The 55,667-nt window shown below is 69.6% G+C and carries 51 protein-coding genes and 1 riboswitch (1 of these 52 only partly in view); of the genes, 30 read left to right on the forward strand and 21 right to left on the reverse strand.

Annotation, left to right across the window (positions count from 1 at the left end):
- The 6 genes from yajC to RTL41_RS08855 form a co-directional block, all read left to right on the forward strand.
- Positions 1–270: the 3' portion of a preprotein translocase subunit YajC gene (yajC, locus tag RTL41_RS08830; protein WP_312163395.1), read on the forward strand. Its footprint begins 81 nt before the window's first position; 270 of the gene's 351 nt are visible here — the last part of the coding sequence; the start codon falls outside the window, past its left edge; it ends in the stop codon at positions 268–270.
- A 15-nt stretch (positions 271–285) separates the two neighbouring features.
- Positions 286–1,887 carry a protein translocase subunit SecD gene (gene secD, locus RTL41_RS08835; RefSeq protein ID WP_312163396.1) on the forward strand — a complete coding sequence of 534 codons (1,602 nt, stop codon included), beginning with the start codon at positions 286–288 and terminating at the stop codon, positions 1,885–1,887.
- 11 nt (positions 1,888–1,898) lie between these two features.
- Entirely contained in the window at positions 1,899–2,837 is a 939-nt protein-coding gene (gene secF, locus RTL41_RS08840) for a protein translocase subunit SecF (protein WP_312163398.1), read from the forward strand.
- Between the two features lie 7 nt (positions 2,838–2,844).
- The gene (locus RTL41_RS08845) at positions 2,845–3,204 is read left to right on the forward strand and encodes an Mth938-like domain-containing protein (protein ID WP_312163399.1); all 360 of its coding nucleotides are present in this window, start codon (positions 2,845–2,847) and stop codon (positions 3,202–3,204) included.
- Between the two features lie 72 nt (positions 3,205–3,276).
- Positions 3,277–3,882, forward strand: a complete 606-nt coding sequence (locus tag RTL41_RS08850) for a urate hydroxylase PuuD (RefSeq protein WP_312163401.1) — start codon at positions 3,277–3,279, stop codon at positions 3,880–3,882.
- Positions 3,883–3,944: 62 nt separating this feature from the next.
- Positions 3,945–4,637 carry a squalene/phytoene synthase family protein gene (locus RTL41_RS08855; protein WP_312163403.1) on the forward strand — a complete coding sequence of 231 codons (693 nt, stop codon included), beginning with the start codon at positions 3,945–3,947 and terminating at the stop codon, positions 4,635–4,637.
- 48 nt (positions 4,638–4,685) lie between these two features.
- On the opposite strand, the gene trmFO is transcribed toward RTL41_RS08855, so the two are convergent.
- A complete protein-coding gene (trmFO, locus tag RTL41_RS08860; RefSeq protein WP_312163405.1) occupies positions 4,686–6,092 on the reverse strand; it encodes a methylenetetrahydrofolate--tRNA-(uracil(54)-C(5))-methyltransferase (FADH(2)-oxidizing) TrmFO in 1,407 nt (468 codons plus the stop codon).
- Positions 6,093–6,221: 129 nt separating this feature from the next.
- On the opposite strand from trmFO, the gene RTL41_RS08865 reads away from it, so the two are divergent.
- Positions 6,222–7,121, forward strand: a complete 900-nt coding sequence (locus RTL41_RS08865; protein WP_312163407.1) for a hypothetical protein — start codon at positions 6,222–6,224, stop codon at positions 7,119–7,121.
- On the opposite strand, the gene RTL41_RS08870 is transcribed toward RTL41_RS08865, so the two are convergent.
- The gene (locus RTL41_RS08870) at positions 7,118–7,729 is read right to left on the reverse strand and encodes a glutathione S-transferase family protein (protein ID WP_312163409.1); all 612 of its coding nucleotides are present in this window, start codon (positions 7,727–7,729) and stop codon (positions 7,118–7,120) included. The two genes, RTL41_RS08865 and RTL41_RS08870, sit on opposite strands and share 4 nt — an antisense overlap.
- A gap of 136 nt (positions 7,730–7,865) precedes the next feature.
- On the opposite strand from RTL41_RS08870, the gene RTL41_RS08875 reads away from it, so the two are divergent.
- Positions 7,866–8,411 carry a methylated-DNA--[protein]-cysteine S-methyltransferase gene (locus RTL41_RS08875; protein ID WP_312163411.1) on the forward strand — a complete coding sequence of 182 codons (546 nt, stop codon included), beginning with the start codon at positions 7,866–7,868 and terminating at the stop codon, positions 8,409–8,411.
- On the opposite strand, the gene uvrA is transcribed toward RTL41_RS08875, so the two are convergent.
- The 5 genes from uvrA to ada form a co-directional block, all read right to left on the reverse strand.
- The gene (gene uvrA, locus RTL41_RS08880; RefSeq protein ID WP_312163414.1) at positions 8,408–11,305 is read right to left on the reverse strand and encodes an excinuclease ABC subunit UvrA; all 2,898 of its coding nucleotides are present in this window, start codon (positions 11,303–11,305) and stop codon (positions 8,408–8,410) included. The two genes, RTL41_RS08875 and uvrA, sit on opposite strands and share 4 nt — an antisense overlap.
- 227 nt (positions 11,306–11,532) lie before the next feature.
- Positions 11,533–12,750, reverse strand: a complete 1,218-nt coding sequence (locus RTL41_RS08885) for a dipeptidase (RefSeq protein WP_312163416.1) — start codon at positions 12,748–12,750, stop codon at positions 11,533–11,535.
- 64 nt (positions 12,751–12,814) lie between these two features.
- Positions 12,815–13,285, reverse strand: coding sequence for a DUF1203 domain-containing protein (locus RTL41_RS08890; protein ID WP_312163418.1), 471 nt, complete (start codon positions 13,283–13,285; stop codon positions 12,815–12,817).
- Positions 13,286–13,302: 17 nt separating this feature from the next.
- The gene (locus RTL41_RS08895) at positions 13,303–14,031 is read right to left on the reverse strand and encodes a 2OG-Fe(II) oxygenase (protein ID WP_312163420.1); all 729 of its coding nucleotides are present in this window, start codon (positions 14,029–14,031) and stop codon (positions 13,303–13,305) included.
- On the reverse strand, positions 14,028–15,083 hold the full coding sequence (gene ada / locus RTL41_RS08900; RefSeq protein ID WP_312163422.1) for a bifunctional DNA-binding transcriptional regulator/O6-methylguanine-DNA methyltransferase Ada: 1,056 nt from the start codon (positions 15,081–15,083) through the stop codon (positions 14,028–14,030). The genes RTL41_RS08895 and ada overlap by 4 nt, the downstream gene beginning before the upstream one ends.
- 255 nt (positions 15,084–15,338) lie before the next feature.
- Between ada and RTL41_RS08905 the strand changes: the two genes are divergently transcribed.
- The gene (locus RTL41_RS08905) at positions 15,339–16,928 is read left to right on the forward strand and encodes an ABC-F family ATP-binding cassette domain-containing protein (RefSeq protein ID WP_312163424.1); all 1,590 of its coding nucleotides are present in this window, start codon (positions 15,339–15,341) and stop codon (positions 16,926–16,928) included.
- Here the strand turns inward: RTL41_RS08905 and RTL41_RS08910 are convergent.
- Complete coding sequence (locus tag RTL41_RS08910; protein WP_312163425.1) at positions 16,925–18,247, reverse strand: calcium-binding protein; 1,323 nt, start codon at positions 18,245–18,247, stop codon at positions 16,925–16,927. The two genes, RTL41_RS08905 and RTL41_RS08910, sit on opposite strands and share 4 nt — an antisense overlap.
- A 137-nt stretch (positions 18,248–18,384) precedes the next feature.
- Positions 18,385–19,290, reverse strand: coding sequence for a PAS domain-containing protein (locus RTL41_RS08915; protein ID WP_312163427.1), 906 nt, complete (start codon positions 19,288–19,290; stop codon positions 18,385–18,387).
- Between the two features lie 256 nt (positions 19,291–19,546).
- Here RTL41_RS08915 and RTL41_RS08920 point away from each other — a divergent pair, with 256 nt between their 5' ends.
- Genes RTL41_RS08920 through RTL41_RS08930 form a run of 3 tightly spaced genes read left to right on the forward strand, consistent with a single transcriptional unit; the run spans position 19,547 to position 21,966 of the window.
- A complete protein-coding gene (locus RTL41_RS08920) occupies positions 19,547–19,972 on the forward strand; it encodes a TadE/TadG family type IV pilus assembly protein (RefSeq protein WP_312163429.1) in 426 nt (141 codons plus the stop codon).
- Entirely contained in the window at positions 19,972–21,651 is a 1,680-nt protein-coding gene (locus tag RTL41_RS08925; RefSeq protein WP_312163432.1) for a TadG family pilus assembly protein, read from the forward strand. Before RTL41_RS08920 ends, RTL41_RS08925 begins: the two co-directional genes overlap by 1 nt.
- A 15-nt stretch (positions 21,652–21,666) precedes the next feature.
- Entirely contained in the window at positions 21,667–21,966 is a 300-nt protein-coding gene (locus RTL41_RS08930; protein WP_312163434.1) for a hypothetical protein, read from the forward strand.
- A 3-nt stretch (positions 21,967–21,969) separates the two neighbouring features.
- On the opposite strand, the gene RTL41_RS08935 is transcribed toward RTL41_RS08930, so the two are convergent.
- The 5 genes from RTL41_RS08935 to RTL41_RS08955 form a co-directional block, all read right to left on the reverse strand.
- Positions 21,970–22,398, reverse strand: coding sequence for a PaaI family thioesterase (locus RTL41_RS08935; RefSeq protein WP_312163436.1), 429 nt, complete (start codon positions 22,396–22,398; stop codon positions 21,970–21,972).
- A gap of 8 nt (positions 22,399–22,406) precedes the next feature.
- Positions 22,407–22,904, reverse strand: a complete 498-nt coding sequence (locus RTL41_RS08940; RefSeq protein ID WP_312163438.1) for a 6,7-dimethyl-8-ribityllumazine synthase — start codon at positions 22,902–22,904, stop codon at positions 22,407–22,409.
- Positions 22,905–23,005: 101 nt separating this feature from the next.
- A riboswitch (FMN riboswitch) is annotated at positions 23,006–23,162 on the reverse strand.
- A gap of 118 nt (positions 23,163–23,280) precedes the next feature.
- Positions 23,281–23,724 carry a flagellar basal body protein gene (locus tag RTL41_RS08945; protein ID WP_312163440.1) on the reverse strand — a complete coding sequence of 148 codons (444 nt, stop codon included), beginning with the start codon at positions 23,722–23,724 and terminating at the stop codon, positions 23,281–23,283.
- 11 nt (positions 23,725–23,735) lie between these two features.
- Entirely contained in the window at positions 23,736–24,041 is a 306-nt protein-coding gene (locus RTL41_RS08950) for a rod-binding protein (RefSeq protein ID WP_312163442.1), read from the reverse strand.
- Entirely contained in the window at positions 24,041–25,147 is a 1,107-nt protein-coding gene (locus tag RTL41_RS08955) for a flagellar basal body P-ring protein FlgI (RefSeq protein WP_312163443.1), read from the reverse strand. The genes RTL41_RS08950 and RTL41_RS08955 overlap by 1 nt, the downstream gene beginning before the upstream one ends.
- 194 nt (positions 25,148–25,341) lie before the next feature.
- Here RTL41_RS08955 and RTL41_RS08960 point away from each other — a divergent pair, with 194 nt between their 5' ends.
- The 6 genes from RTL41_RS08960 to RTL41_RS08985 all read left to right on the forward strand — a co-directional run bounded on the left by RTL41_RS08960 (position 25,342) and on the right by RTL41_RS08985 (position 32,186).
- Positions 25,342–25,773 (forward strand): flagellar assembly protein FliX, encoded by a 432-nt coding sequence (locus tag RTL41_RS08960; RefSeq protein WP_312163444.1) that lies wholly within the window; start codon positions 25,342–25,344, stop codon positions 25,771–25,773.
- A 99-nt stretch (positions 25,774–25,872) separates the two neighbouring features.
- Positions 25,873–26,301, forward strand: a complete 429-nt coding sequence (dksA, locus tag RTL41_RS08965; protein ID WP_312163445.1) for an RNA polymerase-binding protein DksA — start codon at positions 25,873–25,875, stop codon at positions 26,299–26,301.
- A 132-nt stretch (positions 26,302–26,433) separates the two neighbouring features.
- The gene (locus tag RTL41_RS08970) at positions 26,434–28,824 is read left to right on the forward strand and encodes a TonB-dependent receptor (protein ID WP_312163446.1); all 2,391 of its coding nucleotides are present in this window, start codon (positions 26,434–26,436) and stop codon (positions 28,822–28,824) included.
- Between the two features lie 7 nt (positions 28,825–28,831).
- The gene (locus RTL41_RS08975) at positions 28,832–29,890 is read left to right on the forward strand and encodes an aminotransferase class I/II-fold pyridoxal phosphate-dependent enzyme (RefSeq protein ID WP_312163448.1); all 1,059 of its coding nucleotides are present in this window, start codon (positions 28,832–28,834) and stop codon (positions 29,888–29,890) included.
- Between the two features lie 107 nt (positions 29,891–29,997).
- Positions 29,998–31,665, forward strand: a complete 1,668-nt coding sequence (locus RTL41_RS08980; protein ID WP_312163450.1) for an NAD+ synthase — start codon at positions 29,998–30,000, stop codon at positions 31,663–31,665.
- Positions 31,662–32,186, forward strand: a complete 525-nt coding sequence (locus tag RTL41_RS08985) for a GNAT family N-acetyltransferase (protein WP_312163452.1) — start codon at positions 31,662–31,664, stop codon at positions 32,184–32,186. Before RTL41_RS08980 ends, RTL41_RS08985 begins: the two co-directional genes overlap by 4 nt.
- A gap of 292 nt (positions 32,187–32,478) precedes the next feature.
- Here RTL41_RS08985 and RTL41_RS08990 read toward each other — a convergent pair whose 3' ends face one another.
- Positions 32,479–33,081 (reverse strand): TIGR00730 family Rossman fold protein, encoded by a 603-nt coding sequence (locus RTL41_RS08990; protein ID WP_312163455.1) that lies wholly within the window; start codon positions 33,079–33,081, stop codon positions 32,479–32,481.
- 111 nt (positions 33,082–33,192) lie between these two features.
- Between RTL41_RS08990 and RTL41_RS08995 the strand changes: the two genes are divergently transcribed.
- Genes RTL41_RS08995 through RTL41_RS09005 form a run of 3 tightly spaced genes read left to right on the forward strand, consistent with a single transcriptional unit; the run spans position 33,193 to position 36,149 of the window.
- A complete protein-coding gene (locus tag RTL41_RS08995; protein ID WP_312163458.1) occupies positions 33,193–33,954 on the forward strand; it encodes a hypothetical protein in 762 nt (253 codons plus the stop codon).
- A gap of 19 nt (positions 33,955–33,973) precedes the next feature.
- Positions 33,974–35,803: an ABC transporter ATP-binding protein/permease gene (locus tag RTL41_RS09000; protein WP_312163460.1), complete on the forward strand. Its 1,830-nt coding sequence runs from the start codon at positions 33,974–33,976 to the stop codon at positions 35,801–35,803.
- Positions 35,804–35,858: 55 nt separating this feature from the next.
- Entirely contained in the window at positions 35,859–36,149 is a 291-nt protein-coding gene (locus RTL41_RS09005) for a hypothetical protein (RefSeq protein WP_312163463.1), read from the forward strand.
- Positions 36,150–36,220: 71 nt separating this feature from the next.
- Here the strand turns inward: RTL41_RS09005 and RTL41_RS09010 are convergent, their stop codons facing one another.
- Together RTL41_RS09010 and RTL41_RS09015 are read right to left on the reverse strand one after the other, a co-directional pair.
- Positions 36,221–39,457 carry an efflux RND transporter permease subunit gene (locus RTL41_RS09010; protein WP_312163465.1) on the reverse strand — a complete coding sequence of 1,079 codons (3,237 nt, stop codon included), beginning with the start codon at positions 39,455–39,457 and terminating at the stop codon, positions 36,221–36,223.
- Between the two features lie 33 nt (positions 39,458–39,490).
- A complete protein-coding gene (locus RTL41_RS09015; RefSeq protein WP_312163467.1) occupies positions 39,491–40,558 on the reverse strand; it encodes an efflux RND transporter periplasmic adaptor subunit in 1,068 nt (355 codons plus the stop codon).
- A 253-nt stretch (positions 40,559–40,811) separates the two neighbouring features.
- Here RTL41_RS09015 and RTL41_RS09020 point away from each other — a divergent pair, with 253 nt between their 5' ends.
- The 7 genes from RTL41_RS09020 (at position 40,812) to RTL41_RS09050 (ending at position 47,868) form a co-directional block, all read left to right on the forward strand.
- Positions 40,812–41,252 (forward strand): VOC family protein, encoded by a 441-nt coding sequence (locus RTL41_RS09020; RefSeq protein ID WP_312163470.1) that lies wholly within the window; start codon positions 40,812–40,814, stop codon positions 41,250–41,252.
- Positions 41,249–42,034: an SDR family oxidoreductase gene (locus RTL41_RS09025; protein WP_312163472.1), complete on the forward strand. Its 786-nt coding sequence runs from the start codon at positions 41,249–41,251 to the stop codon at positions 42,032–42,034. Before RTL41_RS09020 ends, RTL41_RS09025 begins: the two co-directional genes overlap by 4 nt.
- Before the next feature lie 410 nt (positions 42,035–42,444).
- Positions 42,445–44,067 (forward strand): NAD(P)/FAD-dependent oxidoreductase, encoded by a 1,623-nt coding sequence (locus RTL41_RS09030; protein WP_312163475.1) that lies wholly within the window; start codon positions 42,445–42,447, stop codon positions 44,065–44,067.
- Between the two features lie 65 nt (positions 44,068–44,132).
- Complete coding sequence (locus RTL41_RS09035) at positions 44,133–45,845, forward strand: hypothetical protein (RefSeq protein WP_312163477.1); 1,713 nt, start codon at positions 44,133–44,135, stop codon at positions 45,843–45,845.
- On the forward strand, positions 45,842–46,450 hold the full coding sequence (locus RTL41_RS09040; RefSeq protein WP_312163479.1) for a hypothetical protein: 609 nt from the start codon (positions 45,842–45,844) through the stop codon (positions 46,448–46,450). The genes RTL41_RS09035 and RTL41_RS09040 overlap by 4 nt, the downstream gene beginning before the upstream one ends.
- Complete coding sequence (locus tag RTL41_RS09045) at positions 46,447–47,499, forward strand: glycosyltransferase family 2 protein (RefSeq protein ID WP_312163482.1); 1,053 nt, start codon at positions 46,447–46,449, stop codon at positions 47,497–47,499. The genes RTL41_RS09040 and RTL41_RS09045 overlap by 4 nt, the downstream gene beginning before the upstream one ends.
- A gap of 45 nt (positions 47,500–47,544) precedes the next feature.
- The gene (locus tag RTL41_RS09050; protein WP_312163484.1) at positions 47,545–47,868 is read left to right on the forward strand and encodes an EamA family transporter; all 324 of its coding nucleotides are present in this window, start codon (positions 47,545–47,547) and stop codon (positions 47,866–47,868) included.
- A 6-nt stretch (positions 47,869–47,874) separates the two neighbouring features.
- Here the strand turns inward: RTL41_RS09050 and RTL41_RS09055 are convergent, their stop codons facing one another.
- The gene (locus RTL41_RS09055) at positions 47,875–50,862 is read right to left on the reverse strand and encodes a DUF748 domain-containing protein (RefSeq protein WP_312163486.1); all 2,988 of its coding nucleotides are present in this window, start codon (positions 50,860–50,862) and stop codon (positions 47,875–47,877) included.
- Between the two features lie 181 nt (positions 50,863–51,043).
- Here RTL41_RS09055 and RTL41_RS09060 point away from each other — a divergent pair, with 181 nt between their 5' ends.
- Together RTL41_RS09060 and RTL41_RS09065 are read left to right on the forward strand one after the other, a co-directional pair.
- Positions 51,044–51,910 carry a helix-turn-helix domain-containing protein gene (locus RTL41_RS09060; RefSeq protein WP_312163488.1) on the forward strand — a complete coding sequence of 289 codons (867 nt, stop codon included), beginning with the start codon at positions 51,044–51,046 and terminating at the stop codon, positions 51,908–51,910.
- Between the two features lie 84 nt (positions 51,911–51,994).
- Entirely contained in the window at positions 51,995–53,065 is a 1,071-nt protein-coding gene (locus tag RTL41_RS09065; protein ID WP_312163491.1) for a hypothetical protein, read from the forward strand.
- Here RTL41_RS09065 and RTL41_RS09070 read toward each other — a convergent pair.
- The 3 genes from RTL41_RS09070 to RTL41_RS09080 form a co-directional block, all read right to left on the reverse strand.
- On the reverse strand, positions 53,062–53,541 hold the full coding sequence (locus RTL41_RS09070; RefSeq protein ID WP_312163493.1) for a hypothetical protein: 480 nt from the start codon (positions 53,539–53,541) through the stop codon (positions 53,062–53,064). The genes RTL41_RS09065 and RTL41_RS09070 overlap by 4 nt on opposite strands.
- A gap of 131 nt (positions 53,542–53,672) precedes the next feature.
- A complete protein-coding gene (locus tag RTL41_RS09075; protein ID WP_312163495.1) occupies positions 53,673–54,416 on the reverse strand; it encodes a hypothetical protein in 744 nt (247 codons plus the stop codon).
- A 120-nt stretch (positions 54,417–54,536) separates the two neighbouring features.
- Positions 54,537–55,568 carry a lysine-2,3-aminomutase-like protein gene (locus tag RTL41_RS09080; protein WP_312163498.1) on the reverse strand — a complete coding sequence of 344 codons (1,032 nt, stop codon included), beginning with the start codon at positions 55,566–55,568 and terminating at the stop codon, positions 54,537–54,539.
- Between the last annotated feature and the right edge of the window lie 99 nt (positions 55,569–55,667).

The raw sequence follows: 55,667 nt of genomic DNA on the forward strand, positions 1-55,667 counted from the left end.
CCGCTGGTCGGCCTGGTCGTGCTGTTCTATTTCCTGATGATCCGTCCGCAGCAGCGCCGGATGAAGCAACACCAGCAGATGATCACCAACCTGAAGCGCAACGACACCGTCGTTCTGAACTCGGGCGTGGTCGGCAAGGTGGTTCGCGTCGAGGACAAGGAAATCGGCCTCGAAATCGCCCAAGGCGTCACCGTAAAGGTGGTCAAGGGCATGATCGCCGAGGTTCGCGTCCGCGGCGAGCCGGCCCCTGCCAACGACTCCAAGGCCTAAGGGCTCGACGCACAAATGATGAATCTTTCGCGCTGGAAGGTGATCGCCGTCGTATTCGCGGCGATCTTCGGCGTGGTGTTCACCTTGCCGAACGTGCTGCCCGCCCATGTGCGCGACAGCCTGCCGGGCTTCATGCCCAAGCAGACGCTCAATCTCGGCCTGGACCTGCAGGGGGGCTCGCACCTCCTGCTGGAGGTGGACACCGCCGCGCTCAAGCAGGAGCGGCTGACCAACCTCCTGGAAGACGTGCGCACCCAACTGCGCGAGGCTGACATCCCCTTTGCGGAGCTGCGCCTGGTCAATGACCAGGTCAGCGTGCTGATCAACAACCCGGCCCAGGCCAACACCGCCATCAACAAGTTGCGCGGCACGGTCGCCGCCGCGGCCCCCGGCACGCCGGGCGGCAGCGGCATTTCGATCGCATCGGCCGGCAGCGGACGCATCGTCCTGTCGCTGTCGCAGGACGCGATGAACGCCGAGGCCGGCCGCGCGGTGGATCAGTCCATCGAGATCCTGCGCCGCCGGATCGACGAACTGGGCACCAAGGAACCGACCATCGTCCGCCAGGGCGTCAACCGCATCGTGGTCCAGGCGCCGGGCGAGAGCGATCCCCAGCGCCTGCGCGACGTCATCGGCCAGACCGCCAAGCTGACCTTCCAGATGGTCGACGACACCGTCACCCCCGAGGACATGGCCGCCGGCCGGGTGCCGCCCGGATCGGCCGTCTATCAGAGCGACGACGGCTTCACCCCGGCCTACGTCCTCAAGAAGCGCGCCCTGGTCACCGGCGAGATGCTCACCGACGCCCAGCAGCAGTTCGACCAGCAGTCGGGCCAGCCGGTGGTGTCGTTCCGCTTCAACGGGCAGGGCGCCCGTCGCTTCGCCGACGCCACCTCGCAGAACCTCGGCAAGCGCTTCGCCATCGTCCTCGACAACAAGGTGATCTCGGCGCCGGTCATCCAGAGCGCCATCACCGGCGGCAGCGGCCAGATCAGCGGCAGCTTCACGCCGCAGAGCGCCAACGACCTGGCCATCCTGCTGCGCGCCGGCGCCCTGCCGGCCCCGCTGAAGGTCGAACAGCAGTCGACCGTCGGCGCCGAGCTCGGGGCCGACGCGGTCAAGGCCGGCATCGTCTCGCTCGCCATCGGCGGCGTCGCGATCATCGTCTTCATCATCCTGGCCTACGGGCTGTTCGGCGTGTTCTCGGCGATCGCGCTGATCGTGAACGTGCTGCTGATCCTGGGGATCATGTCGTTCACGCAGGCGACCCTGACCTTCCCCGGGATCGCCGGCCTCATCCTGACCCTGGCCGTGGCCGTCGACGCCAACGTGCTGATCTACGAGCGGATACGCGACGAGGCGCATGCCGGCAGGTCGCCCATATCGGCGCTGGAGCACGGCTACTCGCTGGCCCTGGTCTCGATCATGGACGCCAACATCACCAGCGCCATCTCCGCGCTGATCATGTTCCAGTTCGGCTCGGGCCCGATCCGCGGCTTTGCCTGGACGCTGCTCATCGGGGTGATCACCTCGGTGTTCACGGCCGTCGTCATCACCCAAGTGCTTATCGGTCTGTGGTTCCGCGCCACCCGGCCGAAAGTCCTGCCGATCGTATAGGATTTGAGAACATGTGGCCTCTGATCCGACTTCTGCCGCGTGAGTTCCACTTCAACTTCGTGGGACTGGCGCCTTATGCGGCGATCTTCTCGGCGATCCTGATCGTCCTGTCGGGCGTGTCGTTCTTCACCAAGGGCCTGAACCTGGGCATCGACTTCATCGGCGGCTCGATGATCGAGGTCCAGACGCCGGGGCCCGCCGACATCGGCATGCTGCGCCAGACCATGGCGCGGGTCGGCGGCGAGGACGCCCAGGTCCAGCAGCTCGGCGCCCCCAACGGCGCCATGCTCCGCTTCCGCACCGCCGAGGGCGTCGATCCCGTCGAGGGCGCCGAGCGCATCAAGACCGAGCTGACCAAGACCTTCCCCGGCATCACCTTCCAGAAGGTCGAGGTCGTGGGCCCCAAGGTCTCCGGCGAACTGATGCAGGGGGGCTTCATGGCCCTCGGCGTCGCGGTCTTCCTGATGCTGCTGTACATCTGGTTCCGCTTCCAGCTCCAGTTCGGGCTCGGCGCCGTGGTGGGGGTGTTCCACGACGTGCTGCTGACCCTGGGCATGCTGTCGGTCACCCACCTCGAGTTCTCGATGACCTCGATCGCGGCGCTGCTGACCGTCATCGGCTACTCGATGAACGAAAAGGTCATCACCTTCGACCGGCTTCGCGAGAACCTGCGCAAGTACAAGACCGCCCCGCTGGCCGAGGTCATCAACCGCTCCGAGAACGAACGTCTGTCCCGGACCCTGATCACCGGCACGACCGCGATCCTGGCCCTGTCGGGGGCGGTGTTCTTCGGCGGTCCGGTGCTGTTGCCGCTGGTCGTGACCATGGTGTTCGGCATTGTCGTCGGCACCTACTCGTCGATCTACGTGGCCCTGCCGATCATCCTGCTCTGGGGCGTGCGGCGCGGCGACGAGCCGGCTGAGCCCCTCAAGCCCATGGCCGCCCGCTAGGCGCGCCATGGCCAGGGACGCCCCCCAGATCGACGCCTATGGAGACGGCGGCTTCCGCCTCTCCACCGGCCGGCACGAGGGCTCCCTGCTGATCGTGCGCGACGAGGCCAGGGCCTGGCCGGTCCGGGCGATGAGCGAGCTGGCTCCCGAGCACTTCGCCGAGGTGATCGAGGCCGGCCGCGCCGACGTCGAGTTCGTGCTGCTGGGGGCGGGGCAGGCCAACGCCCTGCCGCCCCGGGCGGTCCGCGACGCGCTGCAAAGGGCGGGAATCGGGCTGGAGTTCATGGACACCGCCGCCGCCTGCCGACTCTACAACATCCTCACGGCCGAGGGTCGCAAGCTCGCCGCGGCGCTGATTGCGGTCTAGCTTGGCTTTTCGCCTGTGGCGAAACGCCCTATATCCGGTTCCTTAGGGCTGGAATCGTGAGGGGCTTGAGCCATGCAAGGACTGCTGTCCAACTTCCGCAACACCATGATCGTGAGCTTCATTCTCGCGATCATCATGGTCGCCGGTTACATGAGCCATTACGGCTCGGCCGACGCCATCTTCTGGCAAGCCGTGTTCCGCTGGCTGCACACCTTCTTCGGCATCCTGTGGATCGGTTTGCTCTACTACTTCAACTTCGTCCAGATCCGTAAGATGCCGGATATCCCGGCCGAGCTGAAGCCGGCGGTCTCCAAGTACATCGCGCCCGAGGCGCTGTTCTGGTTCCGCTGGGCGGCGCTGGCGACCTGGGTGATGGGCGTGATCCTAGCCTGGAACCGCGGGTTCCTGGTCGAGGCCTTCACGCTGGGCGCGCTGGACGGCTTCTCGGTGCCGCAGCACACCTTCATCGGCGTCGGCATGTGGCTGGCGACGATCATGTTCTTCAACGTCTGGGTCTTCATCTGGCCCAACCAGAAGATCGCGCTCGGCCTGGTCGAAGGCGACGCCGACGCCAAGGCCAAGGCCGGCAAGCTGGCCATGCTGTTCTCGCGCACCAACACCCTGCTGTCGGTGCCGATGCTGGTCACCATGACCATGAACCAGACCATCTTCGGCTAGACGCCGAAGCCGTCTAGGATCGGAAGGCCCGCCCCACCCGGCGGGCCTTTTGCTTATGTGTGATGCCCGAAACCGAACCCGCTGCCGATCTCGACGCCCAGGCCCGCCGGATGGATCCCGAGCGCTGGCTGTCCAGCCGCTTCATCGCCGATCCCCAGGCCCGCGCCGACGTCGTGGCGATCTACGCCTTCGACTACGAACTGGCGCGCGCGCCCAAGGTCGCCTCCAACGCCCTGATGGGCGAGATCCGCCTGACCTGGTGGCGCGAGGTGCTGGACGAGGTCTACGAGGGGCGTCCCGTCCGCCATCACCCGACCGCCCAGGCCCTGGCCGCCGCCATCGGACGCCGCGGCCTGCCGCGCGGGCCGCTGGAAACGATGATCGACGCCCGCTACCGCGAACTCGACCCCGCGCCGATGAACCTGGCCGATGCGCTGGAATGGGCGCGGGGCACGGGCGGAGCGGCGGCGGTCTGCGCCGCGCGGGTGTTGGACGCCGATGCCGACGCCGCCAAGGTCGAACGGGGCGGGGAGGCCTGGGCCATAGGGCGCCTGATGGGCACGGCGGGGTTGGAGGGCGCGGACGCCCGCAAGGCCCTCAGCGAGGCGCTGGCGGCTTCGGACGGCCTGTCCGTCGCGGCCTTCCCGGCCATCGCCCACGCGACCCTGGCGCGGGGACGCGCCAAGGGACGGCGACCCTCGGAGCTGGAGATGCGCTGGCGGCTGTTCTGGGCGGTGTTGCGGGGGCGGGCGTAGAGGCGCTCCGCCTCATCGACGGCTGTCATCCCGGAAAGCGCGCTGCGCCTATTCCGCCGCCAGCGCCGTAGCGCCCGTGACCCAGGCGTCGAGGTCGGCCAGCGCCCGCTCGCCCATGGCCAGCTTCTTGTTGCGGCCGCGTTCCTTGGCGCCGATGCGGCTGCCGTCCTCGCGGCGCTTGGGGCCGGCCTCGTCCAGCGGCGGCAGCAGGCCGTAATTGATGTTCATCGGCTGGAACGAGCCCTTGCCCGCATCGATGTGGCCGCCGGTGATATGGCCGATCAGGGCCCCCAGCGCCGTCGTGGCGGGCGGCGCCTCGATGGGGGCGCCCAGCCGCTCGGCGGCGGCGAAGCGGCCGGCCAGCAGGCCGATGGCGGCGCTTTCGACATAGCCCTCGACCCCGGTCACCTGGCCCGCGAAGCGCAGGCGCGGCTGGCCCTTCATCCGCAACTGGGCGTCCAGCAGCTTGGGGCTGTTCAGGAAGGTGTTGCGGTGCAGGCCGCCCAGGCGCGCGAACACCGCCTTCTCCAGGCCCGGGATCATGCGGAAGATCTCGGTCTGGGCGCCGTGCTTCAGCTTGGTCTGGAAGCCGACCATGTTCCAGAGCGTGCCCAAAGCGTTGTCCTGGCGCAGTTGGACGATGGCGTGGGCCTTGACCTCGGGATTGTGGGCGTTGGTCAGCCCGACCGGCTTCATCGGCCCGTGGCGCAGCGTCTCGCGCCCGCGCTCGGCCATCACCTCGATCGGCAGGCAGCCGTCGAAATAGGGGACGTTCTCCCAGTCCTTGAACTCGGATTTCGGCCCGGCCAGCAGGGCGTCGATGAAGGCCTCGTACTGCGCCTTGTCCATCGGGCAGTTGATGTAGGCGGCGGTGTCGCCGGCCGGGCCGGCCTTGTCGTAGCGCGACTGGCGCCAGCAGACGTCCATGTCGATGGAGTCGAAGTTCACGATCGGCGCGATGGCGTCGAAGAAGGCCAGCTCGCCTTCGCCGGTCAGCTCCAGGATCGCGGCGGAGAGGGCGGGCGAGGTCAGCGGCCCGGTGGCGACGATGACGCTGTCCCAGTCGGCCGGCGGCAGGCCGGCGATCTCTTCGCGTTCGATGGTGACCAGCGGGTGGGCCTCCAGGCGCGCGGTGACCGCCTGCGAGAAGCCGTCGCGGTCGACGGCCAGGGCGCCGCCCGCCGGCACCTGGTTGGCGTCGCCGCAGCCCATGATGATCGAGCCGAGTCTGCGCATCTCGGCGTGCAGCAGGCCCACGGCGTTGCCGGTCCAGTCGTCGGCGCGGAACGAGTTGGAACAGACCAGTTCGGCCAGGCCGTCGGTCTGGTGCGCGTCGGTCTTCCGGACCGGACGCATCTCATGCAGCACGACCGGAACTCCGGCCTGGGCGACTTGCCAAGCGGCCTCGGAGCCGGCCAGGCCCCCGCCTACGATATGAACTGGTTGGATCGACATGCGTGACTAACTAGCAACGATTGCAACTCTTCGCGAGCGGGGCCTTGCGGGGGAGTGAACCGATCACCAAAGTCCGCAGCCAAACAGCGGCCGACTCGTTATTAGCGACGGCTTGGCCAGAGGAATGAGATGACTGCGTTCTCGGCGACCGACGCCGCCTTCGAGGGTTTCCGACTGACGCGGGAGAGACCGAAAGTCGTCCTGATCTGGGCGGCGTTCCTGTTCCTGGTGAGCGTGTGCAGCGCCGTCTATCTCATCAGCATCGGCCAGGAAGCGCGCGCGGTGCTCGAGGCCAGCGCCGCCCAGCAGTCGCCGGATCCGCAGGTCTTCCTGTCGACCATGCGCGACCTGCTGCCGATGATGGTCATGGGCCTGCTGGTCCAGTGCGTGATGGCCGCGGCCGTCTACCGCATCCTGCTGCGCCCGGACGACAAGGGCTTCGCCTATCTGAAGATCGGCATGGACGAGTTGCGGCTGGCCGCCCTGACGTTCATCTATGTGATCCTGGCCTGCATCACCATGGTGGTGGTCGTGCTCATCGCCGCCCTGATCGCGGCGGCGGCGTCCTTCGCCGGGCAGGGGCCGGCGATCCTGGTCGGGGCGGCGACGGAGATGTTCTTCCTGGGCATGCTGTTCTATGTCGGCGTGCGCCTGTCGCTCGCGCCGGCCATGACCTTCGCCCAGCGCCGCATCGCGATCTTCGATTCCTGGCGCCTGACCCACGGCCAGTTCTGGCGGCTGACCGGCGCCTATGTCCTGGCGATCTGCGGCATCGTGGTCATCGCCGTCCTGGTGCTGACCATCTTCTCGGCGCTCGTCGCCGTCGCCGTGGGCGGCGACATCCAGGCCGTGGGCAAGATGTTCTCGCCCGACCAGACGTCGCTGGCCTCCTACTTCTCGCCGGTGATGATCGCCTATCTGCTGGTCGCCGGCTGGGTCTACGCCGTCTACTACGCCGTGGTGATCGCGCCCGCGGCCGTGGCCTATCGGGCGCTCTCCCAGCCTGCGGCGGCCGCCGACGCGCTCTAGGCGTCGGCGCTCGGGCGGGCCTTCACGCGTTCGCGCCAGGCCTTGAGGTTCTCGAACTCATCCTCGACCGGCAGGCCGATCCACTCGGCGAAGTCGACCGTCGAGAGCAGGCAGATGTCGGCCATGGTGTAGGTGTCGCCGACCAGGAACTCGCGCCCGGCCAGTTCACGGTCGATGTATTTCTGCGCGCCCTGGTAGGTCTCCTTGTTGGATTCCCCGAAGTCCTTGAACTGGTTCAGTAGGGCGGCGGTGTAGGGGTGGGCGTGACGCCAGAAGTTGCCGACCGGCATCATCACCGCGAACTCCACCCGGCGGATCCACTGGTCGACCAGCGCCTTTTCCACCGCGGTGCGGCCGAACAGCGGCGGCTGCGGATGGGTCTCCTCGAAATAGCGGCAGATGGCGACGGTCTCGGAAATGCAGGTGCCGTCGTCCAGTTCGAGGGCGGGGAGCTGGCCCATCGAGTTCTTGGCGCGGAACTCCGGCGACTTGTGCTCGCGCTTCATCATGTTGACCGTCGTCTCGGGCAGGTCGACGCCCTTTTCGGCCAGGAAGATGCGCACGCGGCGGGGGTTCGGCGCCGGCATCGGCGCGCCGTAAAGGATCATGGGTAGCTCCCTAATGCTCTAAGTATGCGGCGAGGCTATTTCGAACACGTGTTTGAATGCAAGCCCGATCGAACGCCGTGACGTGAGAGTCCGAAAGCCGCGAGCGGGTGGCGGCGGCCGATGCTAGGATACGGGCATGAGTGACGGCTTCGCCCTGTTCGACACCGCCATCGGCCTCTGCGGCGTGGCCTGGAACGCGCGCGGCCTGACCGGGATCATGCTGCCGCTGACCGAGGGCGGCGATCCGCACGCGCGGATCGCCCGCCGCCATCCGGGCGCGGTCGAGGCCGAGCCGCCGCCGGCGGTCGCCGCGGCGATCGAGGGCATGCAGGCCCTGTTGCGCGGCGAGAAGCGCGACCTGCTGGAAGTGAGGCTGGACGACGGCGAGCTCGGACCCCTGGCGGCCCAGGTCTACGCCATCTCGCGCGCCATCCCGCCTGGCCAGACCCTGACCTATGGCGACATCGCCAGGCGCCTGGGCGACCTTGGCCTGTCGCGCGCCGTGGGCCAGGCGCTGGGCGCCAACCCCTGGCCCATCGTCGTGCCCTGCCACCGCATCCTCGCCGCCGGCGGCCGCAAGGGCGGCTTCTCGGCCCCCGGCGGGGCCGACACCAAGCTGCGGATGCTGGAGATCGAGGGCGCCCTGGCCCCCGAAACCCTGCCCCTGTTCGGAGCCCGCTAGGCCCTCAGCTTGGCCCTGCGCTGGCTGCGGCGCTCGTCGTGCTTCTTGAGGATGTCGGCCAGGTAGCGGCCGGTCCAGCTCTTGGAGCTGGCGGCGACCTGTTCGGGCGTGCCCTGGGCCACGATCTCGCCGCCGCCGTCGCCGCCTTCGGGCCCGAAGTCGACGATCCAGTCGGCGGTCTTCACGACGTCCAGGTTGTGCTCGATGACCACCATGGTGTTGCCCTGGTCGGCCAGCTCGTGCAGCACCTCCAGCAGCTTCTTCACGTCCTCGAAGTGCAGCCCCGTGGTCGGTTCGTCGAGGATGTAGAGCGTCTTGCCGGTGGCCCGGCGCGACAGCTCCTTGCTGAGCTTCACCCGCTGGGCCTCGCCGCCCGAGAGCGTGGTCGCCGACTGCCCGACCTGGACATAGCCCAGGCCGACGCGCTTGAGCGTCTCCATCTTGTCGCGCACCGACGGCACGGCCTTGAAGAAGTCGGCCGCCTCCTCGACGGTCATGTGCAGCACGTCGGAGATCGACTTGCCCTTGAACAGCACCTCGAGCGTCTCGCGGTTGTAGCGCTTGCCGTGGCAGACGTCGCAGGTGACGTAGACGTCGGGCAGGAAGTGCATCTCGATCTTGATCAGCCCGTCGCCCTGGCAGGCCTCGCAGCGCCCGCCCTTGACGTTGAAGCTGAACCGGCCCGGGCCATAGCCGCGGGCCTTGGATTCCGGCAGGCCCGCGAACCAGTCGCGGATCGGCTGGAAGGCGCCGGTATAGGTGGCCGGGTTCGAGCGCGGCGTGCGCCCGATCGGCGACTGGTCGATGTCGATGACCTTGTCGAAGTGCTCCAGCCCCTCGATCTTCTCGTGCGGGGCCGGGGCGTCCGAGGCGTTGTGCAGCCGCCGGGCCGCGGCCTTGTAGAGCGTTTCGATCGTGAAGGTCGACTTGCCGCCGCCGGACACGCCGGTGATGCAGGTGAAAGTCCCGGTCGGGATCTCGGCCGTCACGTTCTTCAGGTTGTTGCCGGTGGCCCCGACGACGCGGAGCACCTTCTTCTTGGAGATCGGCCGCCGGTCCTCGGGGATCTCGATCTCGCGCACGCCCGACAGGTACTGGCCGGTGATGCTGCTGGGGTTGTCCATCACCTGCTGGGGCGTGCCCTCGGCCACGACCTCGCCGCCGTGGACGCCGGCCGCCGGCCCCATGTCGATGACGTAGTCGGCGGTCATGATCGCCTCTTCGTCGTGCTCGACCACCAGCACCGAATTGCCGAGGTCGCGCAGGCCCTTGAGGCTTTCCAGCAGTCGGGTGTTGTCGCGCTGGTGCAGTCCGATCGACGGCTCGTCCAGCACGTAGAGCACGCCGGTCAGGCCCGAGCCGATCTGGCTGGCCAGCCGGATGCGCTGGCTCTCGCCGCCCGACAGCGTGCCCGAGGCGCGGCTCATGTTCAGGTAGTCGAGCCCGACATTGACCAGGAACCGCAGGCGGTCGTTGATCTCCTTCAGGATCCGCCGGGCGATCTCCATCTGCTTGTCGGTCAGATGGCTGTCGAGCGCGGTGAACCACTCGCCGGCGTGCTTGATCGACAGCCGGCTGACCTCGCCGATGTGCTTGCCGTCGATCTTCACGGCCAGGGCTTCGGGCTTCAGACGATAGCCTTCGCAGGCCTCGCAGGGCGTCTCGGACTGGTAGCGGCCCAGCTCCTCGCGCACCCACGAGGAGTCCGTCTCGCGCCAGCGGCGCTCCAGGTTCGGCAGCACGCCCTCGAAGGTCTTGTTGACCTCGTACTTCCGGGCGTTGTCGTCATAGACGAACTTGATCTTCTCGCTGCCCGATCCGTACAGCACCACGGTCTTGGCGCCCTCGGGCAGCTTCCACCAGGGCATGTCCATCGAGAAGCCGTAGTGGGCGGCCAGCGCCTGCAGGGTCTGGGTGTAGAGCGGCGAGGGGCCCTTGGCCCAGGGCGCGACCGCGCCCTTGTGCAGGGTCTTGTCCTTGTCGGGCACGACCATGTCGGCGTCGAAGGCCAGCTTGGCCCCCAGGCCGTCGCAGACCGGGCAGGCGCCGTAGGGATTGTTGAACGAGAACAGCCGCGGCTCGATCTCGCTGATCGTGAAGCCCGAGACCGGGCAGGCGAACTTCTCAGAGAAGATCAGGCGGCGGGGCTCGTCCTCGCCCTCGGCCTTGTCGGCCCACTCGGCCGTGGCGATGCCGTCGGCCAGCCGCAGCGCCGTCTCCAGGCTGTCGGCGTAGCGGGTCTCCAGCCCGGCCTTGGTGACCAGCCGGTCCACGACCACGTCGATGTCGTGCTTGAACTTCTTGTCGAGCGCCGGGGCGTCCTCGATCGGATAGAACTCGCCGTCGATCTTCAGCCGCTGGAAGCCGGCCTTCTGCCACTCGGCGATCTCCTTGCGGTACTCGCCCTTGCGGCCGCGCACCACGGGCGCCAGCAGGTAGATCCGCTCGCCGTCGGGCAGGGCGGTCAGCTTGTCGACCATCTGGCTGACGGTCTGGCTTTCGATCGGCAGGCCGGTGGCCGGCGAATAGGGCACGCCCACCCGCGCCCATAGCAGGCGCATGTAGTCGTGGATCTCGGTCACCGTGCCGACGGTGGAGCGCGGATTGCGGCTGGTGGTCTTCTGCTCGATCGAGATCGCCGGCGACAGGCCCTCGATCAGGTCCACGTCAGGCTTGCTCATCAATTCCAGGAACTGGCGCGCATAGGCCGAGAGGCTCTCGACATAGCGGCGCTGGCCCTCGGCGTAGATCGTGTCGAACGCCAGCGAACTCTTGCCCGACCCGGACAGGCCGGTCAGCACGACCAGTTCGCCGCGCGGGATGTCCACGCTGACGTCCTTCAGATTGTGCTCGCGGGCGCCGCGAACGCGGATGAAATTGAGCTGCTCGGCCATGTTTTTCCGGAAAACGCTTACCGCCGCCGATGCCCTCGGCGGCTCTCGTCCAATGTAGTTCCGAGACTCACCGATAACACGGGAACATTCGGGGAACAAACCCGCTGCGGCGATATCACCGGCAGGTTCTAGCGCCCGCCTCGCACAAACCTGTCAGCAGCGTTGTCAGCAGGACGCGAATTTCATCGGCTTGCGGTCCGCGTTTCTCCGGGAGCGCCGTAACGCCGCTACTTCCCCTTCAGCTCGTCCGCCTGCTTCAGCACCCGCAGGGCGTTGCCGCCCCAGAACTTGGCCAGGTCTTCCTGGCTGAAGCCGGCGGCGATCAGCCGCTCGGTGAGGGCGGGGAAGTAGGTGATGTCGTCGAAGCCCTCGATGCCGCCGCCGCCGTCGAAGTCGCCGGAGACGCCGATGTGGTCCTTACCCGCGACCTGCGCCGCGTGCAGGATGTGCTTCATCAGGTCGTCCATGTTGGCCCGCGCGACCGGGTACTTGTCCTCGATGGCGTTGCGCGCGGCGCGGTAGGCCTCGCGCTTGTCGGCCGGGACGTCGCGCGGCGAGCCCCAGGTCTTGAAGAGCTCGGCCAGCGCCGCCCGGCGCTCGGGGATGTCCGGCATGTCCTTCATATAGCCGGAGAAGGCGTTGATCTGGATGACGCCGCCCTTGGCCGCCAGCTTGCGCAGCAGCGCGTCGGGCGCGTTGCGCGGATGGTCGTAGATCGCCCTGGCGCCCGAGTGCGACAGGATGATCGGCGCCTTGGACAGGTCCAGCATCTGGTCCAGCACCTGGTCGGAGGCGTGGCTGGCGTCGAGCAGCACGCCCAGCCGGTTGGCCTCGGCCACGAACTGCCGGCCCAGGGGCGAGAGGCCGCCATGGACCGGCCCCTTCGGGTCGGTGGCGCTGTCGGCCAGGTCGTTGTTGGCGAAGTGGACGGGCGACATCATCCGCACGCCCATGTCGTAGAAGGTCTTCATCAGCGTCAGGTCGCCGGCCACCGGCGAGCCGTTCTCCATGCTGATATAGACGAAGCGCTTGCCCGACTGGCTGATCTGCGCGGCCTCGTCGGCCTTGGTGGCCAGGGCGAAGATGTCGTTGTTCCTGGCCACCATCTCGTGGATGACCATGGTCCGCAGCAGGGCGTGGTCGCGCGCGGCGTTGTTGCCCTCCTTGGTGTTGGCCCCCTGGGGCGTGAAGACCACGAAGAAGCCGCCGTCGACGCCGCCCTCGACCATGCGCGGATAGTCGACCTGGCTGCCGTCCTCGACCTTGTTGCGGGCGCGGATGTCGAAGCTGGGATTGGCCTCGTTGGCCGGGGTGTCGAAGTGGGTGTCCAGCACGATCAGGTTCTCGTGCAGGATCCTGGTCTCCGGCTTCACCTTGGGGGCTTGGGCCAGGACCGGCGAGGCGCTCGCGAGCAGGACCGCGAGCGGAAGACCAAACTTGAGCACGAACGCCACTCCCCGAAACTTGAACGGCGCGAACCTTCAGCGTTCCAGGGAGCCTGCGCAAGCCTCAGTTGCGCTCGATGCGCGCCGCATAGCAGCCGCGGCCCGCATTATGGGCATGCAGGCAGGCGACCTGCGGATCGGCGAGCAGTCTTTCGATCACCGGGACCAGTTCGGCGCCGGGCGCGATCTCGGCGGCGGTCATCATGCCCGCGGCGTCGAACGCCCGCAGCGAGATGTAGGGCCTGACCACCAGGCACTGGGGCAGTTCGTCCACCAGGGTCCGGGTCTCGCGCGCGGCCTCGCTGACATAGATGGCGTGCGAGGAGCGATAGGGGGTGTCGGCGCCCTGGTGCAGGTAGTTGAGCAGCAGCAGCGTCTGGCCCTGCGCGGCGTCTTCCAGGGTGACGCGGCAGGGAAAGCCGACCGGCGCGGTCGCGGTGTGGCGGATGACCCCGCGCGCGGCGAGCTCGGCGTCGGAAAGGCCGAACAGGGGGCGAAATTCCTCGACCGGCAGGCCGGAGATCTTGAAGGACATGACGGGCTCCAGAAGTCTTAGAGGGCGTCGTGGAAGATGACGCCCAGGGTGTGGCGCCGGCCGCTGCGCAACTGGCTGACGCCGTGGCGCAGGGTGACGCGATAGCTGCCGCGGGTTCCGCGCACCGGGCGGTGATGGACGGCGAAGATCAGGCCGTCGCCCTGGCGGAGGGGCGCGACCTCCACCCGCGACTGCATGCGCGGCCGCTGCTCGGTCAGCACGAACTCGCCGCCGGTGAAGTCGCGGCCCGGCTCCGACAGCAGCACCGCCACCTGCAGCGGAAACACATGCTCGCCATAGAGGTCCTGGTGCAGGCAGTTGTAGTCGCCGGGGCCGTACTGCAGCAGCAGCGGCGTGGGGCGTAGCTGCCCGGCCTCATGGCAGCGCTGCAGGAAGGCGGCGTGGTCGTCCGGATAGCGCACCGCGATCCCCATCTCCGCGTTCCAGCGGTTGGCGACGGGGACCAGGCGCGGATAGAGCCGGGCGCGCAGGCCGCCGACCAGGGCGGGCAGGGGGTAGGCGAAGTATCTATACTCGCCCCGCCCGAAGCCGTGACGGCTCATCGTCACCCGGCTGCGGAAGCCGTCCTCGCGGGCGTAGAGCCCGGCGATCGCCGCGCATTCCTCGGGCGTCAACAGGCCGGGCAGCAGCGCGCAGCCCTGGGCGTCGAGGTCGCGTTCGAGCTGTGGCCAGTCGAAGGACGCCAGGCGTCCTTCTCCGGCGGCCTGGATGGCGAGGGCGCTCATGCCGCAGCCTCGCGGTCCAGCAGGGCGCGCTTGCGCTCGACGCCCCAGCGATAGCCCGACAGCGCCCCGTCGTTGCGCACGACCCGGTGGCAGGGAATGGCCACGGCGAGCGCATTGGCGGCGCAGGCCTGGGCCACGGCCCGCACGGCGGCGGGCCTGCCGATCCTGGCGGCGATGCTGGCGTAGCTGGCGGTCTCCCCGGCCGGGATCTCGGCCAGCGCCTGCCAGACCCGCTGCTGGAAGGCCGTGCCCCGCACGTCGAGCGGCAGGTCGAGGCCGAGCCTGGGCTGCTCGACGAAGCCGACGACCTGGGCGACCAGCGCCTCGAACCCGGCGTCGCCGCCGATCAGCTCGGCCCGGTCGAACCGGTCCTGCAGGTCGCGGACCAGGACCTCCGGATCATCGCCCAGCAGGATCGCGCAGACGCCCTTGTCGGTGGCGGCCACCAGGATCGCGCCCAGCGAGCACTCGCCGATCGCGAACCTGATCTGGACCTGCTCGCCGCCGGCCCGGAAGCGGGTCGGGGTCATGCCCAGCACCTGGGACGACTTCTCGTAGAACCGGCCGCCGGAGTTGAAGCCGGCGTCATAGATCGCCTCGGTGATGGTGTCGCTCTCGCCCAGCGCCTGGCGCACCCGCTCGGCGCGGCGGGCGTCGGCATAGGCCTTGGGCGTCAGGCCGGTGACCGACTTGAAGATCCGGTGGAAGTGGAACGGGCTCATGCCAGCCTCGGCGGCCAGGGCCTCCAGGCCGGGGACCTCCTCGGCGCTCTCGATCAGCCGGCAGGCGGCGGCCACGGCTGCGGCGTTGCGCTCGGCCAGCGGCGCCTGGTCGGGCTTGCAGCGCTTGCAGGGGCGAAAGCCCGCCGCTTCGGCCTCGGCTGTGGTGGCGTGGAAGGCGACGTTCTCAGGTCGCGCCGGCCGCGCCGCGCAGGAGGGGCGGCAGTACACGCCGGTGGTGCGCACCGAATAGAAGAACGCGCCGTCGGCGGCGGCGTCCCGGGCGGCCAGCGCGGCCCAGCGGGCGCTCTCGGTGTCGAATGCGGTCTGCATCTCAAAGGCTCCATCGATCTGTTGAGCGATGGGATAGGCCCCCGTCGGGGCCGTGAAACTCCGGCTCTTGCTTTCAAATCCGCACAGCATCGGCCGATCGCAAGCGCCGCCGCAGCGACAGGTCCGAAATCCGCGATTTGCGAAGCCGCGCGCCGCCCCCTATATCGGGCGCTCACCGGCAAGGAGGCTCAAGCGCCATGGACATCGCGACGGACATCCCACTCGTCCCGAACGCCAATCTGTCCACGGTTTCGCATGTCCGCCTTCATCACGCTCGACGGCCTCTCGTACAAGACGCCTGACGGCCACCCGCTCTTCGACGACCTGACCCTCGCCTTCGGGGCCGAGCGCACCGGCCTGGTGGGGCGCAACGGCGTGGGCAAGACCACGCTGATCCGGCTGATGCTGGGCGAGATCGCGCCCAGCGCCGGCGCTGTCGCCGTGCGCGGCCGCGTCGGCGTGCTGCGCCAGGCCCTGGCCCCGCCGCCCGGCGCCAGCCTCGCCGACGTCCTTGGCCTGGCCGCCGCCCTGGACCGCCTGGACCGCATCGAGGCGGGCGAGGGGACCGAGGCCGACTTCTCCGACGCCGACTGGACCTTGCCCTCGCGGCTGGAGGCGGCGCTGGCCCAGGTCGGCCTGCCGGGGCTCGATCCCCGCCGCCCGGCGGCCGAGCTCAGCGGCGGCGAGGCGACCCGCGCGGCCCTGGCCGGGCTGCTGGCCGGCGAGCCGGACCTGCTGCTGCTGGACGAGCCGACCAACAATCTCGACGCTCAGGCGCGCGAGCTGATCGGAGAGGTCCTGGCCGGCTGGAAGGGCGGGGCGGTGGTGGTCAGCCACGACCGCGCCCTGCTGCGCCAGATGGACCGCATCGTCGAGCTGAGCAGCCTCGGGGCCAGGGTCTATGGCGGCGACTACGACCTCTATGCCGAGCGCAAGGCCCAGGAGGAGGAGGCCGCCGCCCGCGAGCTGGCCGGCGCCGAACGGACGCTCGCCCGGATCGAGCGCGAGACCCAGGTCGCGCGCGAGCGCAAGGCGCGCCGCGACGCCGCCGGCCGCAGGTTCGCCGCCAAGCGCAGCGAGCCGAAGATCCTGCTCGGCGGCATGGCCGAGCGGGCCGAGAACTCCGGCGCGCGCGAGGGCCAGGTCGCCGGCCGGCTGCGCGAACAGGCCAGCGCCGATCTTGTTCAGGCCCAGGGCCGGGTGGAGCGCCTGCGCCGCCTGGCCTTCGACCTGCCGCCCTCGGGCCTGGCGGCCGGCAAGACGGTGCTGGCCTTCGACGACGTCGGCTTCGCCTATCCCGGCGCGGCCCCGACGATCCGCGGCCTTTCCCTCAGGATCAGCGGGCCGGAGCGGGTCGCGCTCACCGGCCCCAACGGCGCGGGCAAGACCACCGTCATCCGCCTGGCCACCGGCCACCTCGCCCCGACCGCCGGCCGCGTGACCCACGGCGCCCAGGCCGCCCTGCTGGACCAGAAGACGGCGATGCTGCGTTCCGGCGAGACCCTGGTCGAGGCGTTCCAGCGCCTGAACCCCGGGGCCGGCCGCAACGAGGCCCACGCCGCCCTGGCCCGCTTCCTGTTCCGCAACGCCGCCGCCGAGAAGCAGGTCGCGGCCCTGAGCGGCGGTGAGCGGCTGCGCGCGGCGATGGCCTGCGCGCTGATGTCGGAGACCCCGCCTCAGCTCCTGGTGCTGGACGAACCGACTAACCACCTCGACCTCGACTCGATCGCCGCGGTCGAGGCGGCCCTGCGCGGCTATGACGGCGCGATCCTGGTGGTCAGCCACGACCGCGACTTCCTCGAGGCCATCGGTGTCGAGCGCGAGGTGCGTCTGGGAGGGGTTTAGAAGACGAAGGTCGGCGGACCCGGATAGCCGGCGCCGGACACCCAGAGCGAGGCGTCGGCCGTCTTGTCGCCGTCCACGTCGAAGCGAACCAGGAAGTACTCCCTGTCGGGAAGGTAGGTGATCGCGATTTCACCGGCGCGCCCAGTGAAGTCGCTGTTCATCACCAGCATCCGGAACGCCTGATCGCCGGCCTGCGTCACATCCGCGTCGATCGCCGAGACGTCGATAACCCCGCCCGGCCAGGCTGCGATGTCGTCGGCAGTGTCGCCGAGGCCGAGTTCGGCGAGGCTGCGATAGACGAAGCGATCCTCCCCGCCGAGGGCGACGAACACCTCGCGGTTCGTGCTGGCGTAGAAAGTGTCGTTCTTCGAGGTGCCCCAGATCTCTTCGACCGAAGAGACCGTCATTGTTAGAACGGGATTGACCTGCTGCGGACCAGTCTTGGCCAGGTCGAGCGTGATTCCGTATTCCGGTGGCGTCGGATAGGGGTGGAAGTTGGCGTTGTCGAAGTAGAGCCGATCGTAGCCTTCGCCGCCCAAAACCGTCGTGTGCCCGGCCAGGTTCGCCGCCACGAGGAACTGGTCATCGCCCTCGCCTCCATCCAGCAGGTCGTTGCCGCCGCGGCCCTCGATTATGTCATTGCCGCCGCGCCCGATCAGCGCGTTGTCGCCGGCGTCGCCGACCAGGAAGTCGTTGTAGTTCGTGGCGTAGACATCCTCGATGTTCACCAGGACGTTGCTGCCGCGTGGGGTATCCGTGTCGTAGTCGCCTGCAAAGCCAAGCGTCAGGTTGACCGCGACGCCGCCTTCAAGGCTGTCGTCGAAGCTGACGACATCGTGGCCGTCCCCGCCGTCGATGTAGTTGTTGCCTGCGCCGCCTTCGAGGTGGTCGTCTCCGGCGCCTCCGCTAAGCGAGTCGTCGCCGGCTCCACCGCTCAGATAGTTGACGCCGGCGTTGCCGATCAGGGTGTCGTTGAAGGCCGAGCCGTAGAGGTTCTCAATGCCCGTCAGCTTGTCGCTGCCGGCCCCGCCGGTGGCCTGCCAGCCGGTGAGCGCCAGGCTGACCCGGATCGCGGCGATGGCGTCCTCGTAGGACGCCCAGTCCATCCCCACGCCGCCGTCGATGACATCGTTCCCGAGGCCGCCCAGCAAGTAATCGTCGCCGGCCCCGCCAGACAGGGTGTCGTCGCCCTCATGCCCGGCGAGCACGTCGTCGCCACCGCCGCCCCAGAGGGAGTCATTGCCGCCGAAACCATAGAGGGTGTCGGTTCCAGCCCCGCCCTTGAGGGTGTCCTTGTTCGCGCCGCCCGTCAGAAACATCGCTGCATCCCGCAACTTGCCATTGGTGTTGCGGAAAGCCGTACTGGCGGTGGTTGTGGGTCGAAAATCGATTCAACCTGGGCGGTCTCTACTAGGGTTAAGCCTCGCCTGGAATGAGCGGTCGCCGAGCCGAAGGCTCAGCCGTTGTCCAGGGTCATGGCCGCCACCAGTCCGTCCGGCACCAGGTCGTGGACGACCGTCGCCACCCCCATTCGGACCGCCAGTTCGCCGCCGTCCTTGACCAGCAGAGTAGTGGCCAGTTGCGTCGGCTGGCCGCCCTGCAGCACCGCCTCCAGCGCCGTCGTCAGTTCGGCGCGGTCCCGCGGGCGGACGATGTCGGGCAGGCGGCAGGCGAGCAGTTCCTCGACCGAGAAGCCCAGGGTCCTGGCGAAGGCCGGATCGACCGAGGTCAGCACGCCGCGCACGTTCAGCCGCAGCACCATCACCTGCGGCAGCATCGACAGCGCCGCATCCAGGGCCTGGGCCTCGTGCAGCCGGACCTGCATCTCGCGCTCGGCCGTGCGGTTCTGGATCAGCACCGCCACGCCGCCCGGATAGGGGAAGGCGCGGAACGCGTAGCGCCGCACCCCCGGCGCGTCGCCCGGCGCCTCGAAATCGAGCGCCTCGCCCGTGCGCAGCGCCCGTTTGAGCTGCTCGCCCATCAGCGAGCGGGCGGTCGGCGGGAACAGGTCTTCCCAGAACCGGCCGACGATCTGCGAGGAGCTGTGCCCGACCAGCGCTTCGAACACATGGTTCACGGCGGTGATGTGCAGTTGCGCGTTCAGGGCCATGAAGGCCTCGGTCACATGGTCCAGGATGGCATGCTGGCTGGTTTCGAACGAAGGCTGCTGGTCTTCGCCCTGATGGAAGGAGATGTCTTCCTTCGAGGCCGAGTAGTAGTCGGCCGATACCAGGACGACACGTGGTCGTCCGTGATGTGTGACGATAACCGGGCCGCCCAGCGCTCGATCCTGCCACTGTCCGAAGTTCCGGCTGATCTCGCCGGCCGTGACGACCGAAGGTTCTCCGTGGCCGTTGTTCATCGCTCTTTCGAGCTTCGCGTGAACTACGCGGAAAGCGCAATTCCCGGAAGTCTCGCCCCCAAGCTCGACTACGCCTGATCTAACGCTTGCGTTGCTTCGCGGGCAAATGCAACCCCGAAATCATGCGACGCTTTGAACAATCTGTTTCGCCAAAAGTTCCGCAAATTGCGTACTTTGTGCGATTACTCTGCGCAAAGATGCGAGGTCGCATGATCGCCTGACGTCAGCGCCCAAGAATTGGGCAAGGGGTGGGGTCATGCGGATATCTGTCCGAAAGACGGACTTCCGGCGCGATGAGCGGGGCGTAGCGGCGATCGAGTTCGCCTTCGTCGGGCCAATACTCATCGTGCTCATGTTCGCGATCGTCTGTTACGGCGGATACTTCTGGATCGCCCATGCGGTTCAGCAACTGGCCAACGACAGCGCCCGTGCGGCGATCTCGGGCCTGGACGACGCCGAGCGCAGGTCGCTCGCGCAGTCCTCGCTCAGCACCGGCATGGTCGAGTACGCCTATCTGAAGCCGTCGGCCGCCGCGGTCACCGTGGTGCGGACCAACCAGCAGCTCTCGATCAAGGTCGTCTACGACGCCTCGGGCTCCGGCTTCTGGGGCATGTCCAAGCTGGTGCCGATGCCCTCGCCGACGATCGAGCGCAGCGCCGCGGTCCGCCTGGGAGGCTACTGATGCGCCTGCGTCCCCGTCCGCCGGTGGCGCGCCGCCTGGCGTCCGACACCCGCGGCAGCGTGTCGATGATGATGGCCGTCAGCTTCATCACCCTGCTCGGCGCCGCGGCCCTGGCGGTCGACGTCGGCTCGCTGTTCCTGCAGTCGCGCAAGCTGCAGGGCGTCGCCGACCTCGCAGCCATCTCGGCCGCCCGCGACATCGGCCGCGCCAGCCTGGCCGCCCAGGCGACCGCCGCCGACAACGGCTGGGGCCGGCCGCTGGACGTGCAGGTCGCGCTGGGCCGCTACCATCCCGATCCCTCGGTCGCGCCCGCCGCCAGGTTCCAGTCCGGCGGCGCCAATCCCAACGCCGCCAAGGTCACCGTCAGCGGCGAGGCCGACCTGTTCTTCGGGCGGCTGCTGCTGAACCGCGACACCATCACCCTGACGCGCCGCGCGACGGCCGCGCGCGCCGACATGGCCAGCTTCTCGATCGGCTCGCGGCTGGCTTCGTTGCAGGGCGGGGTCGCCAACCAACTGCTCAGCGGCCTGACGGGCAGTAGCGTCTCGCTCAGCCTGATGGACTACGACGCCCTGGCCGGCGCCAAGGTCGACCTGTTCCAGTATTCCGACCTGCTGCGGCTCAACGCCAACCTGGAGGGCGCCTCCTACGACAAGGTGCTGGCGACCGACATTTCCACCGGCAAGGCGCTGAAGATCCTCGGCGACCTTCTGCAGGGGAACGGCGAGATCCAGGCGGCCAGCGCGGCGCGCAAACTGGCCGTGGCGGCCGGCGACGGCGCGCCGGTCAAGCTCGCCGCCCTGCTGGACCTTGGCCCCTACGGAACGCAGGACCACGTGGCCGGCGGCAGCGGCGCGAAGGTGGAGCTGGCGGCTCAGGACCTAGCCAGCGCGCTGCTGGTCCTGGCCGGGGAGGGGCGGCAGGTGAAGCTCGACCTGGGCGCCAGCATTCCCGGCGTCACCGACATCGACATCTGGCTGGCGATCGGCGAGCGGCCGAACAACTCGCCCTGGATGACGGTCGACCGCGACGGCGACGTCGTGATCCGCACGGCCCAGACCCGGCTCTACGTGAAGGCCAAGGCGCTCAGCGTGCTCGGCCTGCTGGGCGCCCAGCCGATCACCCTGCCGATCCTGGTCGAGGCCGCCTCCGGCGAGGCCAGGCTGGCCGGGCTGGAGTGCCCCGAGAGCCTCTCGGCCCAGGCCGCGACCCTGTCGGTCCGCCCCAGCGTCGGGCGCATCGTCATCGGCGAGATCGACACGGCCAAGCTGAACAATTTCAAGCAGAACCTGACCGTTTCCCGCGCCACCGTCGCCGACCTGCTGCTGGTCAAGGCGACCGCCCGGGCCGACGTCCAGGTCGGCGGCCAGACCTGGAAGAGCGCGCGCTTCACGCGGGCCGACATCCAGGCCGGGACCATCAAGACGGTGGCGACCGACGACATCGCCAGGGCCACGGTCTCCAGCCTGCTGGGCAATCTGGACCTGGACGTCGACGTGCTCGGCATCGGCCTGGGGCTGGGCCCGATCACCTCGGCGCTGTCGGGCGCGCTCGGCGCGCTCGCCGCGCCGCTGGACGGGGTGCTGAACACCCTGACCGGCCTGCTCGGGGTCAAGCTGGGCGAGGCGGACGTTCGTATGAACGGCCTTCGGTGCCGGGATGCGGCGCTGGTGGCCTGAGGGGGGAGGAAACCAATGATCGGCCCGCTCTACGATGAGGTCGAAGGCCCTGGCGCGGCCCATGCGCCGCCCGATCCGTCGCCGCCCGACCTGGGGCTGCCGGCGGCAGGCCAGGCCCCGCCGACCCCGGCCAGCATCCGCAGCCGCCTGCACGTGATCTGCGCGCTCTACGCCCATACGCCACAGCCGGAACGCCGCCTGGCGCTGCTGGACCACCTGGAGCGCATGACCCTGGAGGCGGCCGAGTCGCTGGCCGCGCACCTGCTGGCCAGCGGTTGGCGGCCCCGGACGGACGGCGCGTCCGAGGCCGCCTGACGCCTAAGCCGCCGCTTTCCGGATGATCCGGAACACGGCGTTGGCCCGCGCGCAGGGTTCCCCGTCGGCGGTGACGAAGGCCTGGGCGAAGGACAGGGTCCCTCCGGGCTTCACGAACACGGTGTCGAACTCCAGCCATTGGCCGATCCGCGCCGCGCCCAGGAAGTCCAGGGTCAGGTTGACGGTCACCAGGCTGGCGCCGTCGCCCAGCCGCTGGGCGCAGGAGAGCCCCATGGCGTTGTCGGCCAGGGCGCTGATCAGCCCGCCGTGCACCATGCCGCGGCTGTTGGTGTGGGCCGCCTCGGCGACGAGGCCGAGCACGACCGCGCCCTCGGTCCGGCGGCTGTAGAGCGGCTCCCAGGGATCGGTGACCGGGCTTTGCCGGAAGTGCCGCTGGAAGCCGGGCGGGACGGTGACGGTCTCCTGCATCATCCCATGCCTCACGCCGCCGCGGCGAGCTTGGCCAGGCTGGCGATGGTCTTGGCCACCGCCTGGGCCGCCTCCGCGCCCTTGGTCAGGAAATGCTCGCGGAAGAACGTCTGGTGGACGTCGTGCTCATGGAAGTGGTGCGGCGTCAGCACCACCGAGAACACCGGCACCTCGGTGCTGAGCTGGACCTGCATCAGGCCCGAGATCACCGTCGAGGCGACGAAGTCGTGCCGATAGATGCCGCCGTCGACCACGAAGCCGGCGGCCACGATCGCGGCGTACTTGCCGGTCTTGGCCAGGGTCTGGGCGTGCAGGGGGATTTCGAAGGCGCCGGGCACCTCGAACCGGTCGATGGCGTTTTCGGAGAAGCCGAGGCCGCCGATCTCCTTGAGGAAGCCCTGATAGGCGTTGTCGACGATCTCGCTGTGCCAGCCGGACTGGACGAAGGCGATGCGGGCCAGGCGGAAGGCGCCGTTGGCGGTGGGGACTTCGAAGTGGGTGACAGTCATGGTCAGATCCCTGAGTGGGGGTGAAACCACGACTCAGGGAGACGCCAGGCCCCGGCCAGGGGATTCCCCGCGCAAAGCTTGCGCGAAGACTGGCCGTCGCCAGCGGTTCTCATAACCGGACTCTAACCGTCGGCCCCGGAATCACACCGGATCTGCTGTCCCTGCCGGCCTATCGGCCGCCAGGCGCCCGCGGGCTTGTGCGGCCCGAAGGCCGCCATCACCGCCGGTGGGGACTTTCACCCCGCCCTGAGAACGCGGTCGCCGGAACAGCCCGACGACAGCCCCAAGGTTAGGCCCATGACCCGGGGTCAAACAAGCGTTTAATTTCCGAGCGACCCAGCTTTCCTTCTCCCGCACGAGGGAAGGATCCGAGACCCTAGGCCCGCTTGTTCAGCGTGATCGAGGTGGCCGCGGCCGCCGGGGCCGCGGCGCCGCCGCGGCCGTAGCCGGACCCGGTGTTGCGCTTGGAGGCGACTTCCTCGGCGATCGCCTTGACCAGGCCCTCGGTGACCGTCTTGGCGGCGTCCAGGGCGCGGCCCTGGCGCGCCAGCACCGCGTCGAACGCCTCGGTGGCGCGGATCAGGCGGGTGCGCTGGGCCAGCGGCGCGCCGGCCACCAGGCCCGGATTGGCGCGCACGCGGGCCGACTCGTGGCGATAGACGTTGGCCAGCTTGGAGGTTTCCTCGATGTGCAGCGCCGCGTCCTGCGGCCGGCGCTCCTCGAACGCCAGCGCCTCATGAGCGATCAGCTCGGTCAGCCGCTCGGTCAGAACGATCAGTTGTTCGACGCGATCGGTCGCATCGGTGGCGGAGATCGCCATGCCAGACTCTCCTAACTCAGGCCTTGAAGCTTCAACATTTCCTGGGCGACGCGGTCGGACAGGCCCACGCCGCCGGCCTTGGTCACCTGCCGGGCCATGGCGTCGCTCATGAACGACTTGAACGCCGCCTCGCCGTGGCCGCCGTTGAACGGGGCCTCGGCGCCGACCTCCTTGAACATCTCGGTGAACATCACCGACAGGAACGAGGCCTCGAAGTCCTGGGCGGTCTTCTCGATCTGGCCGCGCTTGGCCAGTTGCTCGGCGGTGGGCTGCGGCGTCGCCGCGGTCGGTATGGAAAAGGTCGAGGCCAGGTTCATCACATCACCTCGATGTCGGCTTGCAGCGCGCCGGCCGCCTTGATGGTCTGCAGGATGGAGATCATGTCCCGCGGCGTGACGCCCAGGGCGTTCAGCCCGGCCACCAGGCTGGCCAGCGAGGCGCCGTCGCGCAGGGTGATGAACTTCTTGCCCTTCTCCTCGTCCACCTGGACGTCGGACTGCGGCACGACCGCGGTCTGGCCGCGGCTGAACGGGGCCGGCTGGCTGACCGCCGGGCTTTCGCGGACGGTGATGGTCAGGTTGCCCTGAGCGATGGCGACGGTGGAGACGCGGACGTTCTCGCCCATCACGATCACGCCGGCGACCTCGTCGATCACCACCTTGGCCGGGGTGTCGGTCTCGACGCTCAGGTTCTCGATCTGCGACATGAACGAGACCATGTCCTGGCCGCCGGGCGCGCGGACCGTGACGATGGTCGGGTTGTCGGCGCGGGCCGAGCCGGGGAAGCGGGTGTTGACCACATCGGCGATCTTGCGGGCGGTCGAGAAGTCGGGGTTGCGCAGGGTCATGCGCATTTCGCCCATATTGGCGAGCTGGAAGCCGATCTCGCGCTCGACGATGGCCCCGCCGGCGATGCGTCCGGCGGTCGGCACGCCCTTCGACACCGACGAGCCCGAAGCCCCGCCAGCCGAGATCGAGCCGGTCTGCACCGTGCCCTGGCTGACGGCGTAGGCCTGGCCGTCCGCGCCCATCAGCGGGGTGACCAGCAGGGTGCCGCCCTGCAGGCTCTTGGCGTCGCCCATGGCCGACACCGAGGCGTCGATCGGCGAACCGGACGCCACGAAGGCGGGCAGGCGGGCCGTGACCATCACCGCGGCCACGTTCTTGGTGTTGAGGTTGGCGTCGCGGGTGTTGACGCCCAGCCGCTCGAGCATGGCCTCCAGGCTCTGGCGGGTGAAGGGCGCGTTGCGCAGGCTGTCGCCGGTGCCGTTCAGGCCGACCACCAGGCCGTAGCCGACCAGCATGTTGTCCCGCACGCCCTCGAACTCGACGATGTCCTTGATGCGGGACTTCGCGAAGCTGGGGCCGGCGGCCAGGGCCGCGGCGAGGAGGGCGGCGCTGAAGAGGCGGAAGGTTCGACGCATGGGACCCCGACGGACTACGGTGAGCTCGCCGTGCGCCTTGCGATGCGCGTGCCAGTTTATTAAATGAGCAAAATCAATGGGTGGAGCCGGTCCGGCGCCGCGCTGGAGGCGCCTGGCGGCAGAAATTGCCCGGCATTAACCATACCCTAAGCTTGCCCGGCGAGATTTGGGGCGAAGCATGGTAGAGGGCCTGTATGAAGGTCAGCGGAACAAGCGGCGTCGGGTCGGCCAGCGGGCCGGGCAAGGCCAGGCCGGCAGGCGGAGAGGGCTTCCATGTCGCCCAGGCTCCGGCCGCCGCCGGCGCGGCCCAGGTGGCCCGCGCGGGCGGCGTCGGCGGAGTGATGAGCGTCGACGCCATCCTCGCCTTGCAGGATATCGGTGGACCGCTCGAGCGTCGCCGCCGCGCGGTGGGCCGCGCAGGGCGCATCCTCGACGTTCTCGAAGACGTGAAGATCGGGCTCCTTTCGGGAGAAGTGTCGGTTGACGATCTAGATCGCCTGACGAAGGCCGTTCGCGACGAGCGCCAAGGCACGGACGACGAACGCCTAGAAGGTGTATTGAACGAGATTGAAACCCGTGCTGCCGTGGAGCTCGCTAAGCTCGAACGCGCGAATCGTGCGGCGTAATGGCCCGCGGAGAGCGAGGTTCGTTGAAAGCGGATTTCGATTTGGTATAAGCAGCCCGCGTGTCGTCGGGTTGATGTACCGAGGGGGCTTGAGGCGTCTATGAGCACGGCCACGATGTTGGCGGAAAAGCCTGAATACCGTCCTTCCGAGGACGAGGAATTCATGAATGAGCGGCAGCTCGAGTACTTCAAACAAAAGCTGCTGAACTGGAAAGAGGACATCCTGCGGGAGTCCCGGGAAACGCTTGCTCATCTTCAGAGCGAGACGGAGAACCATCCCGACCTGGCGGACAGGGCGACGTCGGAGACCGACCGAGCTCTTGAGCTTCGCACCCGCGATCGCCAGCGCAAGTTGATCTCCAAGATCGACGAAGCGCTGCGTCGGATCGAGGACGGGTCGTACGGCTACTGCGAGGACACCGGCGAGCCGATCGGCGTCGCCCGCCTCGAAGCCCGTCCGATCGCGACGCTGAGCCTTGAGGCCCAGGAGCGGCACGAACGCCGCGAACGGGTCCATCGGGACGACTGAGGCTGAAAAGGGCGATCCTCCGGGGTCGCCCTTCTTCATATGGCCGTGAGACTGTCGCGTAGCTTTCACGCGGCTGAACTCGCGTCGTCATGCGCACGGGCTAGCTGCCCCCCAGTTGTTTCGGGGGATCCCATGCGCCTTTTGACCACCACGGCCTGGACCGTGCTCGCCCTTGCTGTCGCCCAGCCGGCCTTCGCCGATGACGTCGCCGACGTCACCCAGGTCGAGGACCTGATCGTCACCGGCACCCGCCGCGTGGACCGCACCGCGTTCGAATCGGCCGCCCCGGTGGACGTGATCTCGGAGTCGGTGCTGGAGAGCACGGTCTCGGACGAGCTGATGGAAAAGCTGGTCGCCGCGGTGCCGTCCTTCAACGTCCAGCGGTTGCCCGCCGCCGACGGCCAGGCCTTCGTGCGCCCGGCCACGCTGCGCGGCCTCTCGCCCGACCAGACCCTGGTGCTGATCAACGGCAAGCGCCGCCACCGCTCGGCCCTGCTGGGCGGCCGCGGGGCCCAGGGCGTCGACCTCGGCCAGATCCCCAGCTTCGCCCTCAAGCGCATCGAGGTGCTGCGCGACGGCGCCTCGGCCCAGTACGGCTCCGACGCCATCGCCGGGGTGATCAACCTGATCCTCAGCGACCAGCCGGGCGTCAACGCCTTCGCCCAGGCTTCGCAGTACTACGAAGGCGACGGCCGGGTGCTGGAGGGCGGCGTGCGCGCCGGCTGGGCGATCGGCGACGGCGGCCATCTGGTCGCCACCCTGACCTACACCGACAGCGAGGCGACCTCCCGCACCCGCCAGCGCCCGGACGCCATCGACTTCCAGGCCGCCAACCCGACGCTGAAGGTGCCCAATCCGGTCCAGCGCTGGGGCCAGCCGGACCGCGACGCCACCCGCCTGGTGGTCGACGCCGCCCTGCCGCTGAGCGAGGCGGTCGAGCTCTACGGCTTCGCCACCTACAGCGACTCCACCGGCGTCACCGACTTCAACTGGCGCAACCCCTCGAACGACACCTCCTATCGCAACAGCGCCGCCTTCCCGGGCTGGAACCTGAGCCAGATCTACCCGGTCGGATTCGCTCCGAAGTTCGGCCAGGACGAGACCGACTACGCCGTCAATGTCGGCCTTCGCGGCGAGCTCGGAAATGGATTGTCCTGGGATTTCAACGCCTCGCTCGGTGAAGACAAGATCGACTACTTCATCAGCGAGACGATCAACGCCTCGTTTGGCCCGCAGTCGCCGACCGCCTTCCGCGCCGGGGTCCTGACCCAGCGCGAGCAGAACCTGAACCTCGACTTCGCCAAGCCGCTGGAGCTGAGCTTCCTGGCCGAGGCCGCCAACCTGGCCTTCGGGGCCGAGCGTCGGGTGGAGACCTACAAGATCGGCGCGGGCGACCCGATGTCCTACGAGGTCGGCCCCGGCGCGCCGGCCGGCCTGCCGTCGGGCTCCAACGGCTTCCCGGGCTACAGCAGCGCCCAGGCCGGCTCGTGGGACCAGACCAGCTATGCGGCCTATGTCGACCTCGACCTCTCCTGGACCGACGCCTTCTCGACCGACGTCGCCATCCGCTACGAGGACTTCTCGGAGTTCGGCTCGACCACCGACGGCAAGATCGCCGCCCGCTACGAGATCTCGCCCAACTGGGCGATCCGCGCCGCCGCCTCGACCGGCTTCCGCGCCCCGACGCCGGGCCAGCTCAACAGCACCCGCACCTCCCAGGGCCTGGACACCACCACGCTCCAGCTCTTCACCGCCGGCCGCCTGTCGCCGAGCAATCCGGTGGCCCAGTTCTTCGGCGCCAAGCCGCTGGAGCCGGAGACCTCCAAGAACGTCTCGGTCGGCCTGGTCTATCGCAACGCCGACCACGGCCTGACCGCCTCGCTGGACTATTACCGCGTCGAGGTCGAAGACCGCTTCGCCAGTTCGCCCAGCTTCTCCGTCACCCCGGCGATCCGCGCCCAGCTCATCGCCCTGGGCGTGCCCGGCGCCGACTCCCTGACCTCGGTCAGCTACTTCACCAACTCGTTCAACACCCGCACCCAGGGCCTCGACGCCGTCGGCTCCTGGAAGACCGCGGTGGGCGAGGGGAACCTGACCCTCACCGCCGCCTACAACTGGAACGACACCAAGGTCACCCGCTCGAAGCTGACCGAGGTCTCCAACCTCGCCCGCATCAACATCGAGGACGGCCTGCCCGAGCACACCGGCAACGTCACCGCGCTCTACGCCTGGGGCCGGTTCGAGGGCATGGCCCGGGTCCGCTACTTCGGCGACTGGACCGACGCCCAGTTCCAGTCCTCGGCCGACCTCGTCCAGACCTTCGGGGCCAGGGCCTTCCTCGACCTGTCGCTCAGCGCCCAGGTCACCGACCAGGTCAAGATCACCGTCGGGGCCGAGAACCTCTTCGACACCTATCCCGACGAGGCGACCTTCCAGGCCTCGCGCGGGCTGATCTATTCGCGCAATGCGGTCTATGACACCGACGGCGGGCTCTACTACGTCCGCGTCGGCGCGAAGTTCTGAGGATCCGATGGGCGAGATCACGCGACGCGGCCTGGCCGGCCTGGCCCTGGCGGCGATCCCGGGGGCGGCGGGGGCGGCCGACGCCCTCGCGGCGCTGAACATCACCGAGAACCCCTTCGGCCCCAGCGCCGCCGCCCGCGCGGCGCTGGCCCAGGCGGTGACCCACGTCGAGCACTATCCCCACGCCGAGGAAGAGGCGCTGATGGCGGTGATCGCCAAGGCCAACGGCGTCACCCCGGCCCACGTGGCGATCTCCACCGGCGCCCTGGAGCCGCTGGCCATGATGGCGTCCTTCTGGACCAGGGACGGCGTCCAGCTCGCCCCGGCCCTGACCTACGACACCCACGTCAAGTACGCCGCGCGGGTGGGCCAGCAGGCCCGCCGCGTGGCGATGGCGCCCGACCAGCAGATCGACTTCGCCGCCATGACGCGCTCGCTGGGGCCGGACGTGCGGCTGTCCTACGTCTGCAATCCCAACAACCCGACCGGCCTGCTCGCCGACCGCGCCGCCCTGCGCGGCTTCTGCATCGAGGCGGCCAGGCTGGCCCCGGTGATCGTCGACGAGGCGTTCATCGACATGAGCCCCGATCCCGCCGCAGAGAGCGCCGTCGACCTGGTGCGCAAGGGCCACGACGTGATCATCGTCGGCACCTTCTCCAAGTGCTACGCGCTGGCCGCCGTGCGCATCGGCTACTGCATCGCCCAGCCCGAACGCGCGCGCGCGATCCGCATGCTGCTGGCCCCCTCGCGCAACGGGCCGGGGCTGGCGGCGGCCGCGGTCAGCTATCGCGACATGGCCTATCTGGCCGCCTCCAACCGGGCGATGGAGCAGGGCCGCCAGGTCCTCTACCGCGCCTGCGAGGCGGCGAAGGTTCCCTATCTGCGCTCGCACGGCAGCTATGTCTGGGCCGACTTCGGTTCGCTGGAGGCCATCAAGCGGCTGGAGGGCGAGGGCGTCATGCTGCGCCAGTTCACCGGCGGCGCGCCCGGCTGGGCGCGCGCCGCCGTCGCCGACCCCGCCGCCATGGCCCGTTTCGCGCAGGTCCTGCCCAAGGCGCTCGGCTAGCGCGCGCACCATTGCGCCATCACGGCGTCAACGGATCCCGGAAGGCCGGGGAGCAATTTGACCGTGTGCTCTGGCCCAGCTCGACGACGGACGTTACATGACGAGGCATGTCCACGCGCCTCGTCATCGCCGCCATCCAAGCCAACCCGACCGTGGGCGCCATCGCCCACAACGAGGCCCTGGCCCGTGAACGCCTGGCCCAGGCCAAGGCGGCGGGGGCCGACATCGCGGTGTTCTCCGAGCTGTTCATCAACGGCTACCCGCCCGAGGACCTGGCCCTGAAGCCGGCCTTCTGGGCCGCCGGCAAGGCCGCGGTCGAGCGTCTGGCCCTGGAGACGAGGGACGGCCCGGCCGCCCTGATCGGCGTCATCTGGCCCAACGCCAGGCCCGGCGAGCGCCCCCACAACGGCCTGGCCTTCCTGGCCGAGGGCGAGGTCAAGGGCGTGACCTTCAAGGGCGACCTGCCCAACTACGGCGTCTTCGACGAAAAGCGGGTGTTCGAGGCCGGCAGGACCCCCGGCGTGTTCGACTGGAAGGGCGTGCGGCTGGGCGCGCCGATCTGCGAGGACATCTGGTCGGACGCCGTCTGCGCCAGCCTCAAGGCCCAGGGCGCGGAGATCCTGCTGACGCCCAACGGCTCGCCCTTCCGGCGCACGGCCGACCATGAGCGCATGGGCGTGGCCAAGGCCCGCGTCGCCGAGACCGGCCTGCCGATGCTCTACGTCAACGAGGTCGGCGGCCAGGACGAGCTGGTCTTCGACGGCGGCTCCTTCGCCCTGTCGGGCGAGGGCGAGGTGGTCATGCGCCTGCCGATGTTCGAGGAGGCCTTCGCCCTCACCACCTGGGAGAAGGGCCCCGGCGGCTGGGCCTGCGTCGAGGCGCCGATGGCCGAGTGGGTCTCAGGGCCTGAGGAAGTCTACCGCGCCATGGTCCTGGGCCTGCGCGACTACGTGAACAAATCGGGCTTTCCGGGTGTTTTGCTTGGACTTTCCGGCGGCGTGGACTCGGCGATCAGCGCCGTGGTCGCCGCCGACGCCCTGGGGCCGGACCGGGTCCGCTGCTTCATGCTGCCCTCGCGCTACACCAGCCAGGACAGCCTCGATGACGCCGCCGACTGCGCCCGGCGCCTGGGCGTGCGGCTGGACGAGATCTCCATCGTCCCGGCCATCGACGCCTTCGCCCAGATGCTGACCCCGCATTTCGAGGGCAAGGCTCCCGACCTGACGGAAGAGAACATCCAGGCCCGCGCCCGCGGCGTGTCGCTGATGGCGCTCTCCAACAAGCTCGGCCTGATGCTGATGACCACCGGCAACAAGTCGGAGATGGCGGTCGGCTACGCCACGCTCTACGGCGACATGTGCGGCGGCTACAATGTGCTCAAGGACATCTACAAGACCGAGGTCTACGCCGTTTGCGACTGGCGCAACGCCAACGACCCTTATGGCGTCGCCGCCGACCCGATCCCCGAGCGCATCCTGACCAAGGCCCCCTCGGCCGAGCTGCGGCCCGACCAGAAGGACCAGGACAGCCTGCCCGAATACGCCGAGCTCGACGCCATCCTGCACGGCCTGGTGGAGGAGGAGGCGACCCTCGACGAGATCGTCGCCCGCGGCCACGCCCCCGCCACCGTCGAGCGCATCCAGCGGCTGCTCTACAATTCGGAATACAAGCGCCGCCAGGCCGCGCCGGGCGTGAAGGTCGGGGCCAGGGCCTTCGGCCGCGACCGCCGCTATCCGATCGTCAACGGCTTCCGCGACGCGGTCAGCGGCAAGTGAGCCGCGCCCCCGTCATCGAGACCGCGCGCCTGGTCCTGCGCCCGCACGCCAAGGCCGACCTCGACGACTGCGCCGCGCTCTGGAGCGATCCCGACGTGTTCCGCTTCATCGGCGGGCGGGCCTTCACGCGCGAGGAATCCTGGGCGCGCCTGCTGCGCTATGTCGGCCACTGGCGCGAGATGGGCTTCGGCTTCTGGGCGATCTGCGAGAGGTCCAGCGGCCGCTTCGTCGGCGAGCTGGGCCTGGCCGACTTCATGCGCAGCTTCGAGCCGGGCTTCGGCGACACCCCGGAGATGGGCTGGGTGCTCAGCCCCGCCGTCCACGGCCAGGGCTACGCCAGCGAGGCGATCGCCGCGGCCCTGGCCTGGGCCGACGCCAACCTGCCGGGCCGGCGCACGGTCTGCATGATCAACCCGCAGAACGCGCCCTCCCTGCGCGCCGCCGACAAGGCCGGCTTCCGCGAATACGCCCGCGCCGACTACCACGGCCAAGTCGTGCTGCTGGAACGGTTCCGGGCCTAGGAGGCGCCCCGCCCCATCCCGCCGCCAAGGCGCGAATGGGTCCCGGTCTTGCCGCGCAAACCGGGATGGCGCCGGGCGCGGAGAGCCGCCCTGCGCCCGCCATCCGGCCGCCAAGGGAGAAAGCGCTCCCGCGTGTCATCCCGGTTTCGGCCGCAGGCCGAAGACCGGGACCCATGAACACCAGATCTCCGCAAGCCCCGGCTCGGCCGCGCCTCATCCTGTCGTCAAGGCGCGAATGGGTCCCGGTCTTGCTGCGCCAACCGGGATGACATCAGGTGCGGAGGGCCGCCCGTCAGGTCAGCTCGGCCACGTCCGGCGCGGCGTCCGGTCCGATCGGCATGCCGCGGCGCAGGGCCGGGACGATCTCCTCGATCGTGTCCACCGAGCTCCAGCTCATCATGAAGCTGGGCGGGGTCAGGTGCTGGTCGACCGTGTGCTGGAACAGCTTGAACAGCGGCTCCCAGAAGCCATCTGGATTGTAGAACACCACCGGCTTGCCATGCAGATCCAGACGCCGCCAGGACAGCAGCTCGACCACCTCTTCCAGCGTGCCGATGCCGCCGGGCAGCACCACGAAGCCGTCCGAGCGCTCGAACATCATCATCTTGCGCTCGTGCATGGACTCCACGACCACCGTCTCGACCACGTCCAGTCGCCGTTCGCGCTCCTTCAGGAAGTGCGGGATGACGCCCAGCACCTTGCCGCCGGCCTCGTGCGCGGCGATCGCGCAGGCGCCCATCAGCCCGACCCCGCCGCCGCCATAGATCATCGTCAGGTCGGCCGCGGCCAGGGCCCGGCCCAGGTCGGCGGCGCCGGCCAGCAGGGCGGGATCGGCCGCGTCGGACGAGCCGCAGAAGACGCAGACGGAATCGAGGCGGTCGGGCGCGTCGCCCATTTGATGAGGCTCCTGGAGAATCAACGCGGCGCGCTTGCGAAGGCGCCGGGAAAGACCGATTAGCTAGGCCGAGAACCTGGGAGTTTCAAGCTGACCCTACGCCGCGCCAAGTTGCTCGCCGCCCTGCCGTTCGTGCTCGGCCTCGCCGCGTGCGGGGAGGGGGGCGCCCCCGCCGCGGCCCCGGCCAAGGCGGTCGGCGGCCAGCCCGACGCCGGCTACCTGGCGCCGCCGCGCGTCACCGCGGCCCGGCTCGACGGCGAGACCCTGCGCCTCAGCGGCGAGGCGCCGGCCGGCGCGCGCGTGCGCCTGGCCACCCCCGAGGGCCAGGCCCTGTTCGCGGACGTCGATTCCAAGGGCGCATGGCGCCTGGACGCGCCGCGCGGGACCCAGCCGCAGATCTTCGGCCTCTCGGCCGCCAGCGGCGCGCGCACGGTCCAGAGCGAGGGCTATCTGCTGCTGACCCCCGATGGCGAGGCCGCGCTGCTGCGGGCCGGCTCCGGCGCCCTGCGCGTCGGCCGCGCCGGCAAGAACGACATCGACGCCGTGGACTTCGACCGCGAGGGCGGCGCCGTGGTCTCCGGCCGCGCCCCGGCCGGCGCGGCGCTCAGTGTCCATGTCGACGGCCGCAAGCTGGCCGAGGGCCGCGCCGACGCCACGGGCCGCTACGTCCTGGCCATGACCCAGCCGCTGGAGCCGGGCGCGCGCCAGATCGACGTGTTCGGCGATGCGACCGAGAACCCGGTGATGGTGCAGGCGACGCCGGCCGCCGCCCTCTCCTCCGGCCCGTTCCGCGCCTCGGCCGTGGCCGCGGGCCTGCGGGTCGACTGGATGACGCCCGGCGGCGGCGTCCAGTCGACCATCCTCCTGAAGTGAGCGCGACTTGACCCCTGCAATGGCCGCGCGCCGCCAGGCGACCCCCGGCGCGATCGCGCCGGCCTCGGTGAAAGTCGACTTCTGGCGCTCGATGGGCGACCTGGCCCAACTGGTCATGCGCTCGGGCGCGCCGGGCCTGAGCTGGCGGCTGGCCGCCTCCCTGGCCCTGGTGTTCGCCGGCAAGGCCGCCGGCGTCGCCGCCCCCGTGGCCCTGGGCGAGGCGATCAACCATCTGGCGCCCGGCGCCGGCCAGGTCGCGGCCGTGGGCTTCGACTTCCTGATGTTGGCCCTGGCCTTCGCGGGGCTGCGGCTGGTCGCGGCCTGCGCCCCCAACCTGCGCGACATGATCTTCACCGTGGTCGCCCAGTCGACCATGGCCAAGGCGGCGACCGAGACCTTCGCCCACACCCTGGCGCTGGGGCTCGACTACCACCAGGGCAAGCAGACCGGCAGCCTGGCGCGGGTCATCGACCGCGGCGCGCGCTCCACCGACTTCCTGATGCGCAGCGTGGTGTTCAACCTGGGCCCCACCGCGATCGAGCTGGTCCTGGCCATGGCGGTCATGGCCACGCGCCTGGACTGGCGTTTCGCGGCGACGGCCTTCGTCACCATCGTCCTCTACGCGACGCTGACCTTCAAGATCACCGACTGGCGCCTAAGCCACCGGCGCGAGCTGAACGAGGCCGACAGCCGCACGGCCGGGCTCTCGGTCGACGCCCTGCTGAACTACGAGACGGTCAAGACCTTCGGGTCGGAGGATCGCACGGTCGATCGCTATGAAGAGGCGATGGCCGACTATGTCCGCGCCGGGGTGCGCGCCAACGCCTCGCTGGCCATGCTCAACGCCATCCAGGCCCTGGTGCTGAACCTCGGCCTGGCCCTGATGACCGTCATGGCCGGCTACGAGGTGATGAACGGCCGCATGCGCATCGGCGACGTCACCATGGCGATCCTGCTGCTGATCGGCATCTACGGCCCGCTCAACATGCTCGGCTTCAACTATCGCGAGATCCGCCAGGCCTTCATCGACATGGAGCAGATGGTCCAGCTCCGCGCGGTGAAGCCCGACATCGTCGATGCGCCGGACGCCCGGCCCCTGCCGCCGGCCAGCGGCCGCGGCGCCGAGATCGTCTTCCAGGACGTCGATTTCCGCCACGACGCCCGCTCGACCGGGCTGATCGACGTCAGCTTCCGGGCCGCGCCCGGCGCGACCGTCGCCCTGGTCGGCCCCTCGGGGGCGGGCAAGACCACCGCCATCCGCCTGGCCCTGCGCCTGATCGACCCGCAGAGCGGCCGCATCACCCTCGATGGCATGGACCTGCGCCAGGTCAGGCAGGCCTCCCTGCGCCAGGCGGTGGCGCTGGTGCCCCAGGACGTGGCCCTGTTCAACGACACCATGGCCGCCAACATCGCCTTCGCCCGTCCCGGCGCCAGCGTGGCCGACATCCGCGCCGCCGCCGAGGCGGCCGAGCTGGGCGGCTTCATCGACAGCCTGCCCGATGGCCTCGCCACCCTGGTCGGCGAGCGCGGCCTGAAGCTCTCCGGCGGCGAGCGCCAGCGCGTCGGCATCGCCCGCGCCCTGCTGGCCGACCCGCGGCTGCTGATCCTCGACGAAGCCACCAGCGCCCTCGACGGCCCCACCGAGGCCGCGATCCAGGACACCCTGCGCAAGGTCCGGGCCGGGCGCACGACCCTGGTCATCGCCCACCGCCTGTCGACCATCGTCGACGCCGACCTGATCCTGGTCCTGCGCCGCGGCCGCATCGTCGAGCAGGGGCGTCATGCCGAACTGCTGGAAAAGGGCGGCGAGTATGCGGCGCTTTGGCGGCGTCAGACGCGTGAAGCGTGACGCGGGGCCTGCGGAAGCGCTAGGGTCGAATCTTCAGTTTTTAAGGCGCATGCCGATGTTCAATCCCAATCCCTGGCTCAAGCTCTCCGTCGACACCTTCTGGCTCGGCGCGGAGGCCAGCCAGGTCGTGGCGCTGCGCATGATGAAGCTGGCCGGGGGCGGGACCGGGGCCGCCGCCGAGGCCCAGCGCATGGTCACCGAGAAGGTCGCCGCCGCCATGGCCGCCCATACCGAACTGACCCTCGGCGCGATCAGCGGCTCGCCACACGCCGGACCGACCAAGGCGGTGGCGCTTTACCGCCGCAAGGTCCGCGCCAACCGCCGCCGCCTGGCCCGCGAAGCCTAGAATACCGCTCCTCCCGGCGAATGCGGGGACCCAGCTTCATCCGCCGAGGATGGCGCGCCAAGGCGCCTCCGCTATTCCGCGGCCTTGGGCACGTCGCGGCTATCGCTGATCGGGCCGAGGGGATGGGCGGCCGAGCGCCGGCCGCCGCCGCTCTGCTTGCGCAGGCGCTCGAACCGCTCCGAATAGACCTTGGGCGCGGCCAGCATGACCGGCGTCAGGATCAGGGTCAGCAGCGTGGCGAAGGACAGGCCCCAGACCACCGCGCCCGATAGCTGCACCCACCATTCGGAACCGGGCGCCTTGTACTCCAGGTGCAGGGCGCGGAAATTCGGGTGCAGTTGGAACATCAGCGGCAGCAGGCCCACCACGGTGACCAGGGTGGTCAGCATCACCGGCCGGAACCGCTGGGTCGCCGCCCGCACCGCCGCCTCGTCGGCCGGGAAGCCCGCGCGGCGCAACTGATAGTAGGTGTCGACCAGCACGATGTTGTGCCCGACCACCACCCCGGCCAGGGCCACGACCCCGGTCCCCAGCATGATCACCGAGATGTAGTCGAAGGTGTGGTGCACATTGATCACCACGCCCAGCAGCACCCCGACCGTCGACAGCGCCACCGCCGACAGCGTCACCAGCACCCCGTAGTACGAGTTGAACTGCCAGAGCAGGATCACCGCCATCAGGAACAGCGACACGGCCATGGCGGTGACGAAGAACTTCGCCGCCTCCTGGCCTTCCTCGTCGGCGCCGGTGAACTTCCAGCGCACGGCGGGGTCGAGGTCGGCCTTCTCCAGCCAGGGCCTCAACTGGGCGATCTTGTGGCTGGCGGCGACGCCCTCGACGGTGTTGGCCTGGACGACCACCAGCCGCTGGCCGTCGCGGCGCTGGATCGTCGTCACCTGCTGGGCCGGCGACAGCTCGATGAAGTAGCCGGCCGGCACCGGGCCGAACTGGGTCGGGATCTTCAGCGTGTCGAACGCCGCCACGTTGCGGCTCTCGGGCGGGAAGCGGACGCGGATGTCCAGCTCGTCGTCGGCGTCGTCGGGGCGGAAGCGCCCGACCAGCACGCCGCCGGTCACGAACTGGATCGCCTGGCCGACGGTCAGCACGTCGACGCCGTAGCGGCCGGCCGCCTCGCGGTCGACGGTCATGTTCCACTCGATGCCGGGCGAGGTGCGGTTGTCCTCCAGCTCGTGGAGCTGGCGGTCGCTGGCCAGCTTGGCCTTCACGATGTCGGCGGCCTTGTTCAGCGCCGCCGGGTCCTGGCTGCGCAGCTCGACCTGCACGTCCTTGCCGGTCGGCGGGCCGCCCTGGGGTTCGCGGACCTCGACCTCGATGCCGGGGATGCCCCTGACCCGCTTGCGGACCTCGTTGGCGATGTCCTTGCCGACCAGGCCCAGCTCCAGCCGGTCCTCATAGTCCACGAAGTCCAGGCTCAGCCGCCCGATGGTGTCGTTGGGCGGGGCGTTGGGGCCCCCGCCCGGGCTGCCGGTGCCCGAGCGCACGAAGATCGAGTTGACGCCCTTCAGCCCGGTCAGCCGGCTCTCCACCTGGCGCACCAGTTGGTCCTGCGCCTGGGGCGAGAGGTTGCCCCGCGCCTTGACGTAGACGCTGACATATTCCGGGTCCTGCCGCAGGAAGAACTCGGTCGGCTTGTTCTCGAAGATGAAGGCCATCACCACCAGCACGATGATCGCCAGGGTCGCGAACATGGTCGTGGTCGGGTGCCTGCCCAGGGTGTCGAGCGTGCGGGCGTACCAGCCCATGAAGCCGGTCATCTCGCGCGGGTCGCCCCGCTCGGACTTCTCGATCTCGGCCAGGTGCGCCTCGTCCACCGCCGCCTTGCGCCCGAAGATCGAGCCCAGGGCCGGGGTGAAGATCAGGGCGATGAAGATCGACGCGCCCAGCACGTAGAACAGCGTCATGGGCAGGAAGCTCATGAACTTGCCGGGGATCGAGTTCCAGAACAGGAACGGCAGGAAGGCGCAGAGCGTGGTCAGGGTGCCGTTCAGCACCGGCCAGAACATGCGCGTGCCGGCGGCGGCGAAGGCCTCTTCCTTCGACATGCCCTCGGCCATCTTGCGGTCGGCGTACTCGACCACCACGATGCCGCCGTCGACCAGGATGCCGACCGCCAGCACCAGCCCGAACATGACCATCTGGTTCAGGGTCACGCCCATGGCGTTGAGCATCAGGAAGGCCAGCATGAAGCAGGCCGGGATCGCCGCGCCGACCATCAGCCCCTGGCGGATGCCCAGCGTCGCCACGATGATCAGCATGACCAGGATGGTGGCGATCAGCAGGCCGCTCTCCAGCACCACCAGGGTGCGGCCGATGAAGTCGCTCTCGTCGAAGATGTAGGAGACCTTGACCGTCTCGGGCCAGCGCTTCTGCTCCTCGGCCACGACCTTGCGGACCTCCTTGACGGTGTCGAGGATGTTGGCCCCCGAGCGCTTGGCCACGTCCACCGAGAAGGCCGGCTGGCCGTTGAAGCGGGTGATGTAGGTCGCTTCCTTGAAGGTCCGGCGCACGTCGCCGATGTCGCCGACGGTGATCAGCCGATCGCCGTTGCGCTTGATCGGCAGGGCCAGGATGTCGGCCGGCTCCTCGACCACGCCGGGCACCTTGACCGCGAACTTGCCGGCCCCGGACTCCAGGTTGCCGGCCGGGACGAGCTGGTTGTTGCGGGCGATCACCTGGGCCAGTTCGCCGGTGGTGACGTTGGCCGCCTCCATCCGCACGGGGTCGATGGTGACCTCCAGCAGCTCCTCGCGGCCGCCGTTCAGATAGACCTCCAGCACGCCGGGCGCGCTTTCCAGCCGGTCCTGCAGGCTGCGGGAGATCTGGAACAGGGTCCGCTCCGGGGCCGCGCCCGACAGCACGATGCCGATGATCGGCTCGCCCGAGAAGTTGGCCTCCTCGATGATCGGCTCCTCGGCGTCCGGCGGGAACTTGCCGCGCGCCAGGTCGACCTTGGCGCGCACCTCGGCCAGGGCCTTGTCCTTGTTGAAGTCCGCCTCGAACTCCAGGTTGACGATCGCCATGCCCTGGCGGGCGACGGCGTTCATCTCCTTGATGCCCTCGATGGTCTGCAGCTCGGTCTCGATCGGCCGCACGAGCAGCCGCTCGGCGTCCTCGGGGCTGACGCCGGGATAGGGGACGACCACCGAGATGAACGGGAAGTCGATGTTCGGGTTGGATTCCCGCGGCATCGACAGGTACGCGAAAAAGCCGAACAGGCTGGCGATCAGGGTGACGGCCAGCACCACCTTGCGCCGCTTGATCGCGCCGTCGATCAGAGGTCCGATCATACGCCTCGTCTCCTGTTGAGGGCGGGCGCGCGCCTAGCGCGCCGCGACCACTCGAACCTTCTGTCCCTCGGCCACATACGACTGGCCGACGGTGATCAAGCGGACCGGGCCCTTCAGGCCGGTCACCCAGACGCCCTGGGGAGTCTCTTCCAGCACCTTCACCGGAGAGAAGGCGACCTTGTCGTCGGCCAGGACGTAGCGCACGCCCTGGCGGCCGCCGGCGTCCAGCACCAGCGCCGACAGCGGCACCATGTGGGCCGGGCCCGCGCCGGCCCCGATGCGCACCGCCGCCGACAGGCCCGAGCGGGTCATCTGCGGGTTGGCCGAGGTGATCTCCACCCGATAGGTGCGGGTCTGGGCGTCGGCCTCGCGGGCGGCGTAGCGGACCTTGCCCGACAGCGTCTCGCCCGAGGTGAGCTGGGCGCTGGCCGGCGCCCCGACCTTGACCTTCGAGGCCTCGGTCTCGGGCAGGTCGCCGACGATCAGCAGCGGGTTCAGCTCGATCATCGTGCCGCAGGGCTGGCCGGGCGAAAGATAGCTGCCGATCTCGGCGTCGCGCCGGTCGAATACGCCGTCGAACGGGGCGCGGATGCTCATCTGCTCGACGCCCAGCTCGGCCTGGCGGACGGTGGCGGCGGCCGAGTCCAGGTTGGCCTGGTCCTGCAGCACCTGGGTCTGCGAGCGATAGCCCTTGGCCGCCAGGTCGGCGGAGGCCTTCTGTTGCAACTGCCGCGAGCGCAGGTTGGCGCGGGCCTGGTCGAGCGTCGCCTGGCGGGCGTCGACGTTCAGGCGGCACAGGACCGTCCCCTTGCGGACGAACGCGCCTTCGGTCGCCGGGGTGGCGGCCACGACGCCGGCGGTCTCCGAGCGCACGATCACGCTGCGGGCGGCCTCGGTGCGTCCACGGATCACCACTGCGTATTCGCGCGGCGTCTCGGGGGTCAGCACGGCCTGGACGGTGGGCAGGGCGCCGTCGCCGGCGGTCTTGGCTTCGGCGTGGCCGGACTTGCCCCCGCGGCTCATGATAGTGCCGATCGTGAACGCCAGGACCAGGACGACGACGACCGCAATGACGAACAGGTACTGGGATTTAACTCGCATTCAGCCGCTTCCCCCCGGGCAGCAACGAAGTCGCGACCGCTTATTGAATCGCAGTCGTACGCCCGGGCCGCAAAAACTAGGTTGTTGTGTCTTCTGATGCCACCGTTCTGCGACTGCAAATGAAATCGCGGACAGGTTGCGCAAAGAGCGGGATAATGTGCCCCCGGCGCCGCAGGATTGCGGCATGGCCTTGCTTGTTCTTTAACGCCGCGTCCGCGCTAATATCCGCCACCCGCAAGGAAAGTACGCCGCCGTGAAATACCTGCACACCATGGTCAGGGTCGCCGACCTGGACGCCTCGCTGGACTTCTATTGCGACAAGCTTGGCCTGGTCGAGGTCTCCCGCACCGAGAACCCGGGCGGCCGCTTCACCCTGGTCTTCCTCTGCGCGCCGGGCGACCGCGAGGCCGCCCTGGCCAGCAAGGCCCCGATGGTCGAGCTGACCTACAACTGGGACCCGGAGGACTATCAGGGCGGCCGCAACTTCGGCCACCTGGCCTATGCGGTCGACGACATCTACGCGGTCTGCCGGCGCCTGGCCGACGGCGGGGTGACCATCAACCGCCCGCCGCGCGACGGCCACATGGCCTTCGTGCGCTCGCCGGACGGCATCTCTATCGAACTGCTCCAGGCCGGGCCGCGCAAGGAACCGGCCGAACCCTGGGCCTCGATGCCGAACACGGGCGCGTGGTGAGCGGCCGGCTGGCCGGGCGCACGGCGCTCATCACCGGCGCGGCCGGCGGCATCGGCCTGGGCTGCGCCCGCGCCTTCGCGGCCGAGGGCTGCGACCTCGTCCTGCTGGACCTCGATGCAGAGCGGGTCGAGGCCGCGGCGACGGCGCTCGCCGAGGCCAGCGGCCGCAAGGTCCATGCGCTCGCCTGCGACCTGGCCGACGCCGATGCGGCCCGCCGGGCGGTGATCCGCGCCGCAGCGCTGCTCGGCCGCATCGACGTGCTGGTCAACAACGCCGGCCTGCTGGCGCCGGGCGACATCCTCGACGCCGAGCTCGCCGACTTCGACCGGGTCATGGCCGTGAACCTGCGCGCGCCGTTCATCGTCGGCCAGACGGTGGCGCGGCACATGGTCGATGCGAAGATCAAGGGCTCGATCATCAACATGTCCTCGATCAACGCCGTGCTGGCGATCCCCAACCAGATCGCCTACGTCGCCTCCAAGGGCGGGATCGGCCAGTTGACCAAGGCCATGGCCCTGGGCCTGGCGCCGCACGGCGTGCGGGTCAACGCCATCGGGCCGGGCACCATCGTCACCGACATGCTGCAGGGCGTGATGGAGAACGACGCCGCCCGCCGCCGCGTGCTCCAGCGCACGCCGCTCGGCCGCTTCGGCGAAACCGACGAGATCGGCAAGGTCGCCGTCTTCCTGGCCAGCGACGACGCCTCCTACATCACCGGCCAGACCATCTATCCCGACGGCGGGCGCCTGGCGCTGAACTACACGGTGCCGGTGGCGGACTGACCAGGACGTGTCGCCCGCAGGACTTGTCCGGGACCCATCTACGCCAGGTTGTCGGGATGGAGCGCCGCCTTGAGGGGGCAGGCGCGCGCCGATCCCCATAAAGGGGAGGGCGATCGTATGCAGGCCGACCGCATATGGAGGTCGCCTTATTTTTCCTCCCCCGCTTCGCAGGGGAGGAAAGGGGCCCGCCCCGCAAGCAGGGGTATCGCGTATGAATTTCTCCCCTAGGCTCGTCATGGCCGGGCCGCCAGGTCCCGGCCATCCATAGACGCCGAACCTCGCCGAAGACCCCCGGCGCGTATGGGCGCCTGCGCGGCCGGGGATGACGATCGCAGAGCGTGGGCCGTGACGGCGCCGCCCCGCGCCGATCCACCTTCCCCATGACGGGGCGGGAAGGCTACAAGCCCCCGATGCTGCGACTGACCGAAATCAAGCTGCCCCTCGACCATCCGGAGGAGGCGCTGCGCGCCGCCGTCCTCTCCAGGCTGGACGTGCCGGCCGCCGACCTCATCGAGTTCACCGTCTTCCGCCGCGCCAACGACGCGCGCCGCAAGTCGGCGATCCTGATGGTCTACACGGTCGACGTCGCGGTGAAGGACGAGGCCGCGGTCCTGGCCCGCCACGCCGGCGACCGCAACGTCCAGCCGACGCCGGACATGGCCTATCGCCCCGTCGCCCAGGCCCCCGCCGACCTCGCCCGCCGCCCGGTGGTGATCGGCGCCGGCCCCTGCGGCCTGTTCGCGGGGCTGATCCTGGCCGAGATGGGGTTCCGGCCGATCATCCTCGACCGCGGCAAGGTCGTGCGCGAGCGCACCAAGGACACCTGGGACCTCTGGCGGCGCGGCAAGCTGCACCCCGAATCCAACGTCCAGTTCGGGGAGGGCGGGGCCGGCACCTTTTCCGACGGCAAGCTCTACAGCCAGATCAAGGACCCGCGCTTCCTCAGCCGCAAGGTGCTGACCGAGTTCGTCGCCGCCGGCGCCCCGCCCGAGATCCTGACCGAGGCCCACCCCCACGTCGGCACCTTCCGCCTGGTGACCATGGTCGAGGCCATGCGCGAAAAGGTCGAGGCCCTGGGCGGCGAATACCGCTTCCAGCACAAGGTCGAGGATTTCGACATCGTGGAGGAGGGCGGCCAGCGCCGCCTGCGCGGCCTGCACCTGCAGGACGGCGGCTATATCGAGGCCGACCACGTGGTCCTGGCCCTCGGCCACAGCGCCCGCGACACCTTCCACGCCCTCTACGACCGCGGCGTCCACATCGAGGCCAAGCCCTTCTCGCTCGGCTTCCGCATCGAGCATCCGCAATCCTGGATCGACCGCGCCCGCTTCGGGACCTCCGCCGGGCACAAGGACCTGGGCGCGGCCGCCTACAGCCTCTCGCACCACTGCGCCAACGGCCGCACCGTCTACAGCTTCTGCATGTGCCCGGGCGGCACGGTGGTCGCCGCCGCCTCCGAGCCGGGCCGCGTCGTCACCAACGGCATGAGCCAATATTCCCGCAACGAGCGCAACGCCAACGCCGGCATCGTCGTCGGCATCACCCCTGACCAGGACTATCCGGGCCACCCGCTGGCCGGCATCGCCCTCCAGCGCCACTGGGAAGCCCAGGCCTTCGTCGCCGGCGGCCGGACCTACGCCGCGCCGGGCCAGCGGGTCGGCGACTTCCTGGCCGGCCAGCCCTCGACCAGCCTCGGCGAGGTGGTCCCGTCCTATCGCCCCGGCGTCACCCCGACCGATCTTTCCACCTGCCTGCCGGACTACGCCATCGAGGCGATCCGCGAGGCCCTGCCGGTCTTCGCCCGCCAGATCCCCGGCTTCGACGCCGCCGACGCCGTCCTCACCGGTGTCGAGACCCGCACCTCGTCCCCGGTCCGCATCACCCGCGGCCAGGATTTCCAGAGCCTCAACACCGCCGGCCTCTACCCGGCCGGCGAGGGCGCGGGCTACGCCGGCGGCATCCTTTCGGCCTCTATCGACGGCATCAAGGTCGCCGAGGCGGTGGCGCGGAGCATCGTTCGCCACGATACGTAGTGAAAATACCGCACTCGGCAACTATAGCTCGTTGCAGGGATTCTGGGGCGAGCGGGTTGCGGGGCGTGGTTGAGACAAGCGGGCGGCTCCGGCGATGGAGCCAGGCGGCCGGATCGGGCGTGGTGCTCTGCGTCGGCGCGGGCGTCCTGCTGTTCTATGTGAACCGGCTGTTCGCCGAGTTGCCGCTCTATGCGGGCGATGAGGGCGCCTATCTCATCAACGCCCTCTATGCGCGCGAGCGCGCCTGGGCGCCGCAAGTCTATCCGAGCGTGCAGCCGGTGGCCAATACGCTCTATTTCGCCATCGTCCGGCTGGTCGACGCTTTGTCGCTGAACGTCATCCCCTGGATGCGGCTGATCGGGGCGCTCAGCTACTTCGGCGGCCTGGCGCTGCTCTACCTCGTCGCGGCCCGCGAGTGCGGGCGCAAGCTCGCCGCCGGCTTCCTGCTGATCGCGGCGCTGTTCCCCTATTACCGCTTCGCCTTCGCGGCCATGCCGGACGGGGTCTATGCCGGCCTGCTCTGCCTGGTCGCCTTCGTCGTCTACCGGGTCTACGCCACCCGGCCGCTGCTGGGCGCGGCCCTGGTCGGGGGCCTGGCGGCGGCGCTGGTCCTGGTCAAGCCGCACGGGGTGGTGGTCGTGCCGGCCTTCGTGGCCCTGTGCCTGGTGCAGGCGGTGGTCGGCCGTGGGCCGATACCGCCCGTCCTCGCCCGGCTGGCGCTGTTCGCCGCGGCCTTCATGGCGGTCGGCGCCGGGATCGAGCTGGCGGCCGGGCGCTCGCTCGAACAGGCCATGACCTTCTTCCGCGGTTCGGCCTACGCCCAGCATCTGGGCCAGGAAGCGGTCGCCAGGGCGCCGGCCATGGCGGCCCTTTCGGCGGCCAGCATGGGCGGGCTTTGCGCCGTCCTGCTTTCCGTGCCGCTGGTCGCGGCCGTCGCCGGATGGCTTCGCGACCGGCGCGAAGGGCCCGGCGTCCTCTCGGCTGGCGGCCTGGCCTTGCTGTTCGTGGCCCTGTGCCTGGCCGGGACGCTCGCCATGGTCACGATCTTCGCCTTCCGGATGGCCGGGATCGAGGCCGAGACCAGGCGCCTCTGGGGGCGATATTTCGAGTTCTACACGCCGATGCTCTGGCTGCTCGCCGCGCGGCCGCTGGCCGTCTGGGAGCGCCTGGCCACGACGCGGGGGCGCCTGCTGGCGGCGGCCGGCGTCATCGCCGGCCTGGGCGCGCTGCTCGGCGTGTTCGCCCTCGGCGTGCGTCTCTTCCCGTGGGATGGAACCGCGGTCACGGCCTTCGCCGCCCCAGACGTCGTCGCGTTCCCGTTCGGCGACCTCGGCGGTTCGCGCCTGATCGCCGTCCTGGCCACGGCGGCGGTCGCCCTGGCCACCCTGGCGGGCGTCTCGGTCCGTGCGGCATGGCCGGCCTACTTCGTCGTCCTGGGCCTGTTGTCCACCCGCGCGGACGACGCCTGGGTCGGCGAGATCGCCCAGCGCTGGCGGGCGATCGAGCACGAGCTCCACGTCGCCGACGCTCTGGCCGTGGAGCGCGCCGCGCCGGCCGTGGTCTTCGTCGACGGCCTCAACGAGGGGCACGTGGCCTATCTCAGGCTCCGGGGGCGGGCCATCATTCGCCTGGCCTCGCCCGGGCCGATCGCCGAAGACGCGCTCGCCGGATTCAACAGCGCCGTCGTGATCGGCCCCCATCCCATCGGGGAGGGGTGGCGCACGGTCTTCGAAGGGCGCGAACTGACGATCTACGCCAGGGAGGCGCCGGCCCAATGAACAGGTTCCTCTCCGCCGCCCTGCTGGCGTCGCTGGCGCTCGGCGCCTGCGACAAGCCCGATCCCCCCGAGCCGACCAGTCCATGGGCCCCGCTGATCACCTGGGACGACGCCGGCGGCCGCATACTGCTCGCCGGTCAGCCGGCGCACGTCGTCAAGTCCTGGGACTTTCGACGCGGGGCGGCCGGGTTCGAAGCGGCCAACGCCGACCAGCGCATCGAAGCCGGGCAGGGCCTGGTCGTTGCCGCCACCGCGCCCGACCCGGTTCTTCGCACCCCGGCCGGGCTCGACGTCGCGGGCAAGGACGCGCCTCTCGTGGTCGTCAGGTTGACCCGCACCAGGCCGACCGACGCCTGGGACGGCGCCCTCTACTATTCGACCAGGCGGCATGGGGAATCGCCGCAGTTCATGACCTATCCGGCGAATGGCCCGCCGCCGATGGCGGGACGCACGGCCTTGCTGGTCTACGATCTCAGCAACCCGCGTGTCGGCGGCCGCGACTGGACCAGGTCGATCATCGAGCAAGTCCGTGTCGACCTCGATGCGGGGGCCGGGGGCGAGGTCGTCGTCCACCAGGTCGCCTTGATCGGGGAGCCGAACCGATGACGACCCCGACCCAGATCCCTTACGACCGGCGTCTTTCGGCGCATCTGTCCGGCCCGCACGAAACCGGCCTGCGGGCGGCGGGAGTGTGGCTGGTCATCCCCTGCTACAAGGTCCGCGACCACATCGGGCAGGTGATCGCCGGCGCGCCGGCCTGGATCGAAGGCATCGTCTGCGTGGACGACGCCTGTCCGCAGGGCACCGCCGACTTTCTCGAGGCCCAGGCCCAAGATCCCCGTGTCGTCATCGTGCGGCTGCCCGAGAACCAGGGCGTGGGCGGGGCGGTGCTGGCCGGCTACGCCGAGGCCGCGCGGCGCGGCGGCCGGATCCTGGTCAAGGTCGACGGCGATGATCAGATGGACCTGAAGTTCCTTCCGCACCTTGTCGCCCCGATTCTGCTTGGCGAGGCCGACTACACGAAGGGCAACCGCTTCACCTCGCTCAGTCATCTGGCGTCCATGCCTGGGCTGCGGGTGTTCGGCAACGCGGCGCTGTCGTTCGCCGCGAAGGTCTCCACGGGCTATTGGAACGTCTTCGATCCCACCAACGGCTTCACCGCCATCGAGGCCAGCGTCGCCAGGCTGGTGATCGAAAAGCGCATCGCCCGCCGGTATTTCTTCGAGACCGACATGCTCTACCATCTGGGCGCCCTGCGGGCCGTGGTGCGCGACGTGCCGATGCCGGCCCGGTACGGCGACGAGGTTTCGAACCTGCGGATTGGAGGGATCATCGGTCCCTTCGTGCTCCGGCACCTGCACAACTTCGTCCGCCGGGTCTTCGGCCAGTATTTCGTCCGCGACTTCCATGTGGCGACGCTGGAATTGCTGTCCGGCGCCGCCTTGCTGGCCTTCGGTTCAGCCTATGCGTTGCACTGGCTGGCGGTGCGCGACCCTGGCCAGACGGCCTCGGCGGGGGTGGTCATGGCCGCGGCGCTGCCGGTGATCATCGGGGTGCAGCTTCTGCTGCAGTCGATGAACTTCGATGTCGTCAATGTCCCGACTCGGCCCATCCATCCCTACCTGCGCACCTTGGAGCGCATCGCCGGAGAATAGGGGCATATGCACTGGAAGGACGCAGTCCTGTGCTCGGTTTTCGCCGTGGCCCTTCCTGTCGGCCAGGTGATGTTCAAGTGGGCGTCGATCTATCACGCCAGGCTTGAAGGCCCCTTCGTCCTGCGGGCCGTCCAGAACTGGCCGCTGATGGGCGCCTTCGCCTGGTATGCGGTGACCGCGCTCTTCTGGTTCTACGTCTTGACCAGGGTGCCGCTGTCCAGCGCCTACATCTTTTCCCTGGTCGGGTCCGCCCTGGTGCCCATCGCCGCCTGGCTGATCTTCAAGGAAGCCTTCACCTGGCAGATGGCTCTCGGCTACGCCCTGATCCTGGCGGGCTTCCTGGTGGTCGTCAGCCAGAGCCCGGCCTGACGCCGTTCAGTTCAAAGACAGCGTCATCCGCACCGGCCCGTCGGTGGCGTCGGCGACCGACTGGGCGGTGATGAACACCCGCGCGGCGTTGACCTGGCCGTCGTCCAGCAGCGCGGCCTGGACCGCCTCGGCGCGGGCCTTGCCCAGTTGTCGCAGGTCCTCGTCGGACACCGCGGCCTGGCTGCGCAGCCTGTCCTCCAGCCAGGCGATCTGGGCGCCCGGCGCCTGGTCCTTGTCGCCCTCGGCCTTGGGGAGCTCCGGCTTGGCGCCGAACTGCTTGCGGTAGAGTTCCTCCAGGATCGCCCGCCGGGTCTGCGGGTCGGCCAGGGCGCCCTGCGCGGCCGCGGCGTCGGCCTTCCTGCCCAGCCGCGCGGTCGCCGCCGCGGTCAGTTGCGCGTCCAGCCGGGCCTGCGCCAGCGCGGCCTTGTCGGCGGCGGGGTCCACCGCCATCGGGATCTCCAGGTTCAGCGCCGGCCGCTCGACCAGCGCCTTGCCCAGTTGGGCGAGCTTCTGGCCGCTGGCCTCGTCCAGGCCCGCGGCGCCGGGCGCAAAGTCGATGAACTGCAGCTCCTCGCCGCCGCCGCCCAGCGCGCCCAGCAGGGCGAAGGGCGAGGTGGCGATCTTGCTGAACAGGTTGCCGACCACCTTCCAGATCACCGGCCAGACCCTGAACTTCGGATCGTCCAGCGTGCCGCTGATCGGGATCGGCAGGTCGATCACCCCGTGGCGGTCCTTCAGCAGCGCCACGATCAGCTTGACCGGCAGCTTGGTCGCATCGGCGCTGTCGACCTTCTCGCCCAGCTCCAACTGGTTGATCACCACCCGGTGGTTGGCGTCCAGCTTGCGGTCGTCGATGTGGTACTTCAGGTCGACCGTCAGCTTGCCCTTGTTGATCCGATAGCCCGCGAACTTGCCGGAATAGGGGGTGAAGGTGGTCATCTCCAGGTTCTGGAAACTCATCCCCACGTCGGTGAAGCTGCGCACCGCGAAATAGTTCACCTGGCCGCTGATCTTCACCGGCGAGAAGCGGTCCACCTCGCCGTTCAGGTCGACCTCGGCGCGGGCGTCCTGGCGGCCCGACAGCCCCTTGATGGTCCCGTCCAGGCTCTCGACCCCGGCGGCGAAGTGCGGGGTGATCGACATGTCGGCGAAATCCATCCGCCCGTTCACGACCTTCACCAGCGCGATCTCGACCGGCAACGGCTCGGTCCTCGCCGGCGGCGGGGGCGGAGGGGGCGCCTCCGTCTTGGGCTTCCTGGCGAGCAGCGAGACCTTGGGCCTGGCGCTCGGCGGCGGGGGCGCGGCCGCGGCGGCCTGTTCGGCCGCGGCCTTGGGATCGAGCACCGCGGTGGTGTTCATCACATAGTTCGGCCCGATCACGATCTTGGCGTAGGGCTCGCGCGCGGTCACCTCGCCGATCTTCACGGCCAGCGGCTGCGTCCGGGCGCTCAGCCCGTCCAGGCGCAGGCTGCGCCAGTTGACGAAGTCCTGTTCCAGCGCGCTGTCGACGGTGTGCAGGTCGTCGACCTGCGCCATGCCCTCGAACTTCGCCGCGCCGTCCGCGGCGTAGGTGACCCGCCCCTTGGCCGAGGCCTTGCCCGAGCGGAGCTTCAGCGCCGCCGCGCCGTCGATGTAGGGCTGCAGCCGGACCAGGTCCAGGTGAGCTGCGTCCACGTCCAGCACCGCCGAGACCTTGTCCAGGGTGACGGTCCCGGCGGCCGCCAGCCGGCCGCCGCCGTCCACGCCGCTCGCCGCCTCCACCTGCACGGGCGCGGCGATGGGCAGCGCCAGGCCCTTGACCGTCACGTCCAGGGGCGAGGCGACCACGCGCACCGGCTTGCCGGTGGAGCGCTCCTCGAAGTCGATCCTGCCGCCGCGCACCCGCAACTCGGGCAGGGCGACCTTCCAGGCGGGGGCCGGCGCGCCGGCTTGGGCTCCGGCGGCGGGCCTGGCCGGCGCATAGCGCATCAGGTTGACGCCGCCGTTCTGCTCGGTCCAGGCCCTCACCGTCGGCTCGCTCGCCTCGATGGAGCCGACGCTGACGCTCTGGCGGGGCACGTCCACCGCGATCTTGGCGGCGGTCACCGCGGGCAGGGTGATCCAGTCGGCGTCGGCCCCGGCGGCGCGCAGTCCGACCCCGGTCAGCCTGGCCTCGCCGACCTCGACGCCCAGGTCCAGCGTCTCGCCCTTGAGCGCCAGGCGATAGCTGCCGGAAAGACCGAGCTCGCCGCCCGTCACCTCGAACGGCACGGCGTCGCCGGCCAGCTCCGACAACGGCTGCACCTGCACCCTGCTCAGGGCGAAGCTCCCGCGCGAGGCCAGGGGGCTGAGGCCCAGCGTGCCGCGCCAGGCCAGGCCCTCGCCGCGCTCGGACAGGGCGTCCAGCACATAGGCCGCCCCGTCCTTGACCGTGCTGAAGTCCTTCAGGGTGAAGCCGATCGGCGCGAAGGTCTTGGCGAACGGCGCCTTGCGCGCCAGGTCGACCACCTCGGCGCGGCCGCCGCGTACCTCCAGGTGGTCGATCATGATCTTGCGCGGCGGCTCGTCCTTGTCCTTGGGCGGGATCAGGTCCTGGATGTTCAGCCGGCCGTCGGCGCGCCGCACCAGCCGGGCGCTGGGCGCATCGAGCCGGATCTCGTTGAACGCCAGCCCGCCGCGCCAGATCGAGGCGATCGAAAAGTCCACGGCCAGCTTCCCGAAGCCGATCATCGGCTTGCGGTCGGCGTCGGGCAGGCTGAAGTCGCTGGCCTCCAGCTTGAAGGTGAAGGGGTTGAACCGCACCTCGCCGAGGGTCGCGGCGCGGTCGTACTTCTCGGCGATCACCTTGACGACCTGCGATCGGATCACCTTCGGCGCGACCCAGAAGCCCAGGGCCCCATAGGCCCCGACCAGCGCCGCCGCGCCGCCCAGCGTCCACGCGGCCAGCCGCAGCGGGCCGCCGCGTCGCTTGGGGGGCGGACTCTTGGCGTCCGGATGATCAGCCGAAGACGTCATGCCAGCCCCGTTTCGCCCTCGCCGCAGACTCGGCGCCGCGCCGCGAACGATAGCTCATTGCCCGGGGTTGGCCATCGCGGCGCGGCAAAGCTTCTCGGCCGCAGGAGATGCGCCGGCGGGGGCTAGCCTCGGCCGCCGTTTGCGGAAATGATCGTGGCGGGGATTGGGGGGAGCATCGAACTTGCAGGCCGCCGCAGGTCCGTCTGTCCGCTTCCATGCCCCGGCGCCGGGTCTGCGGCGCTACATCACCGCCTACTACTACGTCGACGTCCCGCCGGGTCAGGCGGTCGAGGACCTGCTGCACCCGGAGTGGGCGAACATTCGCTTCACCCTCAGCGGCCACTGGTCGATGCGGCTGGCCGGCCGCACCTATGACCCGGCTCCCAAGGCCGCGTTGTTCGGTCCTTCCAGCACCACCGGCGTGGTGCGCGGGGAGGCCGGCGTCGTGCTCGGCGTCGGCTTGCTTCCGCTCGGCTGGGCCCGGTTCCTGCGCGCCTCGGCCGCCGATTGCGCCGACCAGGTCGTGGAGCTGTCCGAATTTCTGGGGCCGCTGGCCCAGGGCCTGCATGAGCGCCTGGGCGAGGCTGCGGGCGATGCGGCGCAGGTCGCCATCCTTGACCAGGCTTTCACCGGCCTAGCCGCGTCGAAGGGCGATTTCGACGCGACGCTGCTCCGGGCCCATGATCTGCTGATCGATCCGGAGACGGGGTCGGTCGAGGACCTGGCTGCGCGGCTGGGCATGTCCTCGCGCCATCTCTCGCGGCTGTCGCAGCGGATGTTCGGCTTCGCCCCCAAGCTGCTGCTCCAGCGGCAGCGCTTCCTGCGCACGCTCGAGGCGCTGCGCGTTCACCCGAGCGAGGGGTGGGCCGGGCTGATCGACCAGCGCTACTATGACCAGTCGCACTTCGTCCGCGATTTCCACCGCTTCATGGGCATGTCGCCCAGCGCCTATTTCGCCCTGCCGCATCCGCTGCTCGGCCCGGCGGCCCGCGCCCGGATGAGCGCGCTGGGGGCCTCGTTGCAGGGGCTGCACGGCGCGCGCGCCTGATCATGTCCGATTTGTCCAATGCGCCCCGGTTTGCGCGGCGTAACCAGGGGCACGGCGCCGGCGCGGCGCATGGGGGGCTGGATCGTGAACAAGACGCATCGTGGAATCTGCCTGGCGGCCCTGGTGCTCGCCTTCATGCCGACTGAAGGCGCGCGGGCCGCCAAGCCGCTGATCAATCTGGGCCCGAAGACCGCGCCCGTCAGCGAGCCGCTGGAGTTCGCCGCCGGCGACGACCTCTCCAAGCTCGGCGCCTCGATGATCTGGCAGAACGAACGCGAGGCCGCCCGCGGCCTGCGCCAGGTGGTGATCCCGTCCTTCCAGGTCGAGTTCGTCACCCATTCGGGCGCCGTCTCGACCGGCCAGAGCCTCTCCCAGGCCAAGGTGAGCTACAGCCTCAATGGCCCTGGGCCGGAGGAGATGCAGGCGATCACCGACGCCTTCTACGCCCACTTCGTCGCCGATCTGGCGGCGGCCGGCGTCACGGTGATTGCGCTGGACGAGGCCCTGGCCCGCAGCCCCGGACTGGTCCGGCTGATGAACATGGCCAAGCCCGCGCCCTATGCCCGCGGCAAGGAGAACCGCAGCGCCTTCTACTCGCCGCCCGGCATGAAGTTCTACTTCACGCCCAATGACGGCCGCGCCAAGGCCTTCGGCGACACCATGACCACCACCGGGTCTCAGGTCCCCGAGGAGATGGCCATGAACGAGCTCGGGGCCGGGGTCATGGGCGTGCGGATGGTCGTCGATTTCGCCGAGATCCAGGCGCGCGGCCGCGGCGTGCTCGGCATGCGTCCGCCGACCGCCAGGGTGACCAGCAAGGCCAATGTCGCCCTGCTGCCGGTCGACACCCAGATGTGGGTGATCACGCCCAAGGCCAGATCGACGCCGATGGACCTGGGTCATCGACTCCGCTACGCCCTGACCTCGCCCGTCGTCATGCCGGACTCGGTGGTCTCGGCCGCCGACACCACCACCAACGCCAGCAAGCTGAACGACGCCGTGGGCTCGGCCATCGGCGTCCTGGCCGGGGTGGGCGCCAGCAGGACCCGCACCTACGAGGTCACCGTCGATCCGCAGGCCTGGAGCCGCGACGTCTCCGCCGCCATCGAGCAGGTCGGCGACCTGATGATCGCTCGCCTCAAGCAGGACCTCTAGTCGCGGGGCTGCGGTTCCGGCTCGGCGTCGCGCACATGCCGCTGCGCGAACCAGGCGACGATCAGCCCGAAGGCGAGCATGGCCAGCCCGTTCTTCACCAGCCCCTCGATGCTGAACTTCGGGACCCGTCCGACGCCCGAGAGCGGCATGACGACGTAGTTCATGACCCCGTAGATCACCACGCCATAGGCCAGGCCCGCCGCCGCCCACCGGCGCCGCAGCCAGGGCAGGGCGAGGCTGGCCAGCACGAACACCATGGCGATGATCAAGCCCATCGCCTCCTGCAGCGCCGCGCCCAGCAGCACCGTCGCGGTTCCGCCGCTGAACGCCGCCTGGCCCAGCAGGCCGCTGGAGATGAACTGCAGGATCGAGGGCAGGCTGGCGCCGCTGATCAGCATGGCCGCGCCGAGGTCCAGGGTCGCAGCGACGATCCCGCCCAGGACGATGGCCGTCGCGATGGAGCGTCTCGAAGGCACGTGCGCGTCCCCCGTCCAGCACCGGACCAGGGGAGGCTAGTCCAAGACCCGCGCCGGCTCAATCGCCCCGTCAGGCCCGCGCGAAGGCATAGACCTTCGGCCGTTCTTCAGCAGCGCCGACCTTCCCGGCGCTAAAGGCTGTTCGGGTTCTGCAAGGTGATCTCCTGCGACAGGTCCTGGGTGTCCTGACGCCCCGTGACGGTGTCGACGACATAGATTTTCGCGCCGAAGACGCCTGGAATTTCCTTCGCCATCTGCTGGCGCTGCGCGCGCGGCATGCGGTGGAGCACGGTCACCACCGCGCTCACCGTGTCCCCGGGAGCGAGGGTCGTGAAGTCCGCAGGCGCGCGGTCCCAGCACGCCATGCCCTTGTCGGATCGGCAGAAGTTCAAGCCGGTGGGCTGCAGGGCCCGGAGGCTTTGGTTCGGCCCGAGGAAGCTCGCCCCGCCCTCGGCGGTGAAACTGATCAGGTGGTTGGGGGCGAGCCAGATCGCCTTCAGTTCGTTTGAAGTCTGGTTCGTCAGCTTCAGCCTTATCGTCGCGCGATAGGAGCTGCCGTCGTACCCGGCGAGATCTGCGCCGAGAAGTTCGATCGAGAGCCGCGAGGGCGGCGCGACCGGAGCGGTCTGGCTGGCGGAAGCATCCGATGATGCGATTTGCGAGGGGGCGACCGGCTCTTCCCGCGCGATGCTTGGCGGGTCTATCGTGATGCTCGGCGCGGGGATGGGCGCTGGTCCCGCGGTGATCACCTCTTCTGACTTCGACTTCAGGCCGAACATCTCAGGATCGACCTTGAGGTACTGAAGGACGGCCACAACTCCGCTCAACGCGGCGATCAAACCAGCAACGCCAGCGAGAACTGTCGGCTTATTCATGCTTTCCCCCTCTTGCGAAGCAAGGTTGCTTCGAAGTTTGGTCAACTTGCAAGGGGGGAGGCGGCTCGGCTACGCGTTCTGGCTGAGTATCAGTCGCCTATGGGGCCGTGCGATTGCGCCTCAGGTCGCCTTCGGCGGATAGGCGTGGATCACCCCGTTCGGGTCCTCGACGCTCGCCTCGCCGACATAGTCGGGGCCGACCGGGACCTTGCCGTGGCCGTCTGGGATGTCGAGCACGTAGGTCGGCTGGCAGAGGCCCGAGAAGCGGCCGCGCATGGCCCGCATCAGCGCCCGGCCTTCGGCGATGCTGGTGCGCAGGTGGGCGGTGCCCGGCGCCAGGTCGCCCTGGTGCAGGTAGTACGGCTTGATCCGGGTCTCGACGAAGCCGCGCATCAGCGCGCCCAGGGTCTCGGCGTCGTCGTTGACGCCCTTCAGCAGCACGCTCTGGCTCAGCATCGGCAGGCCCGCGTCGATGATCCTGGCGCAGGCGGCGCGGGCGGCGGGGGTCAGCTCGCGCGGATGGTTGGCGTGCAGGGCGACATAGACCGCCTTGCCCTCGCACCTGATGGCCGCGACCAGCTCGTCGCTCACCGCGGCCGGGTCCACCACCGGCACGCGGCTGTGATAGCGGACCACCTTCACGTGCTCGATGGCCGCCAGCCGGGCCGAGATGTCGGCCAGCCGCCGGGGCGAAAGCACGAACGGGTCGCCGCCGGTGACGATGACCTCCCAGACCTCCGGCCGGCCGGCGATGTAGGCGAAGGCGGCGTCGAGCTGCGCCGGCGTCAGGTTCGACAGGCCCTCGGGCCCGACCATCTCGCGCCGGAAGCAGAACCGGCAATAGACCGCGCAGGTGTGGGTGGGCTTGAGCAGCACGCGGTCGGGATAGCGGTGGACGATCCCCTCGACCGGGCTGAAGGCGAAGTCGCCGACCGGATCGGGGTTCTCCTCGGCCAGCACCTCCAGCTCCGCCGTGTCCGGCATGAGTTGGCGGGCGATGGGGTCGGCCGGATCGTTCGGGTCGATGAGCTCGGCCATGTCCGGGGTGATGGCCAGCGCATAGCGCGCGGCCACGCGCTCGAGCTCCGGCAGCCGCTCCAGCGGCGCCAGCCCGGCGGCGACCAGGTCGCTCGGTTTGCGAAGCGTGCTCATCCCGCGCGCATATGGCCCATGCGGGGCTGGGGGGCAAATGCGGCCTAGGGTCTGTACTCATAAGGCTTGCTGATTGGGGCGACGCTTGATTCAAGGATT

This window comes from Phenylobacterium sp. (assembly GCF_031984885.1).
In the GTDB taxonomy this organism is placed as follows: Bacteria; Pseudomonadota; Alphaproteobacteria; order Caulobacterales; family Caulobacteraceae; genus Phenylobacterium.

Excerpts from the sequence above, each read along its gene's own strand:
- RTL41_RS08890 (WP_312163418.1), bottom strand. The coding sequence starts at position 13,285 with ATGTCCTTCAAGATCTCCGGCCTGCCGGTCGAGGAATTTCGCCCCCTG.
- RTL41_RS09015 (WP_312163467.1), bottom strand. The coding sequence starts at position 40,558 with ATGCGAGTTAAATCCCAGTACCTGTTCGTCATTGCGGTCGTCGTCGTC.
- RTL41_RS08960 (WP_312163444.1), top strand. The coding sequence starts at position 25,342 with ATGAAGGTCAGCGGAACAAGCGGCGTCGGGTCGGCCAGCGGGCCGGGC.
- RTL41_RS08940 (WP_312163438.1), bottom strand. The coding sequence starts at position 22,904 with ATGACTGTCACCCACTTCGAAGTCCCCACCGCCAACGGCGCCTTCCGC.
- RTL41_RS08980 (WP_312163450.1), top strand. The coding sequence starts at position 29,998 with ATGTCCACGCGCCTCGTCATCGCCGCCATCCAAGCCAACCCGACCGTG.
- RTL41_RS09075 (WP_312163495.1), bottom strand. The coding sequence starts at position 54,416 with ATGAATAAGCCGACAGTTCTCGCTGGCGTTGCTGGTTTGATCGCCGCG.
- RTL41_RS09040 (WP_312163479.1), top strand. The coding sequence starts at position 45,842 with ATGAACAGGTTCCTCTCCGCCGCCCTGCTGGCGTCGCTGGCGCTCGGC.
- RTL41_RS08935 (WP_312163436.1), bottom strand. The coding sequence starts at position 22,398 with ATGATGCAGGAGACCGTCACCGTCCCGCCCGGCTTCCAGCGGCACTTC.
- RTL41_RS08895 (WP_312163420.1), bottom strand. The coding sequence starts at position 14,031 with ATGAGCGCCCTCGCCATCCAGGCCGCCGGAGAAGGACGCCTGGCGTCC.
- RTL41_RS08950 (WP_312163442.1), bottom strand. The coding sequence starts at position 24,041 with ATGAACCTGGCCTCGACCTTTTCCATACCGACCGCGGCGACGCCGCAG.
- dksA (WP_312163445.1), top strand. The coding sequence starts at position 25,873 with ATGAGCACGGCCACGATGTTGGCGGAAAAGCCTGAATACCGTCCTTCC.
- trmFO (WP_312163405.1), bottom strand. The coding sequence starts at position 6,092 with ATGTCGATCCAACCAGTTCATATCGTAGGCGGGGGCCTGGCCGGCTCC.
- RTL41_RS08850 (WP_312163401.1), top strand. The coding sequence starts at position 3,277 with ATGCAAGGACTGCTGTCCAACTTCCGCAACACCATGATCGTGAGCTTC.
- RTL41_RS08925 (WP_312163432.1), top strand. The coding sequence starts at position 19,972 with ATGCGCCTGCGTCCCCGTCCGCCGGTGGCGCGCCGCCTGGCGTCCGAC.
- secF (WP_312163398.1), top strand. The coding sequence starts at position 1,899 with ATGTGGCCTCTGATCCGACTTCTGCCGCGTGAGTTCCACTTCAACTTC.
- RTL41_RS09010 (WP_312163465.1), bottom strand. The coding sequence starts at position 39,457 with ATGATCGGACCTCTGATCGACGGCGCGATCAAGCGGCGCAAGGTGGTG.
- RTL41_RS09005 (WP_312163463.1), top strand. The coding sequence starts at position 35,859 with ATGTTCAATCCCAATCCCTGGCTCAAGCTCTCCGTCGACACCTTCTGG.
- RTL41_RS08905 (WP_312163424.1), top strand. The coding sequence starts at position 15,339 with ATGTCCGCCTTCATCACGCTCGACGGCCTCTCGTACAAGACGCCTGAC.
- RTL41_RS08845 (WP_312163399.1), top strand. The coding sequence starts at position 2,845 with ATGGCCAGGGACGCCCCCCAGATCGACGCCTATGGAGACGGCGGCTTC.
- RTL41_RS08975 (WP_312163448.1), top strand. The coding sequence starts at position 28,832 with ATGGGCGAGATCACGCGACGCGGCCTGGCCGGCCTGGCCCTGGCGGCG.
- RTL41_RS08855 (WP_312163403.1), top strand. The coding sequence starts at position 3,945 with ATGCCCGAAACCGAACCCGCTGCCGATCTCGACGCCCAGGCCCGCCGG.
- uvrA (WP_312163414.1), bottom strand. The coding sequence starts at position 11,305 with ATGGCCGAGCAGCTCAATTTCATCCGCGTTCGCGGCGCCCGCGAGCAC.
- RTL41_RS08990 (WP_312163455.1), bottom strand. The coding sequence starts at position 33,081 with ATGGGCGACGCGCCCGACCGCCTCGATTCCGTCTGCGTCTTCTGCGGC.
- RTL41_RS08930 (WP_312163434.1), top strand. The coding sequence starts at position 21,667 with ATGATCGGCCCGCTCTACGATGAGGTCGAAGGCCCTGGCGCGGCCCAT.
- RTL41_RS08875 (WP_312163411.1), top strand. The coding sequence starts at position 7,866 with ATGAGTGACGGCTTCGCCCTGTTCGACACCGCCATCGGCCTCTGCGGC.
- RTL41_RS09045 (WP_312163482.1), top strand. The coding sequence starts at position 46,447 with ATGACGACCCCGACCCAGATCCCTTACGACCGGCGTCTTTCGGCGCAT.
- RTL41_RS08915 (WP_312163427.1), bottom strand. The coding sequence starts at position 19,290 with ATGAACAACGGCCACGGAGAACCTTCGGTCGTCACGGCCGGCGAGATC.
- RTL41_RS09000 (WP_312163460.1), top strand. The coding sequence starts at position 33,974 with ATGGCCGCGCGCCGCCAGGCGACCCCCGGCGCGATCGCGCCGGCCTCG.
- RTL41_RS08910 (WP_312163425.1), bottom strand. The coding sequence starts at position 18,247 with ATGTTTCTGACGGGCGGCGCGAACAAGGACACCCTCAAGGGCGGGGCT.
- RTL41_RS08865 (WP_312163407.1), top strand. The coding sequence starts at position 6,222 with ATGACTGCGTTCTCGGCGACCGACGCCGCCTTCGAGGGTTTCCGACTG.
- RTL41_RS08945 (WP_312163440.1), bottom strand. The coding sequence starts at position 23,724 with ATGGCGATCTCCGCCACCGATGCGACCGATCGCGTCGAACAACTGATC.
- ada (WP_312163422.1), bottom strand. The coding sequence starts at position 15,083 with ATGCAGACCGCATTCGACACCGAGAGCGCCCGCTGGGCCGCGCTGGCC.
- RTL41_RS09055 (WP_312163486.1), bottom strand. The coding sequence starts at position 50,862 with ATGACGTCTTCGGCTGATCATCCGGACGCCAAGAGTCCGCCCCCCAAG.
- secD (WP_312163396.1), top strand. The coding sequence starts at position 286 with ATGATGAATCTTTCGCGCTGGAAGGTGATCGCCGTCGTATTCGCGGCG.
- RTL41_RS08870 (WP_312163409.1), bottom strand. The coding sequence starts at position 7,729 with ATGATCCTTTACGGCGCGCCGATGCCGGCGCCGAACCCCCGCCGCGTG.
- RTL41_RS09080 (WP_312163498.1), bottom strand. The coding sequence starts at position 55,568 with ATGAGCACGCTTCGCAAACCGAGCGACCTGGTCGCCGCCGGGCTGGCG.
- RTL41_RS08970 (WP_312163446.1), top strand. The coding sequence starts at position 26,434 with ATGCGCCTTTTGACCACCACGGCCTGGACCGTGCTCGCCCTTGCTGTC.
- RTL41_RS09030 (WP_312163475.1), top strand. The coding sequence starts at position 42,445 with ATGCTGCGACTGACCGAAATCAAGCTGCCCCTCGACCATCCGGAGGAG.
- RTL41_RS08920 (WP_312163429.1), top strand. The coding sequence starts at position 19,547 with ATGCGGATATCTGTCCGAAAGACGGACTTCCGGCGCGATGAGCGGGGC.
- RTL41_RS08955 (WP_312163443.1), bottom strand. The coding sequence starts at position 25,147 with ATGCGTCGAACCTTCCGCCTCTTCAGCGCCGCCCTCCTCGCCGCGGCC.